The organism is Mesorhizobium sp. M4B.F.Ca.ET.203.01.1.1, assembly GCF_004791025.1.
Classification (GTDB): Bacteria; Pseudomonadota; Alphaproteobacteria; order Rhizobiales; family Rhizobiaceae; genus Mesorhizobium; species Mesorhizobium abyssinicae.
Genome location: NZ_SRUO01000012.1, coordinates 57,672 through 115,342, shown reverse-complemented (window position 1 = coordinate 115,342; position 57,671 = coordinate 57,672). Strand labels below are relative to the sequence as shown.

The 57,671-nt window shown below is 64.5% G+C and carries 44 protein-coding genes and 2 pseudogenes (1 of these 46 only partly in view); 27 read left to right on the top strand and 19 right to left on the bottom strand.

Annotation, left to right across the window (positions count from 1 at the left end):
• The 4 genes from EN846_RS23445 to EN846_RS23430 all read right to left on the bottom strand — a co-directional run.
• Positions 1-2,876 carry the 5' portion of an efflux RND transporter permease subunit gene (locus EN846_RS23445; protein WP_281015753.1) on the bottom strand. Its footprint begins 226 nt before the window's first position, so only the first 2,876 of its 3,102 coding nucleotides appear in the window; the start codon lies at positions 2,874-2,876; its stop codon lies beyond the left edge, outside the window.
• A 113-nt stretch (positions 2,877-2,989) separates the two neighbouring features.
• Entirely contained in the window at positions 2,990-4,564 is a 1,575-nt protein-coding gene (locus EN846_RS23440) for an FAD-dependent monooxygenase (RefSeq protein ID WP_210235148.1), read from the bottom strand.
• Complete coding sequence (locus tag EN846_RS23435; RefSeq protein ID WP_135859302.1) at positions 4,561-5,700, bottom strand: efflux RND transporter periplasmic adaptor subunit; 1,140 nt, start codon at positions 5,698-5,700, stop codon at positions 4,561-4,563. Before EN846_RS23435 ends, EN846_RS23440 begins: the two co-directional genes overlap by 4 nt.
• Before the next feature lie 218 nt (positions 5,701-5,918).
• On the bottom strand, positions 5,919-6,809 hold the full coding sequence (locus EN846_RS23430; RefSeq protein WP_127393925.1) for a hypothetical protein: 891 nt from the start codon (positions 6,807-6,809) through the stop codon (positions 5,919-5,921).
• Between the two features lie 194 nt (positions 6,810-7,003).
• Here EN846_RS23430 and EN846_RS23425 point away from each other — a divergent pair, with 194 nt between their 5' ends.
• From EN846_RS23425 to EN846_RS23410, 4 genes are all read left to right on the top strand, one after another.
• The gene (locus tag EN846_RS23425) at positions 7,004-7,483 is read left to right on the top strand and encodes a MarR family transcriptional regulator (protein ID WP_127393926.1); all 480 of its coding nucleotides are present in this window, start codon (positions 7,004-7,006) and stop codon (positions 7,481-7,483) included.
• Entirely contained in the window at positions 7,480-8,676 is a 1,197-nt protein-coding gene (locus tag EN846_RS23420; protein WP_128346827.1) for an HlyD family secretion protein, read from the top strand. The genes EN846_RS23425 and EN846_RS23420 overlap by 4 nt, the downstream gene beginning before the upstream one ends.
• 348 nt (positions 8,677-9,024) lie before the next feature.
• Positions 9,025-10,557, top strand: coding sequence for a DHA2 family efflux MFS transporter permease subunit (locus tag EN846_RS23415; RefSeq protein WP_127392255.1), 1,533 nt, complete (start codon positions 9,025-9,027; stop codon positions 10,555-10,557).
• Positions 10,558-10,861: 304 nt separating this feature from the next.
• Positions 10,862-13,600: an EAL domain-containing protein gene (locus EN846_RS23410; protein WP_245493418.1), complete on the top strand. Its 2,739-nt coding sequence runs from the start codon at positions 10,862-10,864 to the stop codon at positions 13,598-13,600.
• Positions 13,601-13,607: 7 nt separating this feature from the next.
• On the opposite strand, the gene EN846_RS23405 is transcribed toward EN846_RS23410, so the two are convergent.
• Both EN846_RS23405 and EN846_RS23400 read right to left on the bottom strand, forming a co-directional pair.
• The gene (locus EN846_RS23405; protein ID WP_127392256.1) at positions 13,608-14,123 is read right to left on the bottom strand and encodes a CAP domain-containing protein; all 516 of its coding nucleotides are present in this window, start codon (positions 14,121-14,123) and stop codon (positions 13,608-13,610) included.
• Positions 14,124-14,190: 67 nt separating this feature from the next.
• Complete coding sequence (locus EN846_RS23400) at positions 14,191-14,544, bottom strand: helix-turn-helix domain-containing protein (RefSeq protein ID WP_127392257.1); 354 nt, start codon at positions 14,542-14,544, stop codon at positions 14,191-14,193.
• 115 nt (positions 14,545-14,659) lie between these two features.
• Here EN846_RS23400 and EN846_RS23395 point away from each other — a divergent pair, with 115 nt between their 5' ends.
• Positions 14,660-15,364 carry a glutathione S-transferase family protein gene (locus EN846_RS23395; RefSeq protein WP_127392258.1) on the top strand — a complete coding sequence of 235 codons (705 nt, stop codon included), beginning with the start codon at positions 14,660-14,662 and terminating at the stop codon, positions 15,362-15,364.
• 159 nt (positions 15,365-15,523) lie between these two features.
• Here EN846_RS23395 and EN846_RS23390 read toward each other — a convergent pair whose 3' ends face one another.
• The 3 genes from EN846_RS23390 to EN846_RS23380 all read right to left on the bottom strand — a co-directional run bounded on the left by EN846_RS23390 (position 15,524) and on the right by EN846_RS23380 (position 20,370).
• On the bottom strand, positions 15,524-16,156 hold the full coding sequence (locus EN846_RS23390; RefSeq protein WP_127392259.1) for a LysE family translocator: 633 nt from the start codon (positions 16,154-16,156) through the stop codon (positions 15,524-15,526).
• A gap of 133 nt (positions 16,157-16,289) precedes the next feature.
• Positions 16,290-18,254 carry a pilus assembly protein gene (locus EN846_RS23385; RefSeq protein WP_189379684.1) on the bottom strand — a complete coding sequence of 655 codons (1,965 nt, stop codon included), beginning with the start codon at positions 18,252-18,254 and terminating at the stop codon, positions 16,290-16,292.
• Positions 18,255-18,453: 199 nt separating this feature from the next.
• A complete protein-coding gene (locus EN846_RS23380; RefSeq protein ID WP_245493419.1) occupies positions 18,454-20,370 on the bottom strand; it encodes a TadE/TadG family type IV pilus assembly protein in 1,917 nt (638 codons plus the stop codon).
• Between the two features lie 316 nt (positions 20,371-20,686).
• Here EN846_RS23380 and EN846_RS23375 point away from each other — a divergent pair, with 316 nt between their 5' ends.
• From EN846_RS23375 to EN846_RS23365, 3 genes are all read left to right on the top strand, one after another.
• Positions 20,687-21,547, top strand: coding sequence for a TIGR01459 family HAD-type hydrolase (locus EN846_RS23375; protein WP_135859301.1), 861 nt, complete (start codon positions 20,687-20,689; stop codon positions 21,545-21,547).
• A gap of 9 nt (positions 21,548-21,556) precedes the next feature.
• A complete protein-coding gene (locus EN846_RS23370) occupies positions 21,557-22,549 on the top strand; it encodes a bifunctional riboflavin kinase/FAD synthetase (protein ID WP_128347045.1) in 993 nt (330 codons plus the stop codon).
• A gap of 108 nt (positions 22,550-22,657) precedes the next feature.
• The gene (locus EN846_RS23365; protein WP_127394026.1) at positions 22,658-22,984 is read left to right on the top strand and encodes a hypothetical protein; all 327 of its coding nucleotides are present in this window, start codon (positions 22,658-22,660) and stop codon (positions 22,982-22,984) included.
• Between the two features lies 1 nt (position 22,985).
• Here the strand turns inward: EN846_RS23365 and EN846_RS23360 are convergent.
• Positions 22,986-23,336, bottom strand: a pseudogene (locus EN846_RS23360) (DUF308 domain-containing protein); the annotation flags it as partial.
• A gap of 75 nt (positions 23,337-23,411) precedes the next feature.
• On the opposite strand from EN846_RS23360, the gene EN846_RS23355 reads away from it, so the two are divergent.
• Together EN846_RS23355 and EN846_RS23350 are read left to right on the top strand one after the other, a co-directional pair.
• Positions 23,412-24,326, top strand: coding sequence for an alpha/beta hydrolase (locus tag EN846_RS23355; protein ID WP_135859313.1), 915 nt, complete (start codon positions 23,412-23,414; stop codon positions 24,324-24,326).
• Between the two features lie 39 nt (positions 24,327-24,365).
• Positions 24,366-25,597, top strand: a pseudogene (locus EN846_RS23350) (aldo/keto reductase).
• A 77-nt stretch (positions 25,598-25,674) separates the two neighbouring features.
• On the opposite strand, the gene EN846_RS23345 reads toward EN846_RS23350, so the two are convergent.
• Positions 25,675-26,610, bottom strand: coding sequence for a LysR family transcriptional regulator (locus EN846_RS23345; protein ID WP_127309923.1), 936 nt, complete (start codon positions 26,608-26,610; stop codon positions 25,675-25,677).
• 212 nt (positions 26,611-26,822) lie between these two features.
• Between EN846_RS23345 and EN846_RS23340 the strand changes: the two genes are divergently transcribed.
• The 3 genes from EN846_RS23340 (at position 26,823) to EN846_RS23330 (ending at position 30,640) form a co-directional block, all read left to right on the top strand.
• On the top strand, positions 26,823-28,739 hold the full coding sequence (locus EN846_RS23340) for an adenylate/guanylate cyclase domain-containing protein (RefSeq protein WP_127393387.1): 1,917 nt from the start codon (positions 26,823-26,825) through the stop codon (positions 28,737-28,739).
• Between the two features lie 114 nt (positions 28,740-28,853).
• Complete coding sequence (locus tag EN846_RS23335; protein ID WP_245493486.1) at positions 28,854-30,404, top strand: acid phosphatase; 1,551 nt, start codon at positions 28,854-28,856, stop codon at positions 30,402-30,404.
• A 23-nt stretch (positions 30,405-30,427) separates the two neighbouring features.
• The gene (locus EN846_RS23330; RefSeq protein WP_127286395.1) at positions 30,428-30,640 is read left to right on the top strand and encodes a hypothetical protein; all 213 of its coding nucleotides are present in this window, start codon (positions 30,428-30,430) and stop codon (positions 30,638-30,640) included.
• A 119-nt stretch (positions 30,641-30,759) separates the two neighbouring features.
• On the opposite strand, the gene ssuD is transcribed toward EN846_RS23330, so the two are convergent.
• From ssuD to tauA, 4 genes are read right to left on the bottom strand one after another with little or no spacing between them, the layout of a single operon-like run.
• Positions 30,760-31,914, bottom strand: coding sequence for an FMNH2-dependent alkanesulfonate monooxygenase (gene ssuD, locus EN846_RS23325; RefSeq protein WP_127393743.1), 1,155 nt, complete (start codon positions 31,912-31,914; stop codon positions 30,760-30,762).
• Positions 31,915-31,958: 44 nt separating this feature from the next.
• Positions 31,959-32,807: an ABC transporter permease subunit gene (locus tag EN846_RS23320; protein WP_127393742.1), complete on the bottom strand. Its 849-nt coding sequence runs from the start codon at positions 32,805-32,807 to the stop codon at positions 31,959-31,961.
• Positions 32,804-33,598 (bottom strand): ABC transporter ATP-binding protein, encoded by a 795-nt coding sequence (locus tag EN846_RS23315; RefSeq protein ID WP_127393741.1) that lies wholly within the window; start codon positions 33,596-33,598, stop codon positions 32,804-32,806. Before EN846_RS23315 ends, EN846_RS23320 begins: the two co-directional genes overlap by 4 nt.
• Before the next feature lie 60 nt (positions 33,599-33,658).
• Complete coding sequence (gene tauA / locus EN846_RS23310) at positions 33,659-34,669, bottom strand: taurine ABC transporter substrate-binding protein (protein WP_127393740.1); 1,011 nt, start codon at positions 34,667-34,669, stop codon at positions 33,659-33,661.
• Between the two features lie 301 nt (positions 34,670-34,970).
• Here tauA and EN846_RS23305 point away from each other — a divergent pair, with 301 nt between their 5' ends.
• Entirely contained in the window at positions 34,971-35,768 is a 798-nt protein-coding gene (locus EN846_RS23305; RefSeq protein WP_127286400.1) for a MipA/OmpV family protein, read from the top strand.
• A 31-nt stretch (positions 35,769-35,799) separates the two neighbouring features.
• Here the strand turns inward: EN846_RS23305 and EN846_RS35605 are convergent, their stop codons facing one another.
• On the bottom strand, positions 35,800-35,955 hold the full coding sequence (locus tag EN846_RS35605) for a hypothetical protein (RefSeq protein WP_187331452.1): 156 nt from the start codon (positions 35,953-35,955) through the stop codon (positions 35,800-35,802).
• A gap of 43 nt (positions 35,956-35,998) precedes the next feature.
• Here EN846_RS35605 and ileS point away from each other — a divergent pair, with 43 nt between their 5' ends.
• Both ileS and EN846_RS23295 read left to right on the top strand, forming a co-directional pair.
• Entirely contained in the window at positions 35,999-38,974 is a 2,976-nt protein-coding gene (ileS, locus tag EN846_RS23300) for an isoleucine--tRNA ligase (RefSeq protein WP_127392262.1), read from the top strand.
• Positions 38,975-39,219: 245 nt separating this feature from the next.
• Complete coding sequence (locus EN846_RS23295) at positions 39,220-39,894, top strand: hypothetical protein (protein WP_127286669.1); 675 nt, start codon at positions 39,220-39,222, stop codon at positions 39,892-39,894.
• A 36-nt stretch (positions 39,895-39,930) separates the two neighbouring features.
• Here EN846_RS23295 and EN846_RS23290 read toward each other — a convergent pair whose 3' ends face one another.
• On the bottom strand, positions 39,931-40,383 hold the full coding sequence (locus EN846_RS23290) for a nucleoside deaminase (RefSeq protein WP_127286670.1): 453 nt from the start codon (positions 40,381-40,383) through the stop codon (positions 39,931-39,933).
• Positions 40,384-40,563: 180 nt separating this feature from the next.
• On the opposite strand from EN846_RS23290, the gene EN846_RS23285 reads away from it, so the two are divergent.
• The 8 genes from EN846_RS23285 to EN846_RS23250 all read left to right on the top strand — a co-directional run bounded on the left by EN846_RS23285 (position 40,564) and on the right by EN846_RS23250 (position 53,491).
• Positions 40,564-42,534 carry a pseudouridine synthase gene (locus EN846_RS23285; protein WP_128346166.1) on the top strand — a complete coding sequence of 657 codons (1,971 nt, stop codon included), beginning with the start codon at positions 40,564-40,566 and terminating at the stop codon, positions 42,532-42,534.
• Positions 42,535-42,547: 13 nt separating this feature from the next.
• Positions 42,548-43,102: a 16S rRNA (guanine(966)-N(2))-methyltransferase RsmD gene (gene rsmD / locus EN846_RS23280; protein ID WP_127392264.1), complete on the top strand. Its 555-nt coding sequence runs from the start codon at positions 42,548-42,550 to the stop codon at positions 43,100-43,102.
• 120 nt (positions 43,103-43,222) lie between these two features.
• Positions 43,223-44,578 carry a pitrilysin family protein gene (locus EN846_RS23275; RefSeq protein WP_127392265.1) on the top strand — a complete coding sequence of 452 codons (1,356 nt, stop codon included), beginning with the start codon at positions 43,223-43,225 and terminating at the stop codon, positions 44,576-44,578.
• A gap of 185 nt (positions 44,579-44,763) precedes the next feature.
• Positions 44,764-46,095 (top strand): pitrilysin family protein, encoded by a 1,332-nt coding sequence (locus EN846_RS23270; protein ID WP_189523012.1) that lies wholly within the window; start codon positions 44,764-44,766, stop codon positions 46,093-46,095.
• Positions 46,092-46,952, top strand: coding sequence for a patatin-like phospholipase family protein (locus EN846_RS23265; protein ID WP_127392267.1), 861 nt, complete (start codon positions 46,092-46,094; stop codon positions 46,950-46,952). The genes EN846_RS23270 and EN846_RS23265 overlap by 4 nt, the downstream gene beginning before the upstream one ends.
• 448 nt (positions 46,953-47,400) lie before the next feature.
• Positions 47,401-49,431, top strand: a complete 2,031-nt coding sequence (locus EN846_RS23260) for a type I secretion system permease/ATPase (RefSeq protein ID WP_281015752.1) — start codon at positions 47,401-47,403, stop codon at positions 49,429-49,431.
• Between the two features lies 1 nt (position 49,432).
• Positions 49,433-50,734 (top strand): HlyD family type I secretion periplasmic adaptor subunit, encoded by a 1,302-nt coding sequence (locus EN846_RS23255; RefSeq protein WP_127394011.1) that lies wholly within the window; start codon positions 49,433-49,435, stop codon positions 50,732-50,734.
• A gap of 81 nt (positions 50,735-50,815) precedes the next feature.
• A complete protein-coding gene (locus EN846_RS23250; RefSeq protein WP_135897666.1) occupies positions 50,816-53,491 on the top strand; it encodes a hypothetical protein in 2,676 nt (891 codons plus the stop codon).
• A gap of 161 nt (positions 53,492-53,652) precedes the next feature.
• Here EN846_RS23250 and EN846_RS23245 read toward each other — a convergent pair whose 3' ends face one another.
• On the bottom strand, positions 53,653-54,192 hold the full coding sequence (locus EN846_RS23245) for a dihydrofolate reductase family protein (protein ID WP_127393198.1): 540 nt from the start codon (positions 54,190-54,192) through the stop codon (positions 53,653-53,655).
• A 136-nt stretch (positions 54,193-54,328) separates the two neighbouring features.
• Here EN846_RS23245 and EN846_RS35240 point away from each other — a divergent pair, with 136 nt between their 5' ends.
• Genes EN846_RS35240 through EN846_RS23235 form a run of 3 tightly spaced genes read left to right on the top strand, consistent with a single transcriptional unit; the run spans position 54,329 to position 56,471 of the window.
• Positions 54,329-54,760: a hypothetical protein gene (locus EN846_RS35240; protein ID WP_187331451.1), complete on the top strand. Its 432-nt coding sequence runs from the start codon at positions 54,329-54,331 to the stop codon at positions 54,758-54,760.
• The gene (locus tag EN846_RS23240) at positions 54,757-55,626 is read left to right on the top strand and encodes an alpha/beta hydrolase (RefSeq protein WP_187331450.1); all 870 of its coding nucleotides are present in this window, start codon (positions 54,757-54,759) and stop codon (positions 55,624-55,626) included. Before EN846_RS35240 ends, EN846_RS23240 begins: the two co-directional genes overlap by 4 nt.
• A gap of 26 nt (positions 55,627-55,652) precedes the next feature.
• Entirely contained in the window at positions 55,653-56,471 is an 819-nt protein-coding gene (locus EN846_RS23235) for a Stf0 family sulfotransferase (RefSeq protein WP_127393196.1), read from the top strand.
• Here the strand turns inward: EN846_RS23235 and EN846_RS23230 are convergent.
• The gene (locus tag EN846_RS23230; protein ID WP_189379573.1) at positions 56,460-57,656 is read right to left on the bottom strand and encodes a cytochrome P450; all 1,197 of its coding nucleotides are present in this window, start codon (positions 57,654-57,656) and stop codon (positions 56,460-56,462) included. The genes EN846_RS23235 and EN846_RS23230 overlap by 12 nt on opposite strands.
• Positions 57,657-57,671: the final 15 nt, after the last annotated feature.

Here is a 57,671-nt window from a genome sequence, read left to right as displayed (position 1 = left end):
AGCAGGATCGGCCGCAGCCGGTGCGTGGTGGCGCTGATCACCGCAGCCCATGGCTCCTCGCCGTCGGCGATGTGCTGGTCGATCTGCGTGATCAGGATCACCGAGTTGCGGATCACCATGCCGATCAGCGACATCACGCCGAGGATGGCGACGAAGCCCATCGGCGCGCCGGAGATGAGCAGCGCGCCGGCGACGCCGATCAGCGCCAGCGGAGCGGTGAGCAGCACCAGCACGAGGCGCTGGAAGCTCATCAGCTGGATCATCAGCACCGTGGCCATGATGAACAGCATCAGCGGGAAGACCACGAAGATGCTGGCCTGCGCCTTGGCGCTGTCCTCGATCACGCCGCCCTGTTCGACGCTGTAGCGGGCCGGCAGCTCCGCTTTGAAGGCGGTGATCGCCTTCTCCAGCTTGCGCGTCACCGCGGTGGCATCGCTGCCCGGCGCGACGTCGGCCTGGACGGTCACGGTCGGCAGGCGACCACGGCGCCAGATCAGCGGCGGCTCGGTCTGGTAGGAGAGCTTGGCAACCTGTTCGAGCGGCACGCGGCGTCCGCCCGAGGCGCTGATCGTCAGGCCGCGCAGCGTGTCGATGCTGGCGCGTTCGGACTCCACGGCGCGGGCGACGATGTCGACGAGGTAGGTGTCGTCGCGCATCTGCGTGATCTTCGAGCCGGACAGCACCGCGTTGATCGTCTCGGAGAGCTGCTGCGAGGAGATGCCGAGTGCACGCGCCCGGTCCTGGTCCACTTCGACCTTGATGACCTTGGCCGGCTCGTTCCAGTCGTAGTTGATGTTGCGCACCGCGGCATCGCTGCCCAGCACCTGCGCGAACTGCTGCGCCAGGCTGCGCGTCCTGTCCGGGTCCGGACCGCTGACGCGGAACTTCAGCGGCCAGCCGACCGGCGGGCCGAGCTCCAGCGGCGTGACGCGGGCCATGACATCGTCGAAGCCGGTCGACAGCTTCTTCTCCAGCCGGTCGATGACCGCCTGGCGCACGGCGTGGCCCTTGGTCACCACCACCGCCTGGGCGAAGAAGTCGTTGGCGAGCTGCGCGTCGAGCGGCAGGTAGAAGCGCACCGCGCCCTGACCGACGTAGAAGCTCCAGTGGTCGATGTCCGGGTCGGCCGCGAGCAGCTTCTCGACGCGCTCCACCACCGCGTCGGTCGCCTTGATCGAGGCGGTGCGCGGCAGGGTGAGATCGACCATGACCTCCGGCCGGTCGGACTTCGGGAAGAACTCCTGGCCGACGAAGCCCATGGCCACGACCGACAGCGCGAACAGCCCGGCGGTCGCCGACAACACCAGCCACTTCGCCCGCATCGCCATTTCGAGCAGCGCCTCGAAGCCGCGGGCTATGCGCGACGGCTGATGGCTGTCATGGCCCTTGATGCGCTCCGGCAGCAGGAAGACGCCGGTGAGCGGCGTGAACAGCACCGCAACGATCCAGGAGACGACCAGCGCGATGCCGACGACCGCGAACAGCGAGAAGCAGTATTCGCCGGCGCCGCTCTTGGCGAAGCCGACCGGCACGAAGCCGGCGATCGTCACCACCGTGCCGGTGAGCATCGGGAAGGCGGTCGAGGTATAGGCATAGGTGGCGGCCGAGATCTTGTCGTGGCCTTCCTCCATGCGCGAGATCATCATCTCGACCGCGATCATGGCGTCGTCGACCAGAAGGCCGAGCGCGATGATCAGCGCGCCGAGCGAGATACGCTGCAGCGAGATGCCGAAATACTCCATGGTGACGAAGGTGATCGCCAGCACCAACGGGATGGCGACCGCCACCACGATGCCGGGGCGCCAGCCGAGCGCCAGCAGCGAGACGGCAAGCACGATGGCGATCGCTTCGCCGAGACTCTTGGTGAACTCGCCGACGGACTCTTCCACCACATGCGACTGGTCGGCGACCAGGCCGAGCTCGGCGCCGAGCGGCAACTCGGCCTCCATCTCGTGCATCTTCTCCTTGACGTTCTCGCCCAGCGCCAGCGCGTCGCCGCCAGCGGTCATCGAGACCGCGATGCCGACGGCCGGCTTGCCGTTGAAGCGGAACATCGGCTGCGGCGGATCGGAATAGGCGCGCTTGACCTCGGCGACGTCGCCCAGCCGGAAATAATGGCCGTTGGCGTAGAAGTTGATCGCCTTCAGACTCTCCTCGGAGGTGAAGGAACCGGAAACGCGGATGGCGATGCGCTCCGGGCCGGCATCGACGGTGCCGCTCGGCGTCAGCGCGTTCTGCGCCTGCAGCGCCTGCGACAGCGTGCCGACGTCGAGGCCGAGCGCCGCCACCTTCTGCGTCGAGAATTCGAGGTAGATCTTCTCGTCCTGCTGGCCGACCAGATCGACCTTGGCGACATCCTTCACGGTGAGCAGCCCGGCGCGCAGGCTGCTGGCCAGGTCCTTCAGCTCGCGATGGCTGAGACTGTCGGAGGTCAGCCCGTAGATCAGCGAATAGGTGTCGCCGAACTCGTCATTGTAGAACGGGCCCTGGACGCCGGACGGCAAGGTCGGCTTGATGTCGTCGAGCTTCTTGCGCACCTGGTACCAGAGCGGCTGCACCTGGTCGCCGGCGACCGTGTCCTTGAGGTTGACGAAGACGACGGATTCGCCGGGCTTGGTGTAGCTCTTGACGTAGTCGAGGTCGGGAAGCTCCTCGAGCTTCTTCTCGATGCGGTCGGTGATCTGCTCCACCGTGTCGCTGGTCGTGGCGCCCGGCCACATCGTCTTCACCACCATGGTCTTGATGGTGAAGGGCGGGTCCTCCTCGCGGCCGAGGCCTTGATAGGCGTAGAGGCCGGCAAGCGCCGCCGCGATCATCAGGTAGATGACGAAGCTCCGGTGGCGCAGCGCCCATTCGGAAAGGTTGAAGCTGGTCATGATGCAATCCCTCTCAGCGCGCGTGAAGGCGCGTTCCGCCGGCGTTTGCCGGCCAGCGAAAAATGATGGTTGGGTTCGGACAGCGCCCGCCGCGTGGCGGGCGCCGTCGCAAGTCAGGCCAGGCTGTGCATGGTGCCCGGCACACGGTAGGGCGCGCGCTCGGCGGTCCTCGGCCTGATGGCGAGGCCGGCGAGGTAGCGCTGGAAAGTCGCCGCCTCCTGGACGGGCGAGGCGAGCGCGACATGGCCGTCCGGTCTCACCAGATAGGCGCCGTCACGCTGCAGGCCGGCTTTGCCGGCCGCTTCCGACCAGGCGAAGGCATGGACCGGGATGCCGGCCGGCGCGAGCATCGCCCGGAATTCGGCGTTGACCTCGCCATAGACATGGATCTGCCAGTCGAGCGAGCGCAGCGGTTCGAAATTGTCGCCCCTCGCGCCGACCACATAGGGCAGGCGGTCGCCGCCGCCGACCTTGCCGGCCGTGCCCGCGCTGATCGGCCCGGCGCGGTACTCGATCGCCGCCTGCGAGATCACGCCGAAGAAGGCGCGCGAGCCGAACGACGTGTGCAGCGCGGCGTTCATGATCTTCGGCATCAGATAGCGCCGGAACAGGCCGACCAGCCGCGAGCGGCTGGTGACGAAGCGGAACACCTTGTCGGTGCTTTCGATCAGCTTATGGGCGAAGGCGATGCGCTCCGGCTCGTAGCTGTCGAGCAGGCGCGCATCGGCGCGGCCCTGGACCACGGCGGCGAGCTTCCAGGCGAGGTTTACCGCATCGCCCATGCCGGTGTTCATGCCCTGGCCGCCGGCCGGGCTGTGGATGTGGCCGGCATCGCCGCACAGGAACACGCGGCCGGCGCGGAAGCGCTCGGCGACGCGGTGATGGACGCGGTAGGTCGAGAACCAGTTGACCTCATGGACCTTGACGCCCGTGTCGCGTTCGACATCGGCGCGGATCGCCTCGAAGGTGATCGTCTCGTCCGCCTCGTGCGCCTTCGGCACGATGCCGATCAGCCTGACCGAACCCGACTGCCGGACCGGCATGACGATGGCGAAGCCATAACTGCTGATCGTCGTGTCCATGCCGTTGGGCGTGATTTCGCCGCTGCCCTTCACGTCGGCGACGTAGAAGGACTGCTCGTAGGTGCCGCCGGGGAAGCCGATGTTCAGCCCATGGCGAACGGCGCTGCGGGCGCCGTCGCAGCCGGCGAGATAGGCCGTGCTGACGGTCTCGGTGCGGCCGTTCCTGCTCAGCGTCGCAATGACCGCTTCGCCCTTGTCCTGGAAGGCGACAAGCTCGGTGTCGCGCTCGACCTCGACGCCGGCGCGCTCGAGATGCGTGATCAGCAGGCGTTCGTGGATGTCCTGCGGCAGCGCGAAGGCGAAGGAGTAGGGGCTGATGCCGCGGCCGAAATCCGACAGCGGCAGCCTTGCCGCGACGCCAGCCGGCGTGTGCAGGGTCAGCCGCTCCAGCCGCACGCCTGCGGCGAGCACGTCGTCGACGATGCCGATCTGGCGGTGGAACTCCAGCGTGCGGGCCTGGACGGCGAGCGCCCGCGAGGTCTCGCCGGGAGCGGCGGCCTTGTCGAAGATGCGCACCGGCACGCCGAGCCTGGTCAGCCACAGCGCCAGCGTCAGGCCGGTCGGACCGGCGCCGGCAATCAGGACCTTGGTCTTTGACATGTTCATTTCTCTTCCCCTTCAGCGGTGCGGACTTTTTCATGTTCCCGCAGCCGGTTGACGCCGGCGGTGACGACGATGTCGCCCTTGGCGAGGCCGTCGCTGACGACGACGCGGTCGGTCTCGTAGCGGGCGACGGCGACGGGCCTGAGCTCGACGGCGGATGTCGCGGTGACGACCCAGACCGCCGGCTCGCCGTCCTTGTCGAACAGCGCGCTGCCGGGCAGCACCACAACCGGCACGCTGGCGATCTCGGCGCGGCCGCCGACGCTGGCGCCGAAGCGCATTTCGGCGGGCGCATTCTCGAGCGAGACCTTGACCTGGAAGGTGCGGGTCGCGGCGTCGGCAACCGGCGCGATCTCGCGCACAGTACCGGTTGCCGTGATCGCCGGATTGCTGAGCAGCGAGACCGTGACCTTCGGCGGCCGCCTTGTGTCGGGCGTGTTGGCGAAGGCGGCTTCGGCGATCGAGAACACCGCGTCGCGGCTGCTCGGATCGGCGACGCGCGCCACCATCTGCCCGACATTGACGGACTGGCCGGCTTCGGCGCCGGTGGCGGTGACGATGCCGTCGAAATCGGCATGCAGCTCGGTATAGCCGAGCTGGTCTTTCGCCATCTGGAAGGCGATATTCGCCGACTTCAGCTTGGCCTCGGCTGAACGCAAGTTCTTCAGCGTCGCATCGTAGCTGGCGCGTGTCGTGAAGCCCTTGGCGAGCAGCGCGCCGATGCGGGCCTCGGCTGCGCTCGCCTCGACCAGCACGGCTTGCGCCGCCGCGACATCCGCCTCGGCGCTGAGCAGCCGGTTGCGGTAATCCTGGTCGTCGATGCGGGCAAGCACCTCGCCCTTCTTCACCGTCGAGCCGATCTCGGCCATGCGTTCGATGAGCTTTCCGGAAACGCGAAAACCGAGGTCGCTCTCGAGCCTTGGGCGGATCTCGCCAATGGCGGTGCGGACCTCGGCATTGGCAACCGGCGTCACCTCGACGGCCTTGACCAGCTTCGTCTCCGGCGCGTCAGGCTTTGCGCTCGAGGCTTCGCTTCTGGCGCCATGCCAGACGATCGCGGCGCCGCAGGCAAGGACGGCGATCGATCCGGCGACAAGGCGGCGTCTCAGCGGCCTGTTGTGAAGAAGTTCGGCAATCATGTTGTCTCCATGACCAAGGTTGCGGCCGCGCTGGGAGGATGCGGGCGACCGGAAAATGCGTTTGGCTGGGGACGATCGGGCGTTGCGGCCTGTCTTTTGCCAGCCCGATCTTTTTGCGACTCCGGGTCCGCGAAATCCCGAACGGTTTCTGAAAATTTTCCGATGTTTGGCTGAGACGATTCCCTGGCGGGCGTCGGTCTCCCGGCTTCAGGCGTCGTTTAAACCCGGCGTGCCTGCCTGCGCAGCCAGTGCTGCAGCTTGATCAGGTGGCGCATAGGCGAGCGGTCGATGCGCTTGACGTCGATCAAGGTGACGCCGCCGCCGTCCGAAAGCGTGTGAAATCCCTGGTCGAAACCGTCGTGCCAGCCTTCGGGCGACAGGCGCCTGACGATATCGGCCGAAAACTCCTCAGGCGTGAGACGGTCGATGCCGAGCAGATTGATGGCGCGGCCGTAGCCGGTCGTGCAGTCCTGTGTCGGGAAATAAAGCTTGTCACCGTCCAGGAACGGCGAGCCGGCAGGCCGCGACGATGCGTGACCCGTGCGCACCGGGTTTTGCTTGTGCTTGTGCCACGGGCCGGTCAGGCTGTCGGCAAAGGCGACATGCAGTTCGCGCGTGTCCCTGCCGTCCGGTCCGAAGAGCGCATGAAACATCCACCAGCGCTGCTGATGGTGAAAGACCGTCGAGTCGACCGCCGGCTCTTCCAGCAGCACGGCGACCGGCTCCCACCTTGTCGGGAAATCGACCGCCCGATAAAGCGTCAGCCGGCCGCTCTGGTAGGCCTCCGGCAGCATGAAGATGTCCTCGCCCGACCGGATCAGTTGCGGATAGGAAAGGTGGAAATGTTCCTTCAGCGCAATGCCGCGCTCCCTCAGCGTCCAGCCCCGGTCGTAGCTGTAGTAGTGGATATCGCCGCGCTTCACCCGGTAGTCATAGGCTTCGACCAGCACGGTGAAGCGATCGCCGTGGGGAAGGCCGAACGGGTCGGCGATGAAGCGGAACGAGCCTTGCGGCGGCAGCCAGATCACACGGCGCCTGTCGAGGCCGTCGGCGGCAAGAACGCCCTGGATCGGCACTGGAACGATCCCCACCTGCCAGATGTCGGCCATTCCCCGTAGTCCCCGCGTCGAGCCCCGGCATTTATGCAGCAAACCACGCCGCGGAAACAGCCTGTGTCAGGCCAGGTTCGGTGTTCACCAACCGCTAACCACGCTGGCGTCGCGGGTCTGCCATGCACAGTTGCCGGCTTCTGGATCAACGACGTCCCCTTGAATACTAAGCACGCTTATTATATATGCCGCTCATGGTTTCCGACGGCATCGACAGACTGGGCTTCCTGATCCACGACGTGCAGCGCCTGATGCGCAAGCGCTTCGAGGCGCGCGCCAGCGGCTTCGGCCTTTCCTCGGCGCAGTGGCGGCTTCTGGTCCGTGTCGCCAAGGAGGCGGGTGTCGCCCAGGCGCGACTGGCCGAGCTTCTCGAAATCGAGCCGATCAGCGTCTCGCGCCTCGTCGACCGGATGGAGGAGGGCGGCTGGATCGAACGTCGCCCCGACGCAGCGGACCGGCGCGTGCGCATGATCTTCCCGACCGCCAAGGCGAGCGAGGCCTATGCCCACGTCAAGAGCCTCGCCGGCGAGGTTTATGAGGAATCGCTGGTCGGCGTGTCGCCGGAAGATCGCCGCGTCCTGATCCGGGCGCTGGATACGATCGTGCAGAACCTGGCCGACGGCGAAGCGCCGTCGCTGGAAAAAATGAAGACTACGGAAGGCACAGCAGCATGAACGCGGTAGCAAAGGTGGACGAGAAGGTCACCAGGCTGGAACGGGAAGCGCCGGCGCAGCCGGTCGCCGAGGCGCCGGCGCAACCGGCGGTCGCCCCGGCGGAGCTCGCTCCCTCGCCGCAACCGGCGCCGAAGAAGCAGCGCCGCGCCGGCCGCTTTCTCCTGATGGTCGCGCTGCCCGCGGCACTGCTCGCCGGCGGCGCCTACGTCTGGGTCACCGGCGGCCGCTACCAGGAGACCGAGAACGCCAATCTGCAGCAGGCCAAGGTGTCGATCGCTTCCGACACGGCGGGTCGCATCGTCAAGGTCGGCATCGCCGACAACCAGCTCGTCAAGCAGGGTGACGTGCTGTTCGCCGTCGACCCCGAATCCTACCGGATCGCGCTCGCCCAGGCCGATGCGGCGGTCGCCACCGCCCGCCTCAATGTCGAGCAGCTGCGCGCCGCCTACAGCCAGGCGATGGCGCAGGAGAAGTCCGACACCAGCGAAGTCGCCTACGCGCAGTCGCAATACGACCGCGCCGCCGACCTTGCACAGAAGGGCATCAACGCCAAGTCGTCGCTGGACGAGGCCAGGAACGACCTCGACAAGGCCAGGCAGCAGCTGGCGGTGGCCGAGCAGGGCATCATCAGCGCCAAGGCGGCGCTCGGCGGCAATCCCGACATCGAGACCGACAAGCACCCGACGGTGATGGCGGCGCTCGCCGCGCGCGACAAGGCCGCCTATGACCTGGCGCAGACGACGGTCACGGCGCCGGCCGACGGTGTCGTCAGCCAGGCCTCCTCGTTCAAGGTCGGCCAGTATGTCGCCACCGGCACGCCGCTGTTCTCGCTGGTCGAGACCGGCGACACGTGGATCGACGCCAATTTCAAGGAAACCCAGCTCACCCACATGAAGCCGGGCCAGAAGGCGGAGATCGTCGTCGACACCTATCCGGGCAAGACCTTCGAGGCCACGGTCAAGGCGATCGGCGCCGGCACCGGGGCGGAGTTCTCGCTGCTGCCGGCGCAGAACGCCACCGGCAACTGGGTCAAGGTCACGCAGCGCATTCCCGTGCGCCTGGAGCTGACCGATCCCGACGCCAAAATGGCGCTGCGCACCGGCATGAGCGCCACCGTCACCGTCGACACCGGCGTGGCGCGCGGCCTGCCGAAGATCTTCGGCCGCGCCACGGCCGGCGAGGCGGCCGAGTAGGCGACGATCCCGGATTGGCGGCCGGAATGGACAAGTGGCGGAAGCCTGCCGGGGACCCGGCGGGTGGAAGCAAAACGGCAGGGGATTGGTCCGATGGGAGGAGTGGGAAGGAGCGGGATTTGAACCGGGGCCGCGTCGCGGCCTGATCGAAATCTGAAGCCTTCGACACAGACCTCTTCGGTCCTCAGGTTTCCGGGCGGCAGGCGTCCGATCAAAAGAGACTTTCGTTCGATGTAACCCCCACATCGATAGTCGCGTCCCACCGCGATGAGGGTCTCCAAACGGAAGGCCTCGCCGCCCGGAAACCGTCGTGTACACGTTTTTGTTACCTGCTGGAAGTTCCGCATCATGAGCACGCCAGAACCCTTCAAGGAAGTACCGCACCGCGGCCTGATCACCGTCGCGCTGATGCTGGCCACCGTCATGCAGGCGCTAGACACGACGATCGCCAACGTCGCGCTGCCGACCATGACCGGCGATCTCGGCGCTTCTCCGGACAACATCAACTGGGTGCTGACTTCCTACATCGTCGCGGCGGCGATCATGACGCCGGTCACCGGCTGGCTTGCCGACCGGCTCGGCCGCAAGGAGCTGTTCCTGACGGCCGTTGTCGGTTTCACCATCTTCTCCATGCTGTGCGGCCTGGCGTGGAGCCTCGAGACCATCGTGCTGTTCCGGCTGCTGCAAGGCGTATTCGGCGCCGCGATCGTGCCGCTGTCGCAGACCTTCCTGCTCGACATCAACCCGAGGGAGCGCCACGGCCAGGCGATGGCCATCTGGGGCGCCGGCATCATGCTGGGGCCGATCCTGGGCCCGACGCTCGGCGGCTGGCTGACCGAGAATTTCAACTGGCGCTGGGTGTTCTTCATCAACCTGCCGGTCGGCATCCTCGCCTTCCTCGGCATGGCCGCCTATCTGCCTGCGGTCGCCAAGCGCGTGCGCAGCTTCGATTTCTTCGGCTTCGCCATGATCTCGCTCGGCGTCGGCGCGCTGCAGCTGATGCTGGATCGCGGCGGCGAGGTCGACTGGTTTTCCTCCGTCGAGATCTGGATCGAGCTCGGCCTTGCCATTACCGGCTTCTGGGTGTTCACCATCCACACGGTGACGGCGGAGCACCCCTTCATCGACCCCAAGATATTCCTCGACCGCAATTTCGTGACCGGCCTGGCGTTCATCTTCGTCATGGGCGTGCTCATCCTGGCCTCGATGTCGCTCCTGCCGCCCATGCTGGCGAACATTTTCGGCTATCCGACCATGACCATCGGCGTCGTCATCGGTCCGCGCGGTATCGGCACGATGATCTCGATGCTCCTGGTCGGCCGCATCATGCACAGGGTCGACGCCAGGATCCTCGTGGTCATCGGCTTCCTGTTGACCGCGCAGTCGCTCTACACCATGTCCAGCTTCTCGCCGCAGATGGACAATTGGCTCATCCTGACCTCCGGCGTGATCCAGGGCCTGGGCATGGGCATGGTGTTCGTGCCGCTGTCGACGATCGCTTTCGCCACGCTCGACGCGCGCTACCGCACCGATGCCACCGCGCTGTTCAGCCTGGTGCGCAATCTCGGCTCCTCGATCGGCGTGTCGGTGGTGACGGTTCTGATGGTGCGCAACACGCAGATCAACCACACCGAGCTTGCGGCCTTCATCAACCCGTTCAACCCCAATTTGTGGGCGGCCTCGCCGGCGGCGGCGAGCGGCGATCCGACGGCGCTGTCGCAGGTCGATCGGCTGGTCAACATCCAGGCGATGATGATTTCCTACGTCAACGACTTCAAGATCCTGATGGTGATGACGCTGCTCGCCATCCCGTTCGTCTTCCTGCTGCGCAAGCCGAAGGCGGCGCCGGCCGCCGGCGCCCCTGCCGCACACATGGACTGACGGTTGCTGAAGCAATTCCAGGAAAAGTGTGAAACGGTTTTCCGTCCGGAATTGCGTACAAAATAGTCAGAGCAGTTCAGCGGTTCTACCAGACGCTGAACTGCTCTGATCGCGAGGCGGAGCCGCCGCGCCTGCATCCGGGACTGAAATCGTGGCGGGGGAACAGCGCAAGGATTCTCGGATATCTACAACCGACTGCGCCTGGTTCATCTACCATTAGTATATATCGATCACGATGTCGTCGCTTTTGGGTTGAAAGCGAGCCGTGTTGCTTTGCGCCGGCACCAAACTGGAGGAACTCTGTTTGGGCGAGAAATCATCCAGGAAAGCCGCCGAGACACCCGAGTCGGCCAATCTGGCGGCGCTGGCGAAGCTGACCATCGCTTCATACGAAACGCTCGAGCGCGATCTGCGAGCCAGGATCGCAACGCTCGAAGGGCAGGCGCTGCGATTTGAGACGGCGATCGACAACGTTTCGCAAGGCATCTGCTTTTTCGACGCCGCCGAACGATTGATCCTGTGCAACCGCCGCTACGCTGAAATCTACCACATTGCGCCAGAGCAATTGCAGCCGGGTGTGACGCTCCGGGAAATCGTCGAACATCGCGTCGCCGCCGGGACATCTGTGACCGATGCCGACGCCTATCTTGCATTGGCCCGCTCCGTCAATTCGGGCATGGCTCCAAGGGTATGGACCGCCAACCTCGCCGACGGTCGGACGGTTCAGGTCTGCCATCAGCCCATGGCCGACGGCAGCTGGGTGGCCACGCATGAGGACATTACCGCGCTCGTTGCCAACCGACAGATCGTCGACGAGCGCATCTCGTTGCAAACGCTGATCGACTGGGTGCCCGATTATCTCTGGGTCAAGGACACGGAGAGCCGCTTCGTCGTGGCCAACAGGGCGCTTGCGGTCGACAGCGGGCGGGAGAAGACGAGTGACATGATCGGCTTGACCGATTTTGATCTCCATGCCCCGGAACTTGCGCAGAAATTTCGCGCGGTGGAACAGACCGTGCTCAGCAGCGGCCAACCCATGATCGACAAGGAAGAGTTCATTGTCGACGCGTCGGGCGCCGGCAAGTGGGTGTCATCGACAAAGGTGCCGTTGCGCAATGCCCACAATGACATCATCGGTCTGGTCGGCATCGCGCACGATGTCACCGCACGCAAGCAGGCGGACGTCCTTCGCGAGGGGCAGGCGCACATCCTGGAAATGATCGCGATGAGCGCCCTGCTCGAAGACGTGCTCGACCGTCTGATGCGCCTCGTCGAGTCGCAGCTGACCGGGATCTTCGGTTCCGTCCTGCTGCTGGACAAGGACGGCAGCCATTTGCGGCACGGCGGCGCGCCGAGCCTGGCGAAGGAATACACCGCTGCCATCGACGGGATCGCCATCGGCCCCAAGGTTGGGTCATGTGGCACCGCCGTCTATCGGCGGGAGCCGGTCATCGTCGCGGACATCATGCAGGACCCGCTTTGGGAAGAATACCGTCAGGTGGTGGCGCCCTTCGGGTATCGTTCCTGCTGGTCGACCCCGATCCTGTCGCATCAAGGCGCCGTGCTCGGTGTCTTTGCGATGTATTCGATGACGGTGCGCGAACCGACCGAGGCCGAAACGCGGCTGATCGACTTCACGACGCGGATTGCGGGGATCGCCATCGAGCGCAAACTGGCTGAAGACCAGATTCATTTCATGGCCAACCATGATGTGCTGACAGGGCTTCCAAATCGCGCTCTGCTCGAGGACCGGCTCTCGCAGGCACTGCTCTATGCGCAGCGATACGATCGCTGGGTGACGGTGGTGTTCATCGACCTCGACAATTTCAAACTCGTCAACGATACGCTCGGCCACAATGCCGGCGACGTGCTGCTGAAGACCGTTGCCAACCGCATGGTCGACTGCGTAAGGCCGACCGACACAGTCGTGCGGCTTGGCGGCGACGAGTTCGTCATAGTCCTGTTCGACCAGCCGACGAACGTCGATCTGATCTCCGAGACCCTGCAAAAGATCCGGGCGGCGATCGCGGAGCCGGTTCATCTGGGAAGGCATCGGCTGAGGGCGACGGCCAGCATCGGCATCGCCAACTATCCCAAGGACGGGACGAGTCCGGATCAGCTGCTGGCCAATGCCGATGCCGCAATGTACCGCGCGAAGGAATTCGGCCGCGACAATTTCCAGTTCTACGCTCCCGAGTTCAACACCAGGGCGCATGAGAAATTCCTGCTTCAGGAGGAATTGCGAAATGCCCTGGCGCGCTCGGAGTTCATTCTGCTCTACCAGCCGCAGGTGGATCTTCGCTCAGGAGAGGTCTTTGCAGTCGAAGCCTTGCTGCGCTGGAAGCATCCGACACGAGGCATGGTGGCGCCGGACACGTTCATTCCGACCGCCGAGGAGACCGGGCTGATCGTGCCGATCGGCGACTGGGTCCTGCACGAAGCCTGTCGGCAGAACAAGGCCTGGCAGGATGCCGGTCTGCCGCCCCTGACGGTCTGCGTAAACGTCTCGGCGCGGCAATTCAGGGAACCGAACCTGATTGGCCGTGTCGTGAACGCGCTGACGGACAGCGACCTGGAGGCCAGATATCTCGAGCTCGAGGTAACCGAGAGCCTTATCATGCAGGACGTCGAATTGGCGGTCGCGACGATGGACGCCTTGCAGAGCCTGGGGGTTCAGATATCGATCGACGATTTCGGAACAGGCTATTCCAGCCTTAGCGCGCTCAAGACCTTTCCCGTGGCGCGGCTGAAGATCGACAAGTCATTCATCAAGGATCTCGCCGCCGACGAGAACGATCAGGCTGTCGCCAGCGCCGTGATTTCGCTGGGTCAGAATCTGCATCTGAGGGTCATTGCCGAGGGCGTCGAGACGGACGACCAGGTGGCCTTCCTGCGCAAGAACAATTGCGATGAAATGCAGGGCTATCATTTCAGCAAGCCGGTCTCTGCCCAGGGCATCGAGAAGCTGCTCCACACGGCGAGCGTGGCGGATGACGGCCAAGGCGTTCCGGCGTCGGGAACCCTGACGACAAAACAGGGATAGGCGAGGCCTATCTCCCGAGCACGAGGCTCCAGTAGCGCAGGCTCGGATCGCGGCCGTCGCGCACATAGGCGAGGCCGAAGCGGGAGAAGTCCGGGTCGAGCATGTTGCGGCGGTGGCCGTCCGAATGCATCCAGATGTCGAACAGCTTCTGCAGGTCGAATCGGCCCTCGGCGATGTTCTCGCCTGCGGCGCCGCGCACGCCATTGTCCTTCATGCGCGAGGCGAAGTCCTTGCCCCAGCCGGTGGTGTGGCTCATCCGGGCACGTGACGCCATGTAGCCGGCTTGCTGCAAGGCTGCCTGCTCGAGCTGCGTGTCTGGAACCAGCGCCGGAAGCCCGGCGGAGGACCGGATGCCGGCGAGCGTCGTCGTGGCTGAGGAGGAGACGCCTGCGCCTTCGCCGGTCGGCAGCACGGCGGTCGAGCAGGCGGCAAGCCCGGCCAGCGCGGCAAGAGCAGCGCCCTTCAGCAGCAGGCGCCTGTTCGGGTTCGGGATCGGGTGGTTTTCGAGTCGCGCAACGGTCATACCCGCCTGAAATAATGGTGATCATGGCTTTTGCCGGGCAGGGCGGCGAAAATCTCGGTAGACGGCCCTAGGCTGCGGTTTCGAGATTTGCTTCCGAGCCGCCGGTCCGGTCGTCCTGCGTATGCACCCACCAAGCGCCGAGCGCATCGATCAGCGGCACAAGCCTGCGGCCGGGTTCCGTAAGGTCGTAGTCGACGCGCAGCGGATAGCCTTGATGCGCGGTCCGCCGCACAATCCCGGCGTCCTCCAGCTTGCGCAGTTCCAGCGCCAGGATGCGGTGCGAAACGGTCGGATTGTCGCGCCTGAGTTCGCTGAAGCGTTTGGTGCCGTCCTTCAGATAGTAGAGCAGCAAGGTCGGCCAGCGGCCGCTGAGCACGCGCATGGTCTCTTCGATCGGGCAGCGCGAGACGACATCTTTCATGGGGAGGGACCTGGACGCGTGGTTACAGAATAGTGCGTAATTTACATGGGGCGACCGGTGTTTAGGGTCAAGTTTCGCTGCGCGGCGTGACCCTCGAACATGGAAGAGACAACACATGGAACCTATCCTCCTTTACGGCTTCCCGGCGGGAAGCTCGATGGGGCTCGTCGCTGCCTTCGAACGCCTCGGGCTGCCCTACCGGCTGTGCCGGGTGGACATGCTGGCCGACATGAAGAACGAAGCCTATGCCGGCATCAACGGCCGGCAGGAAACGCCGGTGCTGATCACCGACGAGGGCAAGGTGCTGACCGAGACCATGGCGATCGCCGCATGGCTCGAGGCCCGCGATACGCAGCGCCGCATCAGCTTCGATCCGCGCACGCCGGAAGCCGATCGGATGCACCAGCTGGTGGCTTTCGTGAACACCGGCTTCACCGCCGCGTTCATGCCGCTCTGGGCGGCGTTGGAAATGGCGTCGCCCGATCCGGTGCTGCAGGCGACCTTGCGCGACTTCGGCCGCAAGGCCGTCGCCGAGCGTCACGACAAGCTTGAGGCGATGATCAACGGAACCGAGTTCCTGGCCGGGGACCGGCTGACGCTGGCCGATACCACGCTGATCGGCGTGGCGCGCTGGGCCGAATTTCACCAGGCCATCGAGGGCGCCGATTACCCCAGGCTTGCCGCCCTGCGCCGCCGCATCGAGGCCGTGCCGGAGGTGCGCTACGCGCTTGCCGTCGAGAATGGCGAAATGCCTGTCGGCTCGGGCGCCTGCCTGGGGCATGTCCCGCTGGCCGAGGTGATCGACCGCTTCGCGGCCTGATACGCGACGCGCCTTTGGTCAACGGGCGGCGCCAGCGTGGCTGGCGCCGCCCGAATAGGACCTATTTCACCAGAGCCAGGACGAAAGGTGCCTGAAAGGTGTCCTCCATGCTGGAGGCCGTGTAACTTGGCGGCGCCGAACGGCTGGACGCTTTCGCCGTCAGCGTTGCGCTTCGGTCGCCATCCTCAGCGCCAGCGCCGCCAGCACGGTGCCCATCATCCAGCGCTGGATGACCATCCACAACGGCCGTCCGGCGAGGAACGTCGCGATCGAACCGGCGGTCACCGCGATGATGGCGTTGACGGTGAGGCTGATCGAGATCTGGGTGACTCCAAGCACCAGCAGTTGCGACAGCACATGGCCCTTGGCCGGGTTGATGAATTGCGGCAGCAGCGAAAGGTAGAGCACCGCCACCTTGGGGTTGAGCAGATTGGTCATCAGCCCCATGGCGAACAGCCTGCGCGGTCCGTCCTTCGGCAATTCGCGAACCTCGAACGGCGAGCGCCCGCCGGGCCTCACCGCTTGCCAGGCGAGCCACAGAAGATAGAGCGCGCCGGCGATGCGTAGCGCATCATAGGCGAAGGGCACGGCGAGCAGCAGCGCGGTGATGCCGAAGGCCGCCGAGACCACGTAGAACAGGAAGCCGCAGGCGACGCCGCCGAGCGAGATCAGCCCGGCCTTCGGCCCTTGCGACAGCGAACGCGAGATCAGGTAGATCATGTTCGGCCCGGGCGTCAGCACCATACCGAGGCAGACCAGCGCGAAAGCGAAGTGGTTTGCGGTGTCGGGCATCGATGCGTCTCCGGGTGGTGGCGGGCCCATTCACCACGCGCTTTCATCGATCGCAAGGGCATGCCGGCGGGAGTTCTTACTCCAGCGTTGAAAATTGGCAGCGTCCGCGCCGGCGCCTCCAACGCCGGGTGGTTTACCCGACGACGCGCAAATTCGACAGCTCGTTGGCGATTTCCTTGAAATTGTCGGACAGCGTGGCGCCCGTCGCGTTCCAGAACAGCTTGGCCGGCTTGCTGGGGTCGGTCGGATCCTTGCGGAAGCGCGAGTCGGAAGAGCATGCCTTCAGCGCGTCCATCGCCTTCTTGTCGCCGGCATCGGTCGCGGACATGTCGAGCGCGACGGTCATGACCATGATGTTGGCCGCCTTGGCGTTGTCGCACAGGCTCGCCATCTGTTCGTTGAGCGCGGCGGTGTAGTTGCTGGACGAATAGTTGAACTGGCCGATGGCGTTCGACGTGCCGGTGAACAGCCGGGTCACGGCGGTGTCGTAATAGGCGAGGCCGGTGTAGCCATAGGCGGCATAGGTCGACTTGTTGCCGGCCGGGTCGCTGCTGACCGTCGAATAGGTGTTCTCGCCGTCGGTGAGCACGATGACGACCTTGTCGTTGCCGCGCTCGCTCTCCAGCCGCCCTTCGGTGAAGGGCTCGGTGCTCGACACGGTGCGCCAGCCCCAGGCCATGCCTTCCGGGACATTGGTGTTGCCGTTCGGCTGCATCAGGTCGATCGCCGCCTTGATCGCGGTCAGCCCCGCCGCCTGGGTGACATCGGTCAGCGGCGTGATCGGCGTCGTGGTGCAGCTGTAGTTGGGACCGGCGCCGGTCGACAGCACCGGCGCATTGATCGGCCGCGGCTGGAAATACTTGGCCATGTTGGATTGCCGCGTCTTGCCGGTGGTGCTCGACGGATCGTCGTTCCACCAGCTGTTGGCAGCGCCGTAGGTCACCGGCTTCGCCTCGTCGGGATCCTGCGTCAAATACCAGTGGTTGCCAGGCTCGTCCGGCGCGAACATCGGCACGAACATGGTCGCCGGGTCGCCGACGCCGGTGCCGGTGTTGTTGGGGCCGCCGGAGGCCGCCGCGTCATTGACGTTGTAGGGGTAGGGCCTGACCTCGACGCAGCCCTGCCAGCTGGCGAACGGGCCATAGGTGTCGTTGTAGTCGTATTCGTCGTGGCTGCGCTTGCAGGTGTGGTTGGAGCGGTATTCGTCGCAGACGACACGCTTGGAGCCGACGATGCGCTCGTGGCTGGTGACCACCTTCATGTCGCGATAGAGCGAGAAGCGAGTGAGCATCTGGCCTTCCTGCTCGCCCCAGTCTGAGCCCTTCTTGTACCAGATGCCGTTGATCTTCTGCGCGTATTTGTTGGTGGCGTTCAGCGTCGTCCAGTCGAAATTCTCATGGTGGATCGGTGACAGCCCGTAGGTGTCCATCCAGGAAGCATTGTCGTTCTGCGTCCCGACATTCACCGAGGCGGCGAAGGGCACGATGCTGAACTGGACCGGCTTGTCGATCTGCTTGATCGCGGCCGCCTGCTGCGCCAGCGTGTCGACGAGCTGCTTGGCGGCCTGCTTGAGCAGGTCGATGCGCTTCTGCCCCGCACCGGTGCCGAGGTTGCTCATCGAGCCGGAATTGTCGAGCACCATGGCGACTTCGAGCGTGTTCTTAAGGCGCACTTCCGAGCAGACGGAGTAGTTGACGTCCGAAGACTCCTTATCGACCAGCAGCGCCGCTGCCGGCAGGAAATAGGGCTTGTACACCAGCGCCGCGCAGAGCTTGACCAGGCCGCCGCCGGTCGTGCTGCTGGGCAGCGTGACGCTGAGCGTGGTGTTGGCCGGATCGATGCTGTCGCCGAGGTTGGCCCTGAAGAACTCCAGCGCATAGGCCCTCAACTGGTCGTCGGTGGCGCCTTCGGCAAGGCGACGGGCGGTGGCGAAGTTGGCGGCGTCGAGCGCGTTCACCACCCTCTGCTTCTCGTTGACCACGCCCGAATAGTCGACGCTCAGCGCCACCGCGCCCATCAGCGGCACCATGGCGACCGCGGTCAAGAGAGCATAGTTGCCGCGCCGGTCGCGGCAGAAGTCACGCCAGAATCCACGCATGTGTTGTAAGCGGCCCCGCCTGCGGATCTTTTGCCCAGGCCACCGTTTCACAAAACGCTGAAGGACGGGTGTGGGAAACCGCTCGATTGCAGCCTCGGTGTTTCACCGAACGCTAACCAATCGCGCCGGGGCAAGGCCGCATCGTTCAAGGAAACGGCCCGCGAAGGCAGCGCGTTTCGCCGCGTCGATTGCCCCTTGATCAGCCGACAATGCGCAGGTTCGACAGTTCGTCGGCGATTTCCTTGAAGCTTTTCGACAGCGTGGCGCCGGTCGCGTTCCAGTACAATTTGGCCGCAGTCTTGCCGGTCGGGTCGGCCGGGTCTTTTCGGAATCTCGAGTCCGAGGAACACGTCTTCAGCGCGGTCATTGCGGCCTTTTCCGCGGATTTGGTGTCCACGAGGTCAAGCGAAACCGTCATCACGATGATGTTCGAATTCTTTGCATTGGCGCAAAGCGTCTGCATCTGCTCGTCGAGCGCCGTCGTGTAGTTGGCGCCGGTGTAGGTCGTCTTGCCAACGGAAGCGCTGGTGTTCATGAACAGCCGGGTCACCGTACCGGAGCCTGGATAGGTCAGGCCCGTGTAGCCGTACGCGGCGTAAGTCGACATGTTCTTGGCATAGGTGGCGTCGGCGATCGGGCTGTAGGTGTTTGCGCCGTCGGTCAGCACGATGACGACCTTGTCGTTGCCTTTTTCGCTGTTGGCCCGACCGTCCGTGAAAGGCTCATTGCTCGACAGCACCCGCCAGCCCCAGGCAAGCCCTTCCGGCACGTTGGTGTTGCCCGTCGGCGTCATTGCGCTGATGGCGTTTGTGATGGTGCTCTTGCCTGTGGTCGTGGTTATGTCCTGCAACGGTGTGATGGCGGAAGTCGTGCACCCGGAGTTGGGGCCGCCGTCAGCCGGCTCCGCCGCCGCATTGTAGGGCTTTGTGACGAAATACTTTCGCATGTCCGACTGGCGTTTCGCGACGGCCAGGCTGTCGGCCGAGTCCACCCACCAATTGTTCGGGTAACCCCATGACGTCGTGCTGACGTGGGTGGAGTCGGTCCAGAAATTGCCGGCCTCGTCCGGAGCGAACATCGGCACGAACAGGCTGGCGGGTGTGGACGTTGTCGGCGTCGTGTCGTCGGCATTGTAAGGATACGGCCTTGCTTCCAAGCAGCCTTTCCAGGCTTGGTATTGGGCGGTCGTGTCGACATAAGTCTGACACGTGCCGTGGTTCTTCTTGGTGCAGGTTCGCGTCGTGGCCATCATATCCTGGTAGAGGGTGAAGCGGGTCATTGCCTTGCCCGCGTCCGCTCCCCAGCCGGTGCCCCTCTGGTAGTAGGCGGCACCGACTTTCTCGATGTATTTGTTCGGATCGACGCCGGAGACGTTCTTGTACATCTGGGTCCAGTCGAAATCCTCATGATGTATCGGCGAGATGCCGTCGAGATCCATCCAGGTCTTGTCCTTGTTGGCTGAGCCGACATTGACCGAGGCCGAAAAGGGTACCAGGGCGAACTGCACCGGCTTGGTGACCTGCTTCATTTGCCCTGCCTGCAGGGCCAACGTGTTGACGAGTTCGGTCGCGGCGGTCTTGAGCAGCTCTATGCGCTGCTGGCCTGTACCGGATCCATTCGTGCTCATCGAGCCGGAATTGTCGAGCACCAGGGCAACCTCGAGAGTGTTCTTGAGGCGAACTTCCGAGCACGCGGTCAAAGTCGTGTCGCCGGCAGTCCTGCCGATCAGCATCGCCGCGGCTGGCAGGAAATAAGGATGGTAGCGCAGGGTCGCGCAAAGCTTCAGCGTGCCGCCGCCGGCATTGTTGCTGGGCAAGGTGACGCTCAGCGCCGTGTCAGCCGGGCTGACATGCGACAGATTGGCTTCGAAGAAGTTCTTCGCATAGGCTTTGGCGTCGGCGTCGCTTACATTGGCGACGATCTGCTGCGCGGTGGCGACGCCCGCGGCATCCAGCGCGTTCAGCGTTTCCTGCTTTTGGCGCACCAGGTCCGTATAGTCGACCGCAAGCGCAACCGCGCCCATCAGGGGCACCATGGCGATGGCGGCGATCAAGGCATAGTTGCCGCGCCTGTCGCGCGCGAACCTGCGCATCGTCGCTTCGAATCTGCGGATCATCGCCTTTAGCCCCCGCTAATGTACGACCAAAGTCGTAGTTGATCTGCGACCATGCCCACAGATCATTAAATTTCAGGTTGCGCGAATGCATCCAACATCAACCTGCGTTTTCAAGGCTCGTTAACTATCGGGCCAGCTGCGTGGATGCCCCCGGGAATTCCACCGCGACGCAGGTCCGGTCTTCAGCATCCGTCCCGCCGCTGCGGCCGGTGCCTGTCGAAAGCTGGTGACAGGATGAGGCGCTTCGGTTAATGCGGGACCGGCCGCGGCGGACCGTCGGCGGCGGCTCTCGCAACAACCACCTTGGGAAAACGGCATGGCGGATTCGCCCGACATCATCGGCTCGCTCGCGGAGCTGTCGGGCTCGTATGAGGCCATCCTGTGCGATGTCTGGGGCGTGGTGCACAATGGCGAATGGCATTTTCCGCAGGCTGCGCAGGCGCTGGCCGCGGCACGCGCGGCGAACGTGCCCGTCGTGCTGATCACCAACTCGCCCCGCCGCAGTGCCGATGTGGTGGCGCAGATGAACGCGATCGGCGTCCCCACTGACGCCTATGACCGCATCGTCACCTCCGGCGATGTCACCCGCGACCTGATCGCCGAAGGGCCGAGGAAAATCTTCCATATCGGTCCCGACCGCGATTTCACCCTTTATGACGGGCTCGGCGTCGATCTGGTCGAGGAGTTCGAGGCCTCGGGCGTGGTCTGCACCGGCCTGTTCGACGACGAGGTTGAAAAACCGTCCGACTATGCCGAGCTGCTGCGGCGGCTGCGCGCTCGCGATCTGCCCTTCATCTGCGCCAATCCCGACATCGTGGTCGAGCGCGGCGAGCGCATGATCTGGTGCGCCGGGGCGCTTGCCCGCGACTACGCCCAGCTCGGTGGGCGAACGCTCATCGCCGGCAAGCCCTACGCGCCGATCTACGACGTTGCGATGAAGGAGGTTGCCAGCCTGATCGGTCGCCCGGTCGAGCGTTCGCGGGTGCTGGCGATCGGCGACGGCATGATGACCGATATCAAGGGCGCGGCCGACAATGGCTTCGAAGTGCTCTATGTCTCGGGCGGCATCCATGCGCGCGACTATGGCGACCCGCTGCAGCCTGACCGCGAGCGGCTGGCCGCCTTCCTGGAAAAGCATGGCTACCGCCCGGTCGCCGTCATTCCGAGACTGCAATAGGGGCGTTCCATGACGGAAACCTCGAAACCCTTTGACCGCATCTCGGCGACGTCGCCGCTGCCCGCCCATTTGCGCGGCGGCGTGGTGGCGATCGGCAATTTCGACGGCGTCCATCGCGGCCACCAGGCGGTGCTGGAGCGCGCGCTCGCCGAGGCCGGGCGCCGCGGCGCGCCGGCCTTGGTGCTGAGCTTCGAGCCGCACCCGCGAAAAGTGTTCAGGCCCGAAATCCCGCTCTTCGTGCTGACGCCGCCGCCGATGAAGGCGCGCCTCTTGTCGCTCCTCGGTTTCGCCGCCCTGGTCGAGCAGCCCTTCACACGCGAATTCGCCGCGCTCTCGGCCGAGGCCTTCGTGACCGACGTCCTGGAGAAGAACCTCGGCATCGCGCACACCGTCACCGGCTTCGACTTTCATTTCGGCAAGGACCGCCAGGGCGGGCCCGCCTTCCTGATGGCGGCGGGCGAGCGCCATGGTTTCGGTGTGACGTTGGTCGATGCCTTTCGCGACGAGGGCGCCGAGGTGATCTCGTCGAGCCGCATCCGCGCCCTTCTCGGCGAAGGCGCCGTGGCCGAGGCCGCCGGCCTGCTCGGCTACCGCTTCACCGTCGAGACCCAGGTGATCAGCGGCCAGCAGCTCGGTCGCACGCTGGGCTTTCCGACCGCCAATATGAGGCTTTCGCCGGAAGCGGCCCTGAAGGAAGGGATTTATGCCGTCCGCTTCCGCCGCGCCGACGGCACGCTGCATGACGGCGTCGCCAGCTTCGGCCGCCGTCCGACCGTCGACGACAATGGCGCGCCGCTGCTCGAGACCTTCGTCTTCGACTTCTCCGGCGACCTCTACGGCGAAACCTGCGAAGTGTCGTTCTTCGGCTACCTGCGGCCGGAGCTGAAATTCGACGGGCTCGACTCGTTGGTCGCGCAGATGAAGCGCGACGAGGCCGAGGCGAGGGCGCTGCTGGCAGGCGTCCGCCCGCTGTCGGAGCTCGACGCCGCGATCGCGTTCTAGCTCGAAATAACTAGATAGAAGTGTTTAGACGCGGGTTGCGGACTCGACCAAACGGCTGAGCCGCGTGCGTGAAGCGCCTCACCGAAGCCGGTCGGGCAGAACGTACCGATGAAGATCGACATCCCGGTCTGGAGCGTCGTCCTCCTTTGTGCTTCGCTGTTCATCCTGTGCGATGGGTTGAGCGCGCATTGGGGCAAGACGGGCAGCGGCCGCAGCCTTGCCGTCGTCATGCTGCTGTCGCCGCTGTCCTACTGGGCCTTCGCCTTCATCAACACCAGGCTGAACCTCGCCGTGACGGGGGCGCTGGTCAACACGATCGTCGTTGCCGGCGCCGTACTGGTCGGCGCGCTCGTCTTCAAGGAGGAAGTCTCCTCGATGCAGTATCTCGGGATCGCGCTGGCGCTGGTCTCGATGACGCTGCTTAATTTGGACTGAGCTATCTCTTCAGCGCCAGTCCGATGGCGATGAAGCTCCATCCCTGGAAGACGAGGTCGATGGCCAGGAACAGGCCGAGCACCCACAGGCTGTTGACCGGCCAGCCCATGGCGATGACGAGGCCGGCGAGCGCGCTGATGACGCCGGCCGCGACCAGCCAGCCCCAGCCTTTCTCCGGCCGGTGGTGGAAGCCTACCCAGGCCCTGAGCACGCCCGAGGCGACGAGCGAGGCCGCCAGCAGCAAGGTCAGCACCGCCGAGGCGAGCGCCGGATTGTCGAAGGCGAAGAAGCCGGCCACGGCGTAGAGCAGGCCGCTCGCCAGCCAATAGAGGAAGCGCCCCAGATGTCGGACCTCCCGGCAGCGGCGGAAACGTCCGAGGCCGGCGCCGCTGCAGGCCATCAACACAATGCGGGAAGCGCAGCAGCCATGCAAAACACGTCGTTCATCAACAACAATGGCATCAAAGTCGCTGGAAACATCCATTATCCGGGTGGCTTTGACGCGAGCAGGAAATATGCGGCCATCATCACTGTTGCGCCCGCCGGCGGGGCAAAGGAACAGACCGCAGGCATTTATGCGAAAAAGATGGCGCAGAGGGGGTTTGTGACAATCGCTTTCGACGCGTCATTCCAGGGCGAAAGCGGTGGGGAGCCCCGGTACAAGGAAGACCCGATAGCACGCGTGGAAGATGTCCGTGGTGCGGTCGATCACCTTGTAAGCCTTCCCTACGTCGATGAAAAACGCATCGGTGTTCTCGGTATCTGTGCGGGTGGCGGCTACGCTGCCAGTGCAGCGATGACCGAGCGGCGCATCAAGGCCGTCGGCCTCTCAGTCCCCGTCAACGGCGGGAGAGAAATGAGGGCTGCCGGCAGGGAAGCGACGATTGCGACCCTTGGCACAATTGCCGAGCAGCGCACGGCCGAGGCTCGTGGAGCCGAGCCGATGATCTTGCCGTGGATCCCTGATGAATACAAAGAATCCGGCGACATCGATCTTCGCCAAGCTTACGACTACTACCGTACGCCCCGCGGTCAGCATCCGAACTGGCAAAACAAATCCCGCTTCGTGGGAATGGACGCCGTGTTGGCGTTCGATGCCTTCTATCTGGCCGACATGCTTCTCACCCAGCCGCTGCAGGTCATCGTCGGCAGCGAGCCAGGCGCTTTCGGTTCCAACCGGGACGGGCACGAAGTCTACGAACGCGTCGGCTCAGCCCAGAAAGACCTGCTGGTTTTCGAGGGAGCGTCGCATTTCGACCTCTATGACAAGCCCGAATATGTCGACAGGGCCGTGGCGAAGTTCGCGGATTTCTATTCGACGCATGTGAAGTCACCCGCCTGAGGCGGGTCGCCCCAACTTCGATACGAACGGAGATCTGTCATGTCTACCGACAGCAGTACTGCTATCTCACAATCTCCCCGCGTGAATCGCCGCGATATTCTGCTAGCGGGCGGCGCGCTGGGATTGACATCATTGATGCCGAGCCTGCCCGCCACGGCGCAGGCGGCCGGCGCCGCAGCGCAATCGAGTTCCGCTCCCGCCGCTGGCCGCAGGAGACTGGGCTCCCTCGAAGTCTCGCCGGTCGGGCTTGGCTGCCAATGGTTGCCTGGGCCAAAGGAGGGCACCGTTTCTGATTTTTACACCAGCACGCTCGACCGCGGCGAAGCGATCCGCCTCATTCGCAGCGCAGTGGATCGAGGTGTGACGCTTATCGATACCGCCGAGATGTACGGGCCTTTCATATCCGAGGACATTGTCGGCGAAGCGCTCCAGGCTGTTCGTGATCAGGTGGCACTGGAGACGAAATTCGGCGGCGATATCGATCCCGACACAGGCAAGATGGGCGAGCGCGGCATGAACAGCCGGCCGGAGCACGTCCGCCGGGCGGTCGAAGGCTGCCTGAAGCGACTGCGAACGGACCGCATCGATCTCTTGTACCAGCATCGTGTCGATCCAACCGTCCCCATCGAGGACGTCGCCGGTGTGGTCAAGGATTTGATGGCGGAAGGGAAAGTCCTCAACTGGGGTCTTTCCGAGCCGGGAATCCAGACCATCCGCCGCGCCCATGCGGAGCAGCCTCTCGCAGCCATCCAGAACGAATACTCGATGCTGTGGCGAGGAGCGGAGGCGGAGGTGCTTCCGCTATGCGAGGAACTGGGTATCGGCTTCGTCTGCTGGAGCCCCCTCGGAATGGGCTTTCTTTCTGGAAAATGAGTGCCGATACCCGGTTTGGAAGCGGCGCTTCCTTCGACCTTCAGCCCGGTGCGGGCTCATTCGATTTCCGTGCTCTTGTTCCCCGTTTCGAACCGGAAAACCTCAAATCCAACATGGCCCTTTACGCCGTGGTGTTGAAATGGGCGCAACGCAAGGAGGCTGCGCCCGCGCAGATCGCACTTGCATGGCTGCTTGCGCAGAAGCCCTGGATCGTTCCGATCCCAGGGACCACAAAGATTGCCCATATGGAACAGAACGTGGGTGCTGCATCGATAACGTTCTCGGCCGCCGAATTGCAGGAGATCAATAGCGATATCGCCAGCGTGGAAATTCACGGAGCCCGTCTTCCCAAGGAAGAGGAGCACGTCGTCGGGGCCGACACTCCGCCGAAACAGTAGTCTGGAGACGGGAAGCAAGCGCAACCATGCCGGGATCCGGCATGGCCGGGCCGCGTCGCATTACGAGAAGGAACCGGTCAGCGCCTGGACCTTCTAGCTGCCGTTGCTCGGCCACCCGATGCCAATTGGTGCCGCAACTCCTTGAGCAGAGCAGCGAAAGCCGGGGAGGGATGCCGACGGTCCGGGTAATAGAGATGATATCCCTGGAAGGTCCGGCACCAATCATCGAGCACGCGTATCAATGCCCCGTCGGCAACAGCTTGCGCGGTGCTGTCCTCTGTGACCATTGCGAGACCATGCCCCGCAAGCGCGGCGGTGATGGCAAGACGCTCGTCGTTCAGAATGAGCGGTCCCTCGACACGGACGTGCAGCTCGCGGCCATCCTTCTGGAACTCCCAGGCATAGAGACCGCCGGCTGTCGGGAGGCGCAAGTTCATGCAGCGGTGCTGAATCAGGTCATGGGGGGTGTGAGGAGTTCCGTGCTTGGCGAGGTACGACGGAGAGCCGACAACAACCATGCGCAGATCGGGTCCGATGCGAACCGCAATCATGTCCTTGGCGACCTGCTCACCCATCCGAATACCGGCATCAAACTGATCGGCAACGATATCGGTGAAGGAGGCATCGACCGAGATTTCCACCTGCACGTCAGGGTAGGCGTACATCAATCGCGAGACTGCCGGCCACAGCACGGTCTGGGCTGCATGGAGTTCGGCGGTCACCCGAACGAGGCCGCTTGGCGTGTCCCGGAGCTCGCTCAAGGTTGCCAGCCGCGCCTCGACATCGGCAAGCGCCGGCTTCAGGGTTTCGATGAGTTGCGCACCCGCCTGTGTCGGAGCGACGCTGCGCGTCGTGCGGGTCAGCAACCTCATCCCGAGCCGCTCCTCGAGCCGGCGCACCGTTTGGCTCAGCGATGATTGGGACTGGCCTAGCCTGGCTGCGGCACGCGTGAAGCTGCGTTCCTCGGCGACCGCGAGGAAAACGTTGAGATCGCCAAGGTCGTTACGTCGCACTTATCACGCCACCTTATGGGTTCATGCGCATCTAAGCATCTAAGCGATTGCCGCTCCAAACGCCAGATAGGTCCCGGATGCCGCCGGCAACGTGGGCTGGTCGGTCAACAGCCTGTGGATGCTCGGCCTGTTCCTGGCCTGGCGGGGCGGCCTCTCGTCAGCGTGCTGGGTTAGGTGTACCATTTTGGCCAGTTTGGGTCCGGGGCAGGATGATGAATGTCCCTCCATTGAACCGGAAACTGCTGGCGATCCTTGCGTTGGATATGGTCGGCTATTCAAAGGCGACCGAGATTGACGAAGCTGGCACCATCGGGCGCCTGAGAGCTATCCGGGCCGACGTAACCGATGCAGCGATCGCTCTGCATCAGGGTCGAATTGTCAAGCTGTTGGGAGATGGCGCGCTTGTCGTCTTCGACAGCGTCGTCGATGCGGTGATCTGCGCAGCCGAAATTCAGAAAGCTGTGGCCGTTCGCAATGGCGGATTGCCGGAGCATGAGCGGATTGTGTTCCGCATCGGGATCAATCTTGGCGATGTGGCGCTGGTGGATGGCGATGTGTATGGCGACGGCGTCAACGTCGCCGCTCGCATAGAGCAACTGGCCGATCCGGGCGGGGTGATGGTGTCAGGTACGGCCTACGACCATTTGCAGGGCAAGCTTGATTGGCCACTCGATTTCGTCGGCGAGCAGCAGGTCAAGAATATCAACCGCCCGGTGCGGATGTACCGGGTGAGGCTCGATGGCAAGCGGGTGCACCGGACCTTACGCCAGGCGATGCCGCACTGGACCAGGACGGCTGCGGCGGCGATCGTGGTGCTGGCTCTGGTGGGTGGGGGGAGCTGGTGGTTCTTTCAGCCCACGTCACTGGGGGCCAAGCCGTCGGTCGCGGTGCTGCCTTTCAATAATTATGGCGACGAGGCCAGCGGGCGTCTGGCCGATGGCTTGACTGAGGATATCATCACCGACCTTGCGCGGTTTCCCGAACTTGACGTCGTGGCCCGGAATTCGACGGAAGTCTACAAGGGCAAGCCGGTGGATGCCCGCCAGGTCGCACATGCGCTCCATGTCGGTTTCGTACTGGAAGGCTCCATCCAGCGGGAAGATGAGCGGGTGCGGGTCACCGCGCAGTTGATCGATGCACAAACCGGCAACCACCTTTGGTCGGATCGTTGGGACCGGCCCGCTGAGGACGTGTTCGCCGTCCAGACCGAGATCGCAGAGCAAGTCTCCAACCGTCTGGGCGGCGGCGTAGGGTTGATTCAAACGGCCGGGCGGGCCGCGGCCAAACGCAAACGACCTGAAAATCTGAATGCTTATGACTACTATCTGCTCGGGACCGAGAAGATTGAAGAGATCACCGTAGCCGATGAGCAGGAGGCAATCGCGCTTCTCAACCGCGCCATTGAGCTGGACCCCGGGCTGGCCCGCGCCTGGGTAGAACTTTACCATGCTCACGTCATATTGGCTGGCTTCGGTATCAATCCCGAGAGCGAGACCAAGGCGGCCGCCGATGTGGCCGAACGCGCGGTGCGGCTCGATCCAGGCGACGCTGAGGCACACGCCGTGTTTGGGATGAGTCTCAGCAACAAGGGCGACATCGCCCGTGCCAAGGCTGAACTGGATACGGCTCTCCGTCTTGCTCCCGGTTCGTCCGAAATCCTGACATTCTATACCGGCTATGCGGCACGCTTCGGTGAACCCGAACGCGGCGCTCAGATGGTCGACCAGGTCAGGCGGCTCGACCCGAACCATCCGATGTGGACGTCCAACTTCTTCGGCCCTGCCTATTTTATGGCCGGCCGGTATGAGGACGCGTTGAAGATGCTGGAGCGCATGGCGCCTGACAACTACGACAAGTGGAGGTGGGTGGTGTTTAGCGGCACCCTTGCGGCTCTGGGTCGGATGGATGAGGCGAAGGCTTCGGTTAGGGAAACTCTCAAGCAGTACCCCGACCTGACCGTCGAGAGCATGATCAATGAAGTCGGCTTGAGCACTAGTGAGCGCAGCCGGTTTATCGAAACGATGCCGCTCGCCGGCTTTCCGTCTTGCGCCAAGCCCGAGGCGCTGGCGAAACTCGCCAAACCTGTGCGGCTGCCGGAATGCGAGGCGCAGCCTCTCGGGCAGCCGTAGAACAGCCCGGCCATTGGCGGACCGCCGCCCATGGCGTTGCCCGTCCAACGCGGCAGCTATTGCCAATATGCCGCGAAGCTGGTGTCATCCCATTTGCACCACGGAGGTATGACGATGAAGCGATCCCATGGGCTCGCCCTGTTTTCCTCGACTCTCGTCCTGTGCGCTGCGGCTTCGGTTCCCGCGCCCGCAGCGCAGCCCGGCGATCCGCCAGCCAACATCGCCAAGATAGGAACGGTGGTCGTTATCTTCGCCGAGAACCGCGCCTTCGACAATCTCTATGGTCACTTCCCTGGAGCCGAGGGCATCGACCAGGCAAGCAAGGAAAGCCTGCAGCAGCGTGACCGTGACGGATCCGTGCTGTCCGAACTGCCGCCTGTCTGGGACGGGCTGACCGCCAAGGGCGTCACGCCGCCGGTGACGCAGGCGATGACCGAGCACCTTCCGAACGCGCCGTTCACCGTGAACGACCCCAAGGGGTTCAACGTTCCGCTCAGCGTCGCAACGCACGATCTCTGGCACCGCTACTACCAGAACCAGATGCAGATCAACGGCGGCAAGAACGACATGTTCGTAGCCTGGGCCGATTCAGGCGCCATGCCGATGAGCAACTGGGACGCCTCCAAGACCGACATGTGGGCGGTGGCGCAGAAATACGTGCTGGCCGACCATTTCTTCATGGGCGGTTTCGGCGGTTCCTTTTTCAACCATCAGTGGCTGATCTGCGCCTGCGCGCCTTACTACGCGGATGCCGACAAGAACCCGGCCAAGCCGTCGATTTCGGTGACGGACGATGGCGGCACAGCGCTGAAGCTCGCCGACAATTCGCCGAAATCGGTGCGCGACGGTATCCCGAAATTCGTCTCCGACGGCAATCTGACGCCGGATTTCTACGCTGTGAACACAATGCAGCCGCCATACCAGCCGAGCGGCAATGATCCGGCGCCCGGCGGCGATCCGCTCCTCGCGGACCCGTCCAAGCCGACAACGCTGCCGCCGCAGACGGAGCCGACCATCGGCGATATGCTCAGTCTCAAGCAGGTCAGCTGGGCATGGTACTCGGGCGCCTGGCAGTACACGCTCGACCATGGCAATCACACGCCGATCCCGAATTTCCAGTACCATCACCAGCCGTTCAACTATTACGCCAACTACGCGCCGGGCACCGAGGCCAGGCGGGAACACCTGCGCGACGCCGGGCTGGCTGGCGTGAGCTTCATTCAGGCGATCGACGACGGCGCCCTGCCTCAGGTCTCCTTCTACAAGCCGCAGGGCAATCTCAACGAGCATTCCGGCTATGCCGACATCCAGGCCGGAGACCGCCATATCGCCGATGTCATCAGCCATCTGGAGAAGAGCCCGCAATGGCCGCATATGCTGGTCGTTGTCGCCTATGACGAGAACGGCGGCATCTGGGATCACGTCGCGCCGCCCAAAGGCGACCGCTGGGGACCGGGCACGCGCATCCCCGCGATCATCGTTTCGCCTTTTGCCAAGCATGGCTATGTCGATCAAACGCCCTATGACACGACGTCGATCCTGCGCTTCATCACCGAGCGTTTCGAATTGCCGGTCCTGCATGGCATCGTGGTTCGCGACAGGGCAGTGGCCGCGCATGGCGAACCGCCGCTCGGCGATCTCACCGGTGGGCTCGACCTGAATTGAGGGCGCGTATCTGGAGGACAACGATGGATGTCGACAGGGTTGTTGCCTTGGTCACTGCTGGCGGCATCGAACTCACTGACCGCCGCCGCAACGCCAAGGGCGATGGCTGGTCGCTGAGCTTCGCCAACGGTGCCACGGTGGAGGTGGGTGACGACGGGTCGGCACGCGTTGCCGGCAAGGGCGCCAGGGCCGTGGCCAGGCTGCTCGACCTGCCGAGCGCGACGCGCGCCAGCTGAGCCAGGCGACGTCGCCGCCTGGCCGCCACTGCCGTCATTTGGGATTTCTGGTCAAAATTGCCGACGCCACGCAAGGGCCTGGCGCAGCCGGCTTTCTCTCGGTTTCCGCCCGAAAGACGTCACGAGGCGGACGCGACGACCCCCGGTTGCACGCGTCCGAACTCGACGTCCCAACTGCGTTCCGCCGGTGCGGCTTCGCCGCTCAGCCCGAGCTTGGGGAAAAGCAGTTCCGCGACATTGAAGACCTCTTCCAGATGCGGGTAGGCGGACGCGATGATCGTTTCGATGCCGATCTCCTGATACTCGCGGATGCGCGCGGCAACGTTGTCGGGATTTCCGACCAAGGCCGTTCCAGCACCCCCACGCACCAGCCCGGGTCCGGCCCACAGGTTCGGACCGACAACCAGCCGGTCTCGTCGACCCTGATGCAGAGCCGACATGCGCTTCTGTCCAACCGATTCCGAGATATTGACGAATCCGTTCTGGGCCTCGGCGATCAGGTCGTCGGTGACGCGGCTGATCAGTCGGTCTGCGGCGGCCCAGGCCTCATCCTCAGTTTCGCGAACGATCAAATGGATGCGAAGGCCGAAGCGGATCGTTCGGCCTTGCGCCGCTGCGGCCTGCCTGACCCGCCCGATCTTTTCGGCGAGCTGGTCCACCGGTTCGCCCCAACTCAGATAGGCGTCCACGTGCTTGGCGGCGATCGCAATGCCGGCGTCGGACGAACCTCCGAACCACAGTGGAGGATGGGGCTGTTGAACCGGCGGGAAGGAAATGTCGGTGCCGTGGGCGGAAAGATACTTGCCCTCGAAATCCGCCGGTTCACCTGAAAGGATTCGCCGCCAGATGGTCAGGAACTCGTCGGTCTGCGCGTAGCGGTCGTCATGGTTGAGCTTGTTGCCGTCACCGGCGAGGTCGGCTGGATCCGCGCCGGTGACGACATTGAGCAGCACCCGGCCGCCGGAAATCCTGTCCAGCGTGGCGGCATGGCGCGCAAACAGGGCCGGCGTCCCGCTGCCCGGCCGGAGCGCCACGAGGAATTTCAGCCGTTCGGTCAGCGGGATCAGGCCGGCTGCAACGATCCAGGCGTCCTCGCACCGCGTTCCGGTAGGCAGGAGCACGCCCTTGAAGCCAAGTCGATCGGCGGCTTGGGCGATCTCCTTGAGGTAGCGGAAGGTTGCCGGCCGGTGCCGCTCGTCGGTGCCGAGATAGGGGCCGTCACCATGGGTCGGCAGATACCAGTAGAGATCGAGCGGGCGGATGTTGCTGGACATCGGATTGTTCCTTCAGTGACAGGGGGTGTGTTGACGGGCAGTTGTCAGAGCTTGCCCTTCCAGGGGACGAGGCGGTGCTCCAGCCAGCGCATGCCGCTCGTGAAAGCGAACGCCAGGGCGGCAATGACGATGAGGCCGACGAAGACAACGTCGGTAGCGAGGAAGTTGGCCGCGGACATGATCATGTAGCCGAGCCCCGACTGCGCCGCGATCAACTCGGCCGCGACCAAGGTGGACAGTCCGGCTCCGATGGCAATTCGCAGGCCGGTCAGGATTTCCGGCAATGCGGATGGCAGGATAATGGTCGTGAACAATTGCAGGCTGCTGGCGCCAAGGGACAGCGCGGCATTGATCCGCTCAACGGGCACTGAACGGACTCCGGCCTGCGCGGCAAAGCAGATCGGGGCAAAGGTCGATAGCGTGAGGAGCGTGATCTTGGAGGTTTCGCCGATGCCGAGCCAGATGATCAGCAGCGGCAGGTAGGCCAGGGGCGGCAAGCCCCAGTAGAGGTCGATCGGAACGCTGAAGATCCCCTTGATCCAACGGTTGAGGCCCATCAACAGGCCAAGGGGAACACCCAGCACAATTCCTGCGCCCAGAGCCGCGGCGATGCGGCCAAGGCTTGCCAGCGTGTGGTTGAGAAGCGTGTCGTTGGCATAGCCGTCGGCCGCGACGGCGCTGAACTGGGCCAGGACCTCGGCCGGCGAGGGCAGGAACAGCGGTGACGCCCAGCCGAAGCGTGCGGCGAGGAACCACAATGCAATCAGCGACGCAAGCGTAACCAGGCTGATGCCGAGTGTGTTCGTCGATGCGGATCGACGTGGCCGAGCCGGCGGCGCGCGCCGGGCGGTCGAAGTCTGAAATGTGGTTGGGGAATTGGCGGTAAGCGTCATTGCAAGGTTCCTGTGCGGGCGCCTTCCGGCTGATGGATGAGCGAGCGGATTTCCTTCCGCAGTTCGATGAAGCGCGGATGGGACTGGATCGGCCCGATGTCGCCGCTTTCGGCGAAGTCGCGCACAAAGTCGGCGTCGAACCGGGCGACGATACGACCTGGCCGGGGCGACATCACAACGATCGTCGTGCCGAGCGTCAGGGCTTCCTCGATCGAATGGGTGATGAACAGGATCTGCTTGCCCGTCTTGGCCCAGACTGAGGCCAGAAGCTGCTGCATGGTCTCGCGCGTCAGGCTGTCGAGCGCGCCGAACGGCTCGTCCATCAAGAGGATCTTCGGATCTGTGGCCAGCGCCCGCGCGATGCCGACCCGCTGGCGCATGCCGCCCGACAGTTCGTAGGGCGGCTTTTCGGCGAAATCGGCGAGGCCGACCAGTTCCAACAGGCGCCTTGACAGCTCGTGGCGTTCTGCGCGGGGCACCCCCCGGTACTTCAGGCCGAGCGCGACGTTGTCCAGCACGCTGGCCCATGGCAGCAGAGTATCCTTCTGGAACACGACGCCACGATCGCCGCCTGGCGCCGCGATTTCCCTTCCGTCCAGCGTGATCGTGCCTTCGGTGAGCGGCAGGAAGCCGGCGATCGCGTTCAGCAACGTCGACTTGCCGCACCCGGAAGCACCGACCGCGACGACGATGGAAGCGGGGGCGATATCGAGCGAGACGTGATCGAGCGCATGCACGTCCTGTCCATCGGAAGCCGGAAAGGTGACGCTGGCATCTCGGATTCGAAGCATGGTGGCCCTCCGGGCGATTTGGCTGGCGCGCCAGCCAAATCGGGGTTCCTTCAGGGATTGCTAGTTCGAGGCCTTGGCCACTTCGGCATATTGCGGATCGGCGAAGGCCGCGTAGCTGTCCTTGACCGAGGTGATCTTGTGCTGGTCCTTCAGGAAGCCCGCGGTGTCCTTGAGGATTTTCGCGACCGCGCTCTTCTCGCCACCGCCCAGCCATTTGTCGGAGACCTGTTCGTCGAGCGGCGGGACGACCGTCGTCTTCAACTGCTCCGAATTCTCGGCCGCTGTGCCGCCTTGCAATTTTGCGATCAGCTTCGCGTTCTCGGTATCCGGGCCCCAGGCGGCCGGATTGCTCAGGTAAGCCTGGTTATAGCCGTCGATCAGCCGGACATACTGGCCGAGGAACTCCGGATTGGCCTTGGCGAACGCGCCGGTGACGACCAGAGCGCCGAAGGTCGGCGCGCCGCGATCGGCGACCTGGCCGGCCGTGAGCAGGATCTTGCCGTTCTTCTTGAGCTCGGAAAGAGCCGGATCCCAGACGAAGCCACCGTCAATGTCGCCGCGCTTCCAGGCCGCGACGATCTCGGGCTGCGGAATAGCTATGACCTGGGTTTCCTTCTCGGAAATGCCTTCCTGCTTGAGCACGGCGAGAAGCTGGTAGTGGTCGGTCGAGACCGGTGCGGCGGCGAGCTTCTTGCCGCGCAGGTCCGCCGGCGACTTGATTTCGGGTCGCACCACGAGCGCCTCGCCGTCGCGGGAGACCGACGAGATGTAGAACGCCTTCACGTCGATGCCCTTGCTGATGGCGGCCGAGAACGGGCTCGATCCGACATCGCCGATCTGGACGTCACCGGATGCGATGGCGGCGAAGATGTCGGCGCCGGAGTTGAAGCGGCGGAATTCGATGTTCCAGCCCGTCTTCTTGGCAAGGTCGCCATTGGCGATGCCAAGATTGTAAGGGTTGGCGCCGGTCTGGTAGGCGACGACGACTTTCTTGTCGTCCGCGGCGCTTGCCGCGGTATGGGCTGAAGCCAGGGCAAGTCCAAAAAGGGCGACGGAAATCAATTTTCGCATGGGCTTTAATCCTTTGAACAGAGGCACAGCCTCGATTGCAGCCGATCGGAGCGGCCGTGAATTAAAGTCCACTGAATTTATAGACTTTACAGAAATGAAATTCCGAAAGCCTGTTCCTCGATAGAAAAGATCTGACGCGAACCGGCCCTAATGGATCACCCACACGCAATATCAGGCATGCGCCACGGCGTTGGCGCCGCTGCCGATGTTACGGATTTTAAGTCAAATTTTACCGAACTGGCGCCATGGCTTTTGCGCTGCCGGGGTGTTCCTGCCGGCCTGTTTCGCGTATGGGGTAACGATGCGTATTGTCCGGACGATTCAGCTGGTTCTCGCCTCCGGCCTGATGGCCGTCTCTTCGGCCCATGCCGGCGAGGGGAGCTGGATTTCGGGCGACTGGTACCTGACGCTCGGCGCAACCGGCCTCATCGCGCCGAATTTCGAGGGCGGCAAGAAGTACATGCTCGGCGCCCAGCCGATCATCTCGCTCGGCAAGGTGGGTCCGGAAGCGCGCTTCACCTCGCGCAATGACAACATCTCGCTGGCGCTGATCGACGACGGCAGCGTGCGCGCCGGCCTGACCGGCAAGTTCCTGTTCTCCCGCAGCAGCAAGGATGAACTGGCGGGTCTCGACCCGGTGCGCTGGGGCGGCGAGGTCGGCGGCTTCTTCGAATTCTATCCGCTTGACTGGGTGCGAGCCCGCGCCGAGCTTCGGCATGGCATCCGCGCCCATGACGGCTTCGTCGCCGATATCGCGGCCGACGCCTTCTACGACGTCACGCCGACGGTCCGCATCTCCGGCGGGCCGCGCGTCTCCTTCGCCTCGTCGGGCTATTTCGACGCCTATTACGGCGTCAACGCCACCGAAGCGGCGGCCTCCGGCCTCAGCGAATACCATCCGGGAGGCGGCCTGAAGTCGACCGGCCTCGGCGGCGCGATCACCTGGAAGGTCACCGAGCCGATGACGGCCAGCCTGTTCGGCGAATATTCGCGCCTGATGGGCCCGGCCGCCGATTCCAGCCTCGTCCGGGAGCGCGGCGATCGCAACCAGTTCACGGTCGGCGTCTCGACCACCTATCGCTTCGACTTTTCGATGTAGCCGCCTGAACTCGGCGCTTTATTCCTGCTGACTAATCCGCTAAAAGCCCGGCCATGACGAGCTTTTCGCGCCTGTTTGCGATCGCGATACGAATTACGAGCCCGGTGTTCCGGGTGGCCTGAGCGCCGCCGGAGCCGCCGGGACTGTTGCGCGCGCGCTTCGCGCTTTTCAGAACATGATAGTTCAACGCCCGAGCCTGTTTGTCGCCGGGCAATGCACATGGCAGACCAATGACCGATACCGCTGAAACGATCGACTATTCCAAAACGCTCTATTTGCCGCAGACGGATTTCCCGATGCGGGCCGGCTTGCCGGAAAAGGAGCCGGCGCTGGTCAAGCGCTGGCAGGACATGGACCTCTACCGCAAGCTGCGCGAGGAGGCCGCCGGGCGCGAGAAATTCGTGCTGCATGACGGCCCGCCCTACGCCAATGGCAACATCCATATCGGCCATGCGCTGAACAAGGTGCTCAAGGACGTCATCAACCGCTCCTTCCAGATGCGCGGCTACGACGCCAACTACGTGCCGGGCTGGGACTGCCACGGCCTGCCGATCGAGTGGAAGATCGAGGAGCAGTACCGCGCCAAGGGCAAGAACAAGGACGAGGTGCCGGTCAACGAGTTCCGCAAGGAATGCCGCGACTTCGCCGCGCACTGGATCAAGTTGCAGGGCTCAGAGTTCCAGCGGCTCGGCGTCGTCGGCGATTTCGACAACCCCTATACGACGATGGCTTATCACGCCGAGGCGCGCATCGCCGGCGAGCTGTTGAAATTCGCCATGTCGGGCCAGCTCTACCGCGGCTCGAAGCCGGTCATGTGGAGCGTCGTCGAGCGCACCGCGCTTGCCGAGGCCGAGGTGGAGTACCAGGACTATGAGAGCGACACGATCTGGGTGAAATTCCCGGTGGCGAGCTTGGCGCGCCCGGTCGCCGGCGCCGATGACGCGCAGGCGGCAGTGCTGTCGGAATCCTCGCTCGACCTCATCGAGGCCCATGTCGTCATCTGGACGACGACGCCCTGGACGCTGCCCGGCAACCGTGCCGTCAGCTATTCGCCGCGCGTCGCCTACGGGCTTTACGAGGTGACGGCGGCCGAGAACGCGTTCGGCCCGCAGCCCGGCGAGAAGCTGATCTTCGCCGACGCCCTTGCCGAGGATGCCTCGGCCAAGGCCAAGGTCACCTTGAACCGCCTTCACGATGTTTCGGCCGAACAGCTTGCAAGCCTGACGCTGTCGCATCCGTTCAGGGGGCTGGCCGACGGCTACCAATTCCCGGTGCCGATGATCGCCGGCGAGCATGTCACCGACGATGCCGGCACCGGCTTCGTGCACACCGCGCCCAGCCACGGCCGCGAGGACTTCGACGCCTGGATGGACGCTGTGGCGGAACTGCTCAAGCGCGGCGTCGACACCGCGATCCCGTTCCCGGTCGACGATGCCGGCTTCTTCACCAAGGACGCGCCGGGCTTCGGCCCGGACCGCGAGGGTGGAGCCGCGCGCGTCATCGACGACAATGGCAAGAAGGGCAACGCCAACCAGGCGGTCATCGAGGAACTGATCAAGCGCAATGCGCTGTTCGCGCGCGGCCGCCTGAAGCATTCCTATCCGCACTCCTGGCGTTCCAAGAAGCCGATCATCTTCCGCAACACGCCGCAATGGTTCGTCTATATGGACAAGGACCTCGGCGACGGCACGACGTTGCGCAGCCGCGCGCTGAAGGCGATCGACGACACCCGCTTCGTGCCAGCCGCCGGCCAGAACCGCATCCGCGCCATGATCGAGGAGCGTCCCGACTGGGTGCTGTCGCGCCAGCGCGCCTGGGGCGTGCCGATCGCCGTCTTCGCCGACGTGGACGGCAACGTGCTGAAGGACGAAGCGGTCAACCAGCGCATCATGGAGGCCTTCGAGGCCGAGGGCGCCGACGCCTGGTTCGCGCCCGGCGCCAAGGAGCGCTTCCTCGGCAATCACGATGCCGCGAAATGGCATCAGGTGATGGACATCCTCGATGTCTGGTTCGATTCGGGCTCGACGCATGTCTTCACGCTGGAGGACCGTCCGGACCTGAAATGGCCGGCCGACGTCTATCTCGAAGGCTCCGACCAGCATCGCGGCTGGTTCCACTCCTCGCTGCTCGAAAGCTGCGCCACCCGGGGCAGGGCGCCCTACGACACCGTCGTCACCCATGGCTTCACCATGGACGAAGAGGGACGGAAAATGTCGAAGTCGCTCGGCAACACCGTGGTGCCGCAGGACGTCATCAAGCAGTCGGGTGCCGACATTCTGCGGCTCTGGGTGGTGACGACCGATTACTGGGAAGACCAGCGGCTCGGCAAGAACGTGCTGCAGACCAACATCGACGCCTACCGCAAGCTGAGGAACACCATCCGCTGGATGCTGGGCACGCTTGCCCATGACGATGGCGAGGAGGTGGCGCTGGACAAGATGCCGGAACTGGAGCGGCTGATGCTGCACCGGCTGTCAGAGCTCGACGAATTGGTGCGCCAGGGCTACGACGCCTTCGAGTTCAAGCGCATCACCCGCGCGCTCGTCGACTTCATGGTGGTCGAGCTGTCGGCCTTCTATTTCGACATCCGCAAGGACGCGCTCTACTGCGACGCGCCCTCCAGCGTCCGGCGCAAGGCCGCCGTGCAGGTGGTGCGCCATCTGTTCGACTGCCTGGTCAAATGGCTGTCGCCGATGCTGCCCTTCACCATGGAGGAGGCCTGGCTCGATCGTCACCCCGACGCCGTCTCGGTCCATCTCGACCAGTTCCCGCAAATCCCGGCGGATTGGAGGAACGAGGCGCTGGCGGAGAAGTGGCGCAAGGTCAGGCAGGTGCGCCGCGTCGTCACCGGCGCGCTCGAGATCGCCCGCGCCCAGAAGGTCATCGGCTCGTCGCTGGAGGCGGTGCCGGTCGTCACGATCGACGATGCCGCGCTTGAAGCGGCGATATCGGATGTCGACATGGCCGAGATGGCGATCACCAGCGATCTGGTCATCGCCCACGGCAAGACGCCAGACGGCGCCTTCACGCTGGACGAGGTCAGGGGTGTCGCGGTGGTCGTCGAGAAGGCCGAAGACCGTGGCCTGGTGAAATGCGCGCGCTCCTGGCGCTACACCGCTGATGTCGGCGAAGATCCGGAATTTCCGGACGTCTCGGCCCGCGATGCCGATGTACTGCGCGAACTCAAGGCGCTCGGGCGGCTCTAGTGCATGTCGCCCAAAAGTGTGAAGCGGTTTGGGATAACGACATGCATCACCAAAATGAGTGCACAAATGCCACGCCGGGCGGCGGATTGCCGCCCGCGCGTTGCCCTTAGCGGGTGGTTGAGGTAAACACGCGAAACTCCGGACGACAAATTCTCGCCGGAATTCCGTCGCAAGTGCTTGGCCGATGGGGACCGCGCCTCTGGCCGGTGGCGATCGAGAGGCTGTTTATTGTGGGACTTTTTGGCATGACCGAGAGAACATATGCGCGCGTCGCGCTGCTGGCGCCGCTCGTCGTATCGGGGCTTGCGCTGTCCGGCTGCATGGGCTCGCCCACCTACGGCACCGACAAGCCGGCCGCCACACAGCTCGCCGACGATCTCTCCAGTGCCTTTTCGATCACGCCGAAGCGCAAGGAACAGATCGACTACAAGCCGCGCCCCGATCTGGTGAAGCCGGCGCCGGGGCAGAAGGGAAACCTGCCGCCGCCGCAGGAGAGCATCGAGACGGCGAGCGCCGATTGGCCCGAATCGCCCGAGCAGCGCCGCGCCCGACTTCGCGCTGACGCCACCGCCCACCAGGACGATCCGGCCTACCAGTCGCAGATCGTCGACGACGTGCAGACCGATCCGGCGGCGGTGAAGAAGGCGATGGCGGATTCGGCCTCGAGCCACCCGCCGCGCTGGACGCCGGCGGATTCGGACAAGGGCCGCGCCGCCGAGATCCAGCGCCGCATGGCAGAGGGCAAGCAGGGCGACCCCAACACCCGCAAATATCTGAGCGAGCCGCCGCTGGCCTATCGCGTCGCCTCCGACGCCGCGCCGCAGGGCGAGCTTGGCGAGGACGAGTACAAGAAGGAACGCCGCCTCAAGAAGGAGGCGGCCGCCAAGAGCAAGAGTGGCGGCTGGTTCGACTGGTGGTAAGGTTTCGGCCCTGGGCTTCTTGGCTTAGGCCGATTTCTACGGCTCGCGCCGCTCCCGGAAAAAATCCTTGAGAATGAGGGACGCCTCGCGCTCGCCCATGCCCGGATAGATGTCCGGCGTGTGGTGGCAGGTGGCGGAGGTGAAGAAGCGCACGCCGTTGACCACCGCGCCGCCCTTCTCGTCGGCGGCGCCGAAATAGAGCCGGCGCAGTCGCGCGAACGAGATGGCGCCGGCGCACATGGCGCAAGGCTCCAGCGTGACATAGAGATCGTGGCCGGTAAGCCGCTCGCTGGCGAGCTTTTCGCAAGCCTGGCGGATCGCCAGCATCTCCGCATGCGCCGTCGGATCGGCAAGCTCGCGGGTGCGGTTGCCGGCCTTGGCGACGACCGTGCCGCCGCTGGCGATGACGGCGCCGACCGGCACTTCGCCGCGCCGCGCCGCCGCCTCGGCCTCCGCCAGTGCCAATGCCATGAAATCCGGCCGCTTCACGCGCTTTCCATTCCGATTATCTCCTCGCCACCCGACAGCGATCCTGTTATCTAGCGCCTAACCTCGAAAATCGGACTCGGTTTTCGGCAACGATCATGCGCCACATCAAAGTGCGACAGCGTCCTTTGCGCGCCCGAACGGATGCGCCACGCTGTAGCAGCGCAAACAGGCAAAGGCCACATGGACGACAACGACAAGAAATTCCGGCCCAAGAAGGGGCCGGTCAGGGGCGGTCCGAAAGCCGCGGGGCCGCGCGGCCGCGATGGCGCCGCCGGCAAGGGCGGCAAGCCGGGCTTCGGCGCCAAGAAGCCTTACGCGCCGCGTGGCGACCGGCCGATGGCTGCCGAAGGCGAGCGGCCAAAGCGCGATTTCAAGAGCGGCGACCGGCCGTTCAGCAAGGGCAAGCGTCCCGAAGGCAAGCCCTTCGAGAAGCGCGAGGGGCCACGCAAGCCCTACGCGCCGCGCGGCGACCGGCCGATGGCTGCCGAAGGGGAGCGGCCTCCGCGCGATTTCAAGCGCGCCTACAAGCCGCGCGATCTAGAGCAGGGCGCGCCAGGCGGCGACAAGCCGTTCCGCAAGGGCCCGCGTCCGGACGGCAAGCCGTTCGAGAATCGTGAGCGCAAGCCTTATACGCCGCGCGGCGACCGGCCGATGGCGGCCGAGGGCGCGGGCGGCGAAAAGCGTTTCGACCGGCCTAAACGTGATTTTGCCGATCGTCCGAAGCGTGACTTTGCCGATCGCCCGAAACGGGATTTCGCCGATCGCCCCAAGCGCGATTTTGCCGGCGACCGGCCGCAGGGTGGTTTCAAGCCGCGCCCGCGCCCCACGGAGGCCGCCGAGGAAGCGGGCGAGCGCATCGCCAAGCGGCTCGCACGCGCCGGTCTTGCCTCGCGCCGCGACGCCGAGGAACTGATCGCCGCCGGCCGCGTCAAGGTCAACGGCAAGGTCCTGTCCTCGCCGGCCTTCAACGTCATGCCAGATGACATCATCCATCTCGACGGCATGGAAATCCCCAAGATCGAGCGCACGCGGCTGTTCCTGTTCCACAAGCCGGCCGGCGTCGTCACCACCAACCGCGATCCCGAGGGCCGCAAGACCGTCTTCGACGTGCTGCCGGCGGAACTGCCGCGGCTGATGACCATCGGCCGCCTCGACATCAACACCGAGGGGCTGTTGCTGCTGACCAATGACGGCGGCCTGTCGCGCGTGCTCGAGTTGCCGGCCACCGGCTGGCTCAGGCGCTACCGGGTGCGCGTGCACGGCAAGGTCGAGGAAAGCGCGCTCGCGGGCCTGCGCGAGGGCATCGCCGTCGACGGCGTTTTTTATGGCGCGATCGAAGCCAGCCTCGACCGGGAGCAGGGCACCAATGCCTGGCTGACGATCGGCCTGCGCGAAGGCAAGAACCGCGAGGTCAAGAACATCCTTGGCGCGCTCGGCCTCGACGTGACGCGGCTGATCCGTATTTCCTACGGCCCATTCCAGCTCGAGGACCTGCCGGAGGGCCACGTGCTGGAGATCAAGGGCCGCGTGCTGCGCGACCAGCTCGGCGAGCGCCTGGTCGAGGAATCCGGCGCCAATTTCGACGCCGAGATCCAAAAGCCCTTTTCCAACAAACCGGTGCGCCGCACCGAACCGCGACGCGATGAGGCCGAACGGCCAAAATTCCCGCGCGATGGCGTCGATCGCCGGCCGATCGGCGAGGGCGGGCTGATCAAGGCCCGCAAGCGCCGCGAAGGCAGCCGCGACGAGGCGCTGGGCAAGCTTTCGACCAAGCCCGACAGGGCCTTCGGCGAGCGCGGTCCGAAGCCGGAGCGCGGCGGTTTCGGCGACAAACCTCGCGGTGGTTTTGGCGACAAGCCCCGTGCGGGGTTCGGCGGCAAGAAGTCCGAGCGCGAGCAGCGGCCGATCGAGCCGCCCGGCCAGCGCAAGGCCAATGTCTGGATGGCGCCGGGTGCCCGGCCGATCGGCAAGGGCAGGGCGGAGGCCGATGCCGCAAAGGCGGCGGAAGCCAAGGCGCGCAAGGCTTCGTTCAAGCCGTCCTATGGCAAGGCTGCCGGCAAACCAAGCGGCGCCAAGCCGTACGGCAAGCCGCGTGGCGAGCGCCCGGATGGCGGCGACCGGCCGCGCCCGAAGGGTCCCAGGACCAGATGAGGGCCGGACTGAAATGAGAATCGTCGGCGGTGAGTTCCGCGGGCGTCCGCTGGCGACGCCGCGCGGCAATGCCATCCGCCCGACCACCGACCGCACGCGCGAGGCGCTGTTCAACGTGCTGGCGCATCGCTTCGCCGACAAGCTCGATGGCGCGCGCGTGCTCGACCTGTTCGCCGGCACCGGCGCGCTCGGTCTGGAAGCGCTGTCGCGGGGCGCTTCCTACGGCGTCTTCATCGAGGAATCGGCCGAGGGACGCGGCCTGATCCGCGAGAATGTCGAGGCCTTCGGACTGACCGGCCGCACCAAGATCTTCCGCCGCGACGCCACTGGGCTCGGCGATGCCGGCACGCTGGCCGCTTTCGGCCTCGTCTTCGCCGATCCGCCCTATGGCAAGGGTCTTGGCGAGCGTGCGCTGCGTTCCGCCAGGCAAGGCGGCTGGCTGCTGCCCGGCGCGCTCTGCGTCGTCGAGGAAGCGGCCTCCGCGCCGTTCGACGCCGGGGAGGGATTCGCGGTGGTCGACGAGCGCGGTTATGGCGAGACGGTGATCCGGTTCATCGAGGCGGGGTGAGCAGCTCTCCTCTCCCACAAGTGGAGAAGGAAGAAGCGCCGCCTCGAAAATGACGAACAATTCACTTTGCCTCGACCAGCAACCTTGCCTATCGTCGCGCAACCGAAACCGGAGCGTTTAATGACATCTTGCACCAGACGGCTGCGCGCGGCGCTCCTTACCTCGGCGCTTGCGCTCACCGGCCCGGCGCTCGCCGGCGACGACGGCAAGGTGACGGATTTCCTGCTCGACAACGGCATGGAGGTGGTGGTCATCCCCGATCATCGCGCCCCGATCGTTACCCACATGGTGTGGTACAAGATCGGCAGCGCCGATGAGCCGGCCGGCAAATCCGGCATCGCGCATTTCTTCGAGCACCTGATGTTCAAGGCGACGACCAACCACGCCGCCGGCGAGTTCGACAGCGCCGTCGCGGAGATCGGCGGCTCCAACAACGCCTTCACCTCCTACGACTATACCGCCTTCCACGAGACGGTGGCGCCATCGGCGCTGGGCGAGATGATGGCCTTCGAGGCCGACCGCATGCGCAACCTCATCCTCACCGACGACGTCATCAAGACCGAGCGCGACGTCATCCTGGAGGAGCGCCGTTCGCGCATCGACAGCAGCCCGCAGGCGCTGCTGGAGGAGGAGGTCGACGCCACGCTGTGGCAGAACCAGCCCTACCGCATTCCGGTCATCGGCTGGATGCAGGAGATGGAACAGCTGAACCGCACCGACGCGACCGCTTTCTACGACAAGTATTACCGGCCGAACAACGCCGTGCTGGTGGTGGCTGGCGATGTCGAGCCCGACACGGTGAAGGCGCTGGCAGAGAAGACCTACGGCAAGGTCGCGCGCGGGCCGGACCTGCCGCCGCGCATCCGCCCAGTCGAGCCCGAGCAGAACACCAAACGCTCGGTGACGCTGTCCGACGCGCGCGTTTCGGTGCCGACCTTCTCGACGCAATGGGTGGTGCCGTCCTATCACACGGCCCGGCCGGGCGAGGCCGAGGCGCTCGACCTGCTCGCCGAAATCCTCGGCGGCGGCAACCGCAGCCGGCTCTACCAGCAGCTGGTCGTGAAGCAGGGCGTCGCGGCGGAGGCCGGCGCCTACTTCCAGGGCACCATGCTCGACGCCACCAACTTCACCATCTACGGCGCACCGCGCGGCGACGCCAAGCTCGGCGATGTCGAGGCGGCGGTCGACGCCGAGGTCGCCCGCATCGCCAGGGACGGCGTCACCGATGACGAGCTGGAGAAGGCCAAGCAGCGCTATGTCCGCTCGATGATCTTCGCCCGCGACAAGCAGGACGACATGGCCAACATGTATGGCTCGACACTGGCCACCGGCGGCAATGTGCAGGACGTGCTCGAATGGCCGGATCGCATCCGCAAGGTCACCGCCGACGAGGTCAAGGCGGTCGCCGCCCGTTATCTGGTGCTCGACCATTCGACGACAGGCTATCTCCTGCCGCAGCAACAGGCGGGGAATTGATGATGAGTTGTGTGGCCGGGCGGATGAGTGCTTTTCCTTCTCCCCTTGTGGGAGAAGGTGGATCGGCGCGTGGCGCCGAGACGGATGAGGGGTGCTGGCAGGACCGCCCACGGTTCGTTTCTTCCAACACCCCTCATCCGTCGCCTTCGGCGACACCTTCTCCCACAAGGGGAGAAGGAAAGGCGCTGCGCGCCCTCGCCACCCTTTGCTTTGCGATCTTCTTCCTGATCCTGCCCGCGCTCGCCGCGCATGCCGGCATGAACATCCAGGAGGTGAAGTCCGACAAGGGCATCACCGCCTGGCTGGTCGAGGACCACACGGTGCCGATCATCGCCATCCGCTTCGTCTTCGATGGCGGCACCGCGCAGGATCCGGCGGGCAAGGAGGGGCTGGCCAATCTGATGACCGGCCTGTTCGACGAGGGCGCCGGAGACCTCGACAGCGACGCCTTCCAGGTGAAGCTCGACGATGCCGGCGCCGAGATGAGCTTCGAGCCGCAGCGAGACGGCATTTACGGCTCGATGCGCATGCTGTCGGAACAGAAGGACGCCGCCTTCGATCTCTTGACGCTCGCGGTCAACAAGCCCCGCTTCGACCAGGCGCCGCTCGACCGCGTGCGCGCCCAGGTGCTGGCGGGCATCGTCGCCAATGAGCGCGACCCCAATGCGATCGCCCAGCGCAAATGGCTGCGCGCCATCTATGGCGAGCATCCCTATTCCAGGCCGGACGAAGGCACCAGGGAGAGCATCGCAGCGATCGCGCCGGCGGATCTCGGCGCCTTCCACAGGGCGAGCTTCGCCCGCGACGGCCTGCATGTCGCCGTGGTCGGCGACATCGACGCCGCGTCATTGAAGCGGAAGCTCGACCAACTGTTCGGCGACCTGCCGCAGAGGCAGGCGCTCGCCGCCATCGCCGACACCCAACCCAAGCTTGGCCAGCAGGTGGAGGTCGACTACGACCTGCCGCAGACCTCGCTGCAGTTCGCCTATCCCGGCGTGAAGCGCAGCGCGCCGGATTTCTTCGCCGCGGTGCTGATGAACGAGATCCTCGGCGGCGGCACCTTCACCTCGCGCCTCTATGACGAGGTGCGCGAGAAGCGCGGCCTTGCCTATGGCGTCGATTCCAACCTGGTCGACCACCAGCATTCCAACGCGCTGATCATCACCACCGCGACTCGCTCCGACCGCGCGTCGGAGACGCTTGCGATTGTGCGCGACGTGGTCAAGACATTGGCCGAACAAGGTCCGACAGAGGCTGAGCTCGACGCCGCCAAGAAATACATGATCGGCGCCTATGCCATCAACAATCTGGACTCCTCCGGCTCCATCGCGGCGACCTTGGTGGAACTGCAGCTCGACAGGCTGGGCATCGACTATCTGCAGCGCCGCGCCGGCCTCATCAATGCGGTGACGCTGGATGACGTCAAGGCGGCGGCGAAGAAGCTGCTGTCGCCCGCGCCGGCGATCATGGTCGTCGGGCCGCCACTCGCCAAGGCTGCGGGAGGCGGCAAGGGATGACCAGCGGCCCCACCTTCGGCGTTGCCTTCGGCGGCGGCGGCGCGCGGGGCCTGGCGCACATCCACGCCATCGAGGCGCTGGACGAGCTCGGCATCAGGCCGGTGGCCATCGCCGGCTCCTCGATCGGCGCCATCATGGGCGCCGGCATGGCCTCCGGCATGACCGGCAAGGACATCCACGACTATGCCCGCTCGATCCTCGGCCGCCGCGCCGAGGTGGCCTCGCGCATGTGGCGGGCGCGGCCGGGCACCATCGCCGAGGCGATGGAGAGCGGCATCCGCGTCAGCCAGTTCAATGTCGAGCGCATCCTGAAGGCATTCCTGCCCGACGCCATCCCCGAAACCTTCGCGGAACTGAAGATCCCGCTCAAGGTGACGGCGACCGACTATTTCGGCCACAAGCTTGCGGTCTTCGAGGACGGCGATCTGCATTCCGCATTGGCTGCCTCGGCGGCCATTCCGGCGGTGTTCCGGCCGGTGACCCGCGATGGCCGCGTGCTGATCGACGGCGGCATCTACAACCCGGTGCCGTTCGACCTCATCGAAAAGGACGCCGACATCGTCATCGCCATCGACGTCGTCGGCGCGCCGAGCGAGGCCGAGCGCAGGCACCCGACCACCGTCGATTTGATGTACGGCGCCACGCAACTGATGATGCAGTCGATCATCGCCAACAAGCTGAGGCAGTGTCCGCCCGACATCCTCATCCGCCCGGCCGTCTCGAAATACCGCGTGCTCGATTTCCTGAAGATCGAGACGCTGATGGCCGAGACGGTCGAGATCAAGGATGAACTGAAACGCGCCGTCGAGAAGGCGGTTGCAGAGCACGGCGGCAAGCGCGGCAAGAAGGTGGTGTGAGCGAATCAGCTCCGTCCGCTTCGCCCGGCGTTATACTCCCATATACTTCAACTTCACCGGGCCGAATCTTCGTCGAAATGCCCGTTGACGCACGCCCAGATAGAGTTAATAATGTTCTAATATAGTAGCGTAAACAATCTCCCGACCGGCAACAACGAGTTACGGCGCTACAGGGAAGGGAACCGCGCGGCGACATATCAGTCGCCGCCGCATCACCATCGAGCCGCCAGTCGTCGTGAGGCGCTGTCGCGTTTTGCAGTTCGCCGGCCGCTGCCGCGGGTTGCCAGACGCAACGCCGATCCTCCTCCCTCTCGGACTTGAGCGCTGAATCTCGGCGCTGTTGCCATGGCCAGTCAGCCGCGTTGCGCGCCGTTGCGCGCAGCTGACTCGTCCCTGATGGGAGAGGCAAGTCGTGACTGCGGGGTTCAGTAAGGCGTCGCTCGGGTTGTTGAGCAAAGCAGCGTTTGCTTCGGCGCAGGCGAAGGTCAGGCTTTTCGGCTTCGCCGTCGTCGTTTGCGTCGCCGGTTTCTTTCTGTCCGGCTTCAGCGGGCTTGCGTCGATGGGCTGGACGCTCGTCGCGGTGGCGATGGCGGGTATCGGCAGCCTGGCCATGTTTCGCGCCCGCGGCGACGGCAGGCAAAAACCCGTTGGCGACCCACCCGGTCGGACCGCCGCGCCGGGCAAGCCATCGGCGAGGCCGGCCGCGCGGAAGGCCAATCCCGCTCCCTCCGAACTGGCCGCTGCGCTTGCCAGTTGCCGGTCGGCCTTCATTGCGGTCGGACTGTTCAGCGGCATGCTCAACGTGCTGATGCTTGCCGGCTCGCTCTACATGCTCGAGGTCTATGATCGCGTGCTGCCGAGCCGCAGCCTGCCGACGCTTGTCGGCATCTCGATATTGCTCGTCATCCTTTATTGTGGGCAGGGTTTCCTCGATTTCGTGCGGGCGCGGGTGCTGGTGCGCATCGGCGGGGCGCTCGACGAGGCGCTTGGCCATCGCGTCTATACCTCGATGCTGAGATTGCCGCTGAAGGCCGCGCGCGGGGCTGACAGCCTGCAGCCGATGCGCGATCTCGACAGCGTGCGCGGCTTCCTGTCAGGCATGGGACCGACGGCGCTTTTCGACCTGCCATGGCTGCCCCTCTACCTGATCATCATCTTCATGTTCCACTGGGTGCTTGGCGCCGCGGCGCTGCTCGGCGCGGTCGTGCTGGTCGTGCTGACCCTGCTTGCCGAGCGGCTGACGCGACAACCGGTATCGGCCGCAACCTTGAGCGGCAACCGGCGCGGCGGGCTCATCGCTGCAGGCACCCGCAATGCCGAAGTGGTCGCCGCCATGGGCATGGCTGGCGGGCTGGCGTCGCGCTGGCAGGATGCCAACGTCGAATTCATCGCCGACCAGCGCAAGGTCAGCGACGTTGCCGGCAGCTTCGGCGCGGTGTCGAAAGTGCTGCGCATGCTGCTGCAGTCGTCGATGCTCGGCATCGGCGCTTGGCTGGTGATCGAGCAGGAGGCATCGGCGGGCGTCATCATCGCCGCTTCCATCCTCAGCGGCCGGGCGCTGGCGCCGGTCGATCTGGCGATCGCCAACTGGAAAGGTTTCGTCGGCGCGCGCCAGGGCTGGCAACGCCTGACCAAGGTGCTGGCGGTCATGCCCGCCGAAACCGAACCCCTATTGCTGCCGGCCCCCAGCGCCAGCGTGGTGATGCAGAATGCCGCCATTACGGCTCCGGGCCTGCAGCGGCTGCTGGTGCAGGACGCCAGCTTCGCCATGGAAGCCGGCCATGGGCTCGGCATCATCGGGCCGAGCGGCTCGGGCAAGTCCACCTTGGTGCGGGCTCTGGTCGGGGCCTGGCAATCCGTCGGCGGCCGCGTCAAGCTCGATGGCGCCGACCTCGACCAATGGTCGTCGCAGGCGCGCGGCCGCCATATCGGCTACCTGCCGCAGGATGTGGAGCTGTTTGCCGGCACGGTCGCCGAAAACATCTCCCGCTTCGAGATGGACGCCGACCCGGCAGCAATCATCGCCGCGGCCAAGGCCGCCGGCGCGCATGACCTGATCGTCGGCTTCCGCCAGGGTTATGAAACCGAGATCGGTGAGCATGGCGAGGCGCTTTCGGCCGGCCAGCGCCAGCGCATCGCATTGGCTCGCGCGCTCTATCGCGATCCGTTCCTGGTCGTGCTCGACGAGCCGAATTCCAACCTCGACATGGACGGCGAGCAGGCCTTGATCCGCGCGATGCTCGGCGTTCGCGAGCGCGGCGGCGTTGTCGTCATCGTCGCCCATCGCCCGAACGTGCTGACCGCCGTCGATTTCATCATGGCGATGAAGCAGGGGCGCGTGCACGAATTCGGACCGAAGGAGGAGGTCTTCGCCAAGATGTTCCCGATGCTGCGCTCGGTCCCGTCAAGCAACCCGCCGCAGCGGGCATCCGCGGAAACGACCCCCGCGGTCGCCGCCCGGACCGGGGGAGGGAACTGACATGGCCGCGCCCGGCAACGCCCACGCTTCGATCCGTTTCTACACTCGCCTTGGGCTCGGCGCCGTGCTCCTGCTTGGAGGTGGTGTGGGCGGCTGGGCCTCGGTCACCGAGATCGCCGGCGCGGTGATCGCTCCAGGCACGCTGGTCGTCGGTTCGCACGTCAAGAACGTGCAGCATGCGACCGGGGGCGTCGTGGCCGAGATCGACGCTCGCGACGGTGACCGCGTGAAGGCCGGTGACCTTTTGCTGAGTCTCGACCGCACCGTGCCGGCCGCCAATCTTGCGGTGGTGAGCAAGGCGCTCGACCAGCTCATGGCGCGCAAGGCCCGTCTCGATGCCGAGCGCCGGGGCACGGACGGCATCGAGTTTCCCCGGGACCTCCTCGATCGCTCGGCCGATCCCGACGTCGCCGAGGCGATCTCCGGCGAGACGCAGCACTTCGACACGCGGCGCACCTCCCGCGCCGGCCAGAAGGGCCAGCTCGGCGAACGCATCGTCCAGCTCGAGAAGGAGATCGCCGGCGACACCGCGCAGATGGAAGCCAAAAGCAAGGAAATCCAGCTGGTGCAAAAGGAGCTCGCTTCCGTGCGCACGCTTTGGGGCAAGAAGCTCATCTCCATCGATCGCCTGACCTCGACCGAGCGCGAGGCGACACGCCTCGATGGCGAACGCGGCCAGCTCATCGCCGCGCTGGCGCAGGCGCAAGGGCGCATCGCCGAGATCAAGCTGCAGATCATCCAGATCGACCTCGACCTCAGCACCGAAGTGAACCGGGACCTGCGCGACATCGACGGCAAGATGGGCGAGCTCATCGAGCGCAAGGTCGCCGCCGAGGACCAGTTGAAGCGTGTCGACATCCGCGCCCCGCAGGACGGCGTCGTGCAGCAGTCGCTCGCCTATACGATCGGCGGCGTGATCACGCCCGGACAGACGATCATGCAGGTCGTACCGGACAATGACAGCCTGGCGGTGGAGGCCAAGATCGCCCCCAGCGACATCGACAAGCTATGGGTCGGCCAGTCGGCCTCGCTGCGCTTTTCGGCATTCAACACCCGCACGACGCCGCAAATCGACGGCGTGGTCGAAAGGACCTCGCCCGACATCGCCACCGATCAGCGCACTGGTGCCAGCTATTACACCGTGCGTATCAGGACGACCGCCGCGGAAGTCGCGCGCCTCGGCGAGGTCAAGCTGGTGCCCGGCATGCCGGTGGAATCCTTCATCAAGACCGAGGACCGTTCGGTGATCTCCTACCTGGTCAAGCCATTGCGGGACCAGATCACCCGAGCCTTCAGAGAGTGAGCCCGCCACGGCGGGAAAACAGCAGCCAAGAGAAAACAGCAGCCACGATCAGCAACCGAATACGAAGCTAGGGGAAATGAAATGACGTCTAGCGATATCAGCGACAATCTGACCAACGATCTGCTCGCAACCCTTGATTCCACCGAGACCGGAAGCACCGATCCGGCTTCTTCCGACCCCGTTCCGCCGCTTGCGGTTACGATAGACCAGGCGGACGCGGACTACGCGCCCGGCGAGACCGTGGGGATCACCGCCACCGACGTCGGGGACGGCGGCTCGCTCACATTTTCGGTTGCCCATGTCAGCGCCGGCGCCGACGGCGTTCTCGGCACCGCGGACGATGTGCTCACCTATGATCTGACCGGGACTGGTACGCCCTGGGTCGTCACCGATGGCGGCGCCGGCGATCTCGATGGTACAGTCAACGGCAAGATCCAGACCTCGTGGTACGTCAACAGCGACGCGGCGAACCAGGCGTTCGTGCTCACAGCGACAGACCAGGCAGACGGCCGGGTCGCGACCGTGAACTTCACCGATGCTCCTCCTCCTCCCCCAGACGCTTCCGGCGCGGCAGCCGACTTGACGGTGCGAAATGCCACGACACTCGCTGGCTTCAATGTCGGCGACGCAAAGTTCCAAGTCTATCAAGTCAAAACAGACTTCGGACAATCGTCAGGGACTGGCACCTTCGATGCCTTTGTCCAAGTTCAGGGCCCGAACAATCCCCCTACGGAGCAGGGCTACAACTACGATCGCGGCGGCACCTATGGCGATGTTCTCAGCCCGCAGTACAACGAGAACACGAGCGCGCAGCACAACAAGGCCTTGCTTTTAAGCGATATTCCTATCGTCATAGTCGACGGCGTGGCCTATCGGGAATTTCTGCTTGACTCCAACGAACAAAATGGCAGCAACGGCGAATTCATTTCGCTGGACAGCCTGCAGATTTACCAGGAGACCTCTGGAAATCTGGGCATGGGGCACGTGCCGGTTTCCGAGAACACCCCATACACTCCAGGCAGCGGTTTCGGCGTAACCGGCGAGCATCTCGTCTACAATCTGGATGCCAGCGGCGATGTTTGGGTTGCGCTGAATTCCAGCCTGTCTTCGGGCAGCGGCGACAGCGACATCCGCGTCTTGATCAAAGACAGCGAATTTCTCCAGGATGCCGATCATCAATATGTTTACGTCTACTCGGCGTTTGGCGGCCAGGCTGGCGACTGGCAGACAGGCTCGGGCTTCGAGGAATGGGGCACGAATCCCAACAACCTGGTGACGTTCGGGATTTCGGGCACGAAATACCTGGATGCCAATGGCGACAGCCAGACGACGGGCGATGCCGGCCTCGGCGGCGTGACGATCTTCATCGACAAGGACAATAGCGGCGACTTGAGCGCCGATGATCTCACGACGACAACGGCGGCCAACGGCACGTGGTCGTTCACCGGCTTGGACGCCACCTTTGATGGGTTGAAGGTCTATGAACAACTGCCGGGCGGCTATGTGCAGACGCTCGGCCAAGCGGGCTACACGATCGATGGCCTGTCAGGCGAGGACCAGTCGGGGATGGACTTCGCCAATTTCCATGACTTCTCGATCAGTGGCACCAAGTACGAGGACCTGACCGGCGACGGCACAAGCGCCGACGACACCGCCTGGTCGCATGATCCGGTGACGATCTTCATCGACGACGACAACAGCGGCGATCTCAGCGCCGGCGACCGCTCGACGACGACCGACGCCTCCGGCAACTGGTCGATCGGCGGTCTGACGCTGGCCGATGTCGGCAAGAACATCTACGAGGTCGTGCCGGACGGCTCGCAGCAGACCGGCACCCTGGTGCAGACCGTCGGCAACCCCGGCAGCGGCGGCACCGACAGCGGCAACGACTTCACCAACTTCCTCGACTTCTCGATCAGTGGCACCAAGTACGAGGACCTGACCGGCGACGGCACAAGCGCCGACGACACCGCCTGGTCGCATGATCCGGTGACCATCTTCATCGACGACGACAACAGCGGCGATCTCAGCGCCGGCGACCGCTCGACGACGACGGGGGCCGGCGGCGCCTGGTCGATCGGCGGACTGACGCTGGCCGATGTCGGCAAGAACATCTACGAGGTCGTGCCGGACGGCTCGCAGCAGACCGGGATCCTCGTGCAGACGGTCGACAATCCCGGCAGCGGTGGCACCGACACCGGCAACGACTTCACAAACTTCCTGCCGCCGGCCGGCCAGGGCCTGACGCCGGGCTTCTGGAAGAACCACCTCGATATCTTGACCCAGGAGCTAGGCGAGTTCCACTCGGGCTGGAACTCCAACACTTCCTTCGAGACCATCTTCGAGTTCCAGAACCTGTCGAAGATTCCAGGAACGCCCTCGATCGCGGATGCGTTGGGAGCCAAGGGCGGTGGGGTGAACCACCTCGAACGCTCCTCGGCGGCGGCGTATCTCTCCGCTGCCGTCACTGCCGTGCCCGACGGCCCCGGCGGTAAACCGGAACTCAATTTCAGTTTCTCCGCGGCGACCAGTTCGAACCCGGCCATCATCGCAATTCTCAATCAGATTGACACGAACGACGACCACACGCTGCAACCGGGCGAGGTGATCGCCGCGGTGCGGGACGTCCTTAACGACACCAACGCCCCGACCTCCAATTTCGGCCTGACCGGTCAACCGGGGATCAACGATATCGCCAACGCCTTCGATGCGATGAACAACCAGACGCATCCGGACGCCAGCGTCTTCCTCATCTGACGAGCTGGCGTAAATCTCGTCCGAACAGCAATCGGGGGCTCCTTGCCCCCGATCGTTCGATGACGGCAGCTTTCCTAAAGCAATAGACAGAGCGGAGCCTTCACGTCCGCGGCGCCGCGCTGCTTCCTGGCCCGGCGATGCCCAGCCTTTGGAGCAGGCTACTAACCCTTCGCGACCGGCGCATACTCCAGCGCCACCACGCCATTGCTGAACGGGACGGCCGAGATCAGCTCCAGCGCGAGCGGCTCCTCGGTCGGGAACAACGGCTTGCCCTGGCCGACGGCGCCCGGATAGACGAGCAGCCTCAGGCGATCGACGAGGCCATGGCTGAGCAACTGCCGCGCAATGCTCAAGCTGCCATGCACATAGATGTTGCCGCCGTTTGTCTGCTTCAGGCTGGCGACCGCTTCGGGCAGGGGGCCTGCGAGCAATTGCGCCGGTTGCCAGTCGATCGCCTGCAGGCTGGTCGAGGCGACATATTTCGGCAGCGCGTTGAAGCGGTCGGCGAAGTCACCGGTTTCGGAGGGCCATGAACCGGCAAAGATCTCGTAGGTCGTGCGGCCGAGAAGCATGGCGCCGCTGTCGGCGAGTTCGTCCTCCTTGAACGCGTTCATCTCGTCGTTCCAGGTGACGTTCGGCAACTTCTCGACCTCGGCGATGCCGTCGACGCTGATGAACTCCGTGATGATGAGCTTTCTCATGATGCTCTCCCGTCGGCAGTAGCCACTCTTGCAGTCAAGATCGCGACGACACAGCTATTCGCCTCGCTCTTTTCCCTCTAGCTCGCCCCGGTTCCTCATCATAATCTCGCGCCCGTTTGAAACATCTTGAGTCCGCATGAGCAAGCTTCTTTTCACCCGCGTTCCGTTCAACCCGTTCTCGCTTGGTCTGGTCTGCAACTTCATTGCGCACCATCCGCCCTTCGACGGCTACGAATTTGGCCAGATGGTGAAGTCGTTGCGCTACCAGATCGAGCAGCAATCGCATCTCGTCGGCGCCATTGACGATGCGATCGTCGCCTACGTCGGCTGGGTCGTGACCAGCCGCGAGATCGCCGAAACATGGGTCGCGAACAATGGCCCGCTCAATCCCGATCCTGGCGGCAGCGCAATTGCCGCAACCGTTATGGCCACGCGCTCGTCCTCGCACATCCTGCCGCTGATCAAGGAGGCGAAACTGCTCAACCTCGACAAGTCGGTCTACTGGAAGCGCGACTTCATCGATGCCCGTGGCGCCATGAAACGCGCCGTGCGCAAGCGGGATGCATGATGGACCAGGCCGCGCCCGGCGAGGGGCTCACCCAGGAGATTCTGATCCGCCTCGGCGACCGTTATGCGTCGATGTTCGTGCGCATTTGGCAGCCGGCCGGCCAGTCTCGTGGGACTGTCTATTGCCTCCACGGTTTTACTGGGAACGGCGCCGATTTCGATTATCTCGCGACCTTTCTTTGCCGCAACGGCTATCTGGTGATCTGCCCCGATCTGCTTGGGCGTGGGCGCAGCGCGTTTCTTGGTGCGGGTTACGACATCGATCTCTATTCCAGGTGCTTGCGCGCGCTCGGTCGGTTTGCCGGCAAGGAGAACCACTTCATCGGCACATCATGGGGCGGGCTGATCCTGACGCTGTTCCTCCATGCAAACCGTGGCCGTGTCGATCGGATAGTCCTCAATGATGTTCCCATGATCGGCGGCCCGAAGGTCGACGCCCTGAGAGACGGGGTCATCCGGGAAAGCACGCTGACCTTCGAGACGCGCGCCGCGGCGAGGGACTATCTGCGTGCCGCAAGCGCCGCGATGGGCTCCGTCGAGGAAGTGGTTCTAAGCCGCTATATCGAGAACCGCATCGCCAGCGGCACCGACGGCGTTCGGCTGGCCTATGATCCGGCCGCGACCGAAAATTTCGCGACAATGACCGGACGTGCATACGATCTGTTTCCCATGGTGGCCAAGCTGGATGCGCGGATGTTGCTAATGTATGGGCGAAAGAGCGAATTCATCGACAGGAGCGCCTTGGAGCGGACGCGTCGCGTCCGGCCAGACATCTGTATCGTCGACAACATTGATGCGGACAGCCCGCCCTCGCTGATGACGATTGATCAGGCTTTCTTGATCCTGGGTTTCCTGTCCGCCGTTTGAACTGGCGCTGCCTTTGGGGATCGGCAATGCACTTCGAGGAAGCATACGGCAAGCTGCTATCGGCTGCTTTCGATCAAGCTGGGTCGGATGGCAATCCGATCAAGATCCTGATTTGCACGACGCCGCGAACTGCCGGCCATTCCTACTGTCGGGTGCTGAAGCATTTCGGGCTCGGTCTGCCCACCGAGTACTTCCAGTGGCAGTTTGCGCTGCCGCTCCTGCGCCGCTGGACCGGCCACGATGCCATCGACGTCCCGGCACTCGATCGCGCGGCAGCGTCATACGGACGGCAACTTCTGGCAAGACGCTCGGTCAATGGCGTGTTCGCGGCAAAGCTGTTCGCAGGCAATCTGAACTTCGCGCGCAACGCGATCGGCCAGGACGATACAAGGTCATTTTATGTGTTCCTGTCCCGACGCAACAAGGTTGAACAGACCGTCAGCCTGCTTGCGATGCTCTATACCGGGCAACCGTTCGATGGCGGAGATACGCTGCCGGGAATCCCGAAGTTGAAGACGATAAGCCAGAAGGCGGTCATCGATACGGTTCGCCATATCGCCGACTCTGAGGTCATGTGGCGGAACTACCTCTCGACCATTGATCCCATGAGGGTAGTCGATGTCGTCTATGAGGATTTTGTCGCCAGCCCGTACGAGAATGTGCGAGCGACGATGCGAAATTGGTTTCCGGCCCATGATCTGGACAAGGCCGCCATCGAGGCAAGCGCGCGCTATCAGCACGATGCGGACATGAAGAGGATCATCGCAAGGCAATTCGGAAGCCTGATCCGGGACCTGTGGCGCGACATGCCTGGCGAACCGGACCGGCCCTTGTCAGCGCCTTGACACCACGACCGCCATGCCGCTCGCCGGGCGCAATGCCAGCGCATAGTCGAAGCGGATAATGTCGTCGGTGCGGGCGAATGCGAACTGCCGCACCACCGCGCGAACCGCTTGCTCGACCTCGAGCCGGCCAAGGCGTGCGCCGCCGCACATGCGCGGCCCGGTCAGAAACGGGATGAAGGCGCGACGGTCGAAACTATTGTCGATGAATTCCTTGCGGCTGGCATCGAATGTCCGCGGGTTCTCCCAGAACTCGGGATGCTGGTGCGCGCCAACGATGGAAAGCATGATGAGTTGTCCGGCCCTCAGCGCCACGCCGTCGATTACCGTGTCGGCGCTCACCTCGCGCGTCAGGAACGGAATGGGCGGAAAATACCGCATCGTTTCGTTGATGAAGCAGTCGGTGAACGGCGTGTCGGCCTTGGCGCCGGCGATCTCGTCGTGGATACGCTCCTGTACTTTCTGGTTGGCGCCGAGCCTGTCGATCACCCACAGCACCGTCGTCACGGTGGTTTCGACGCCCGCGAAAAGGTTCATCACGAACTCTTCGATGGGCGAGAAGCTGTCGATCCCGCCCGATTTCTCGGAGAAGCGGCGCATTTGCGCCGCCGATCGTGGGTCCGCCATCAGCTGCGCTCCGAACTCGGCTATGACCGCGCGGGCGCCGCTGATGACGCTGGTGCGCTCAGCATCGGTCGGCGTGACCCAGGAGTAATATTGCAGGCGGCGCAGCACCTCGCGGGTCCGGTCGAGCAATGCCGCCGTCGGCCGGGGCTCAGCCACAAGTCTGAACGCCTGATAGAAGATGGTCAGGGCGCCAGCGAACAGCGCCTCCTGGATGCCGGCCAGGGACGTTTCGCAGACGCTGAAGCACGAGGCGAAGATATCGGACACGCTTTGCACCTGGGCGGGCTTCGCCGCAGCGAGGTAACTGTCTTGCGTGATTGAGCGCCTTGTCGCCCACTCCTCGTCATTGGTGTTGAAGCGGCTGAAGCCGAGGGCGGAAATCAGCGAGAAGTTCTTGCGAAACAGGTTGGGGGCCTTGGCGATCCTGTCGACCGCGTCTGGGTGGTCGAAGACCGCGAGATTGCCGATTTCACGAGGCTCGGGGGTGATCTGGCCGCTCTGGGCAAAGAGCGCGTAGGCAAGATTGTTCAGAAAGCCTTCAATTTGCGCTGGATTGTCCACGAAGCCCCCGTTTGT

Coding starts and splice junctions, on each gene's coding strand:
- EN846_RS23440 (WP_210235148.1), bottom strand. CDS start 4,564: ATGAACATGTCAAAGACCAAGGTCCTGATTGCCGGCGCCGGTCCGACC.
- EN846_RS23275 (WP_127392265.1), top strand. CDS start 43,223: ATGACATCTTGCACCAGACGGCTGCGCGCGGCGCTCCTTACCTCGGCG.
- EN846_RS23335 (WP_245493486.1), top strand. CDS start 28,854: ATGAAGCGATCCCATGGGCTCGCCCTGTTTTCCTCGACTCTCGTCCTG.
- EN846_RS23355 (WP_135859313.1), top strand. CDS start 23,412: ATGCAAAACACGTCGTTCATCAACAACAATGGCATCAAAGTCGCTGGA.
- EN846_RS23265 (WP_127392267.1), top strand. CDS start 46,092: ATGACCAGCGGCCCCACCTTCGGCGTTGCCTTCGGCGGCGGCGGCGCG.
- EN846_RS23330 (WP_127286395.1), top strand. CDS start 30,428: ATGGATGTCGACAGGGTTGTTGCCTTGGTCACTGCTGGCGGCATCGAA.
- EN846_RS35240 (WP_187331451.1), top strand. CDS start 54,329: ATGAGCAAGCTTCTTTTCACCCGCGTTCCGTTCAACCCGTTCTCGCTT.
- EN846_RS23425 (WP_127393926.1), top strand. CDS start 7,004: ATGGTTTCCGACGGCATCGACAGACTGGGCTTCCTGATCCACGACGTG.
- EN846_RS23250 (WP_135897666.1), top strand. CDS start 50,816: ATGACGTCTAGCGATATCAGCGACAATCTGACCAACGATCTGCTCGCA.
- EN846_RS23375 (WP_135859301.1), top strand. CDS start 20,687: ATGGCGGATTCGCCCGACATCATCGGCTCGCTCGCGGAGCTGTCGGGC.
- rsmD (WP_127392264.1), top strand. CDS start 42,548: ATGAGAATCGTCGGCGGTGAGTTCCGCGGGCGTCCGCTGGCGACGCCG.
- EN846_RS23255 (WP_127394011.1), top strand. CDS start 49,433: ATGGCCGCGCCCGGCAACGCCCACGCTTCGATCCGTTTCTACACTCGC.
- EN846_RS23245 (WP_127393198.1), bottom strand. CDS start 54,192: ATGAGAAAGCTCATCATCACGGAGTTCATCAGCGTCGACGGCATCGCC.
- ssuD (WP_127393743.1), bottom strand. CDS start 31,914: ATGTCCAGCAACATCCGCCCGCTCGATCTCTACTGGTATCTGCCGACC.
- EN846_RS23415 (WP_127392255.1), top strand. CDS start 9,025: ATGAGCACGCCAGAACCCTTCAAGGAAGTACCGCACCGCGGCCTGATC.
- EN846_RS23395 (WP_127392258.1), top strand. CDS start 14,660: ATGGAACCTATCCTCCTTTACGGCTTCCCGGCGGGAAGCTCGATGGGG.
- EN846_RS23380 (WP_245493419.1), bottom strand. CDS start 20,370: ATGATCCGCAGATTCGAAGCGACGATGCGCAGGTTCGCGCGCGACAGG.
- EN846_RS23320 (WP_127393742.1), bottom strand. CDS start 32,807: ATGACGCTTACCGCCAATTCCCCAACCACATTTCAGACTTCGACCGCC.
- EN846_RS23285 (WP_128346166.1), top strand. CDS start 40,564: ATGGACGACAACGACAAGAAATTCCGGCCCAAGAAGGGGCCGGTCAGG.
- EN846_RS23340 (WP_127393387.1), top strand. CDS start 26,823: ATGAATGTCCCTCCATTGAACCGGAAACTGCTGGCGATCCTTGCGTTG.
- EN846_RS23240 (WP_187331450.1), top strand. CDS start 54,757: ATGATGGACCAGGCCGCGCCCGGCGAGGGGCTCACCCAGGAGATTCTG.
- EN846_RS23390 (WP_127392259.1), bottom strand. CDS start 16,156: ATGCCCGACACCGCAAACCACTTCGCTTTCGCGCTGGTCTGCCTCGGT.
- EN846_RS23305 (WP_127286400.1), top strand. CDS start 34,971: ATGCGTATTGTCCGGACGATTCAGCTGGTTCTCGCCTCCGGCCTGATG.
- EN846_RS23295 (WP_127286669.1), top strand. CDS start 39,220: ATGACCGAGAGAACATATGCGCGCGTCGCGCTGCTGGCGCCGCTCGTC.
- EN846_RS23315 (WP_127393741.1), bottom strand. CDS start 33,598: ATGCTTCGAATCCGAGATGCCAGCGTCACCTTTCCGGCTTCCGATGGA.
- EN846_RS23235 (WP_127393196.1), top strand. CDS start 55,653: ATGCACTTCGAGGAAGCATACGGCAAGCTGCTATCGGCTGCTTTCGAT.
- tauA (WP_127393740.1), bottom strand. CDS start 34,669: ATGCGAAAATTGATTTCCGTCGCCCTTTTTGGACTTGCCCTGGCTTCA.
- EN846_RS23365 (WP_127394026.1), top strand. CDS start 22,658: ATGAAGATCGACATCCCGGTCTGGAGCGTCGTCCTCCTTTGTGCTTCG.
- EN846_RS23420 (WP_128346827.1), top strand. CDS start 7,480: ATGAACGCGGTAGCAAAGGTGGACGAGAAGGTCACCAGGCTGGAACGG.
- EN846_RS23385 (WP_189379684.1), bottom strand. CDS start 18,254: ATGCGTGGATTCTGGCGTGACTTCTGCCGCGACCGGCGCGGCAACTAT.
- EN846_RS23405 (WP_127392256.1), bottom strand. CDS start 14,123: ATGACCGTTGCGCGACTCGAAAACCACCCGATCCCGAACCCGAACAGG.
- EN846_RS23370 (WP_128347045.1), top strand. CDS start 21,557: ATGACGGAAACCTCGAAACCCTTTGACCGCATCTCGGCGACGTCGCCG.
- ileS (WP_127392262.1), top strand. CDS start 35,999: ATGACCGATACCGCTGAAACGATCGACTATTCCAAAACGCTCTATTTG.
- EN846_RS23400 (WP_127392257.1), bottom strand. CDS start 14,544: ATGAAAGATGTCGTCTCGCGCTGCCCGATCGAAGAGACCATGCGCGTG.
- EN846_RS23435 (WP_135859302.1), bottom strand. CDS start 5,700: ATGATTGCCGAACTTCTTCACAACAGGCCGCTGAGACGCCGCCTTGTC.
- EN846_RS23430 (WP_127393925.1), bottom strand. CDS start 6,809: ATGGCCGACATCTGGCAGGTGGGGATCGTTCCAGTGCCGATCCAGGGC.